The organism is Arthrobacter sp., assembly GCF_048266065.1.
GTDB lineage: Bacteria > Actinomycetota > Actinomycetes > Actinomycetales > Micrococcaceae > Arthrobacter_H.
Genome location: NZ_JBLXAH010000005.1, coordinates 287,701 through 338,865, shown reverse-complemented (window position 1 = coordinate 338,865; position 51,165 = coordinate 287,701). Strand labels below are relative to the sequence as shown.

The 51,165-nt window shown below is 68.4% G+C and carries 46 protein-coding genes, 1 tRNA gene, 1 other RNA gene and 1 pseudogene (1 of these 49 only partly in view); 28 read left to right on the top strand and 21 right to left on the bottom strand.

All coding sequences use genetic code 11. From position 1 onward, the window contains the following. Window positions 1-331: 331 nt before the first annotated feature. The 6 genes from ftsE (at window position 332) to ACN0TP_RS10800 (ending at window position 5,322) form a co-directional block, all read left to right on the top strand. Window positions 332-1,114 carry a cell division ATP-binding protein FtsE gene (ftsE, locus tag ACN0TP_RS10825; protein ID WP_417218843.1) on the top strand — a complete coding sequence of 261 codons (783 nt, stop codon included), beginning with the start codon at window positions 332-334 and terminating at the stop codon, window positions 1,112-1,114. Continuing rightward, window positions 1,111-2,025, top strand: a complete 915-nt coding sequence (gene ftsX / locus ACN0TP_RS10820; RefSeq protein ID WP_417218842.1) for a permease-like cell division protein FtsX — start codon at window positions 1,111-1,113, stop codon at window positions 2,023-2,025. Before ftsE ends, ftsX begins: the two co-directional genes overlap by 4 nt. A 70-nt stretch (window positions 2,026-2,095) precedes the next feature. Next, window positions 2,096-3,556 carry a peptidoglycan DD-metalloendopeptidase family protein gene (locus ACN0TP_RS10815; protein ID WP_417218841.1) on the top strand — a complete coding sequence of 487 codons (1,461 nt, stop codon included), beginning with the start codon at window positions 2,096-2,098 and terminating at the stop codon, window positions 3,554-3,556. A gap of 163 nt (window positions 3,557-3,719) precedes the next feature. Continuing rightward, the gene (gene smpB / locus ACN0TP_RS10810; protein ID WP_417218840.1) at window positions 3,720-4,196 is read left to right on the top strand and encodes an SsrA-binding protein SmpB; all 477 of its coding nucleotides are present in this window, start codon (window positions 3,720-3,722) and stop codon (window positions 4,194-4,196) included. 111 nt (window positions 4,197-4,307) lie between these two features. Continuing rightward, window positions 4,308-4,694, top strand: a transfer-messenger RNA (tmRNA) gene (gene ssrA / locus ACN0TP_RS10805). 172 nt (window positions 4,695-4,866) lie between these two features. Next, window positions 4,867-5,322: a YrdB family protein gene (locus tag ACN0TP_RS10800; RefSeq protein WP_417218839.1), complete on the top strand. Its 456-nt coding sequence runs from the start codon at window positions 4,867-4,869 to the stop codon at window positions 5,320-5,322. Window positions 5,323-5,497: 175 nt separating this feature from the next. Here ACN0TP_RS10800 and hisN read toward each other — a convergent pair. From hisN to ACN0TP_RS10780, 4 genes and pseudogenes are all read right to left on the bottom strand, one after another. Continuing rightward, window positions 5,498-6,286: pseudogene (hisN, locus tag ACN0TP_RS10795) on the bottom strand (histidinol-phosphatase); the annotation flags it as partial. Window positions 6,287-6,326: 40 nt separating this feature from the next. Next, the gene (locus ACN0TP_RS10790) at window positions 6,327-7,430 is read right to left on the bottom strand and encodes a ribosome small subunit-dependent GTPase A (RefSeq protein WP_417218838.1); all 1,104 of its coding nucleotides are present in this window, start codon (window positions 7,428-7,430) and stop codon (window positions 6,327-6,329) included. A 2-nt stretch (window positions 7,431-7,432) separates the two neighbouring features. Then, window positions 7,433-8,761 carry a 3-phosphoshikimate 1-carboxyvinyltransferase gene (aroA, locus tag ACN0TP_RS10785; protein WP_417218837.1) on the bottom strand — a complete coding sequence of 443 codons (1,329 nt, stop codon included), beginning with the start codon at window positions 8,759-8,761 and terminating at the stop codon, window positions 7,433-7,435. A 12-nt stretch (window positions 8,762-8,773) separates the two neighbouring features. After that, the gene (locus ACN0TP_RS10780; RefSeq protein WP_417218836.1) at window positions 8,774-9,301 is read right to left on the bottom strand and encodes a DoxX family protein; all 528 of its coding nucleotides are present in this window, start codon (window positions 9,299-9,301) and stop codon (window positions 8,774-8,776) included. Between the two features lie 270 nt (window positions 9,302-9,571). Between ACN0TP_RS10780 and ACN0TP_RS10775 the strand changes: the two genes are divergently transcribed. Together ACN0TP_RS10775 and rsrA are read left to right on the top strand one after the other, a co-directional pair. Further along, entirely contained in the window at window positions 9,572-10,228 is a 657-nt protein-coding gene (locus ACN0TP_RS10775; protein ID WP_417218835.1) for a sigma-70 family RNA polymerase sigma factor, read from the top strand. Further along, window positions 10,228-10,494, top strand: a complete 267-nt coding sequence (gene rsrA, locus ACN0TP_RS10770) for a mycothiol system anti-sigma-R factor (RefSeq protein WP_417218872.1) — start codon at window positions 10,228-10,230, stop codon at window positions 10,492-10,494. The genes ACN0TP_RS10775 and rsrA overlap by 1 nt, the downstream gene beginning before the upstream one ends. A 91-nt stretch (window positions 10,495-10,585) precedes the next feature. Here the strand turns inward: rsrA and ACN0TP_RS10765 are convergent, their stop codons facing one another. The 5 genes from ACN0TP_RS10765 to ACN0TP_RS10745 form a co-directional block, all read right to left on the bottom strand. Further along, entirely contained in the window at window positions 10,586-10,660 is a 75-nt protein-coding gene (locus ACN0TP_RS10765; protein ID WP_417218870.1) for a 50S ribosomal protein bL37, read from the bottom strand. 96 nt (window positions 10,661-10,756) lie between these two features. Next, on the bottom strand, window positions 10,757-11,416 hold the full coding sequence (locus ACN0TP_RS10760) for a PadR family transcriptional regulator (protein WP_417218834.1): 660 nt from the start codon (window positions 11,414-11,416) through the stop codon (window positions 10,757-10,759). Further along, a complete protein-coding gene (locus ACN0TP_RS10755) occupies window positions 11,416-12,258 on the bottom strand; it encodes a DUF4097 family beta strand repeat-containing protein (RefSeq protein WP_417218833.1) in 843 nt (280 codons plus the stop codon). Before ACN0TP_RS10755 ends, ACN0TP_RS10760 begins: the two co-directional genes overlap by 1 nt. A gap of 168 nt (window positions 12,259-12,426) precedes the next feature. Next, entirely contained in the window at window positions 12,427-13,032 is a 606-nt protein-coding gene (locus tag ACN0TP_RS10750; protein ID WP_417218832.1) for a GDSL-type esterase/lipase family protein, read from the bottom strand. 99 nt (window positions 13,033-13,131) lie between these two features. Beyond that, window positions 13,132-16,923, bottom strand: coding sequence for a multifunctional oxoglutarate decarboxylase/oxoglutarate dehydrogenase thiamine pyrophosphate-binding subunit/dihydrolipoyllysine-residue succinyltransferase subunit (locus ACN0TP_RS10745; protein ID WP_417218831.1), 3,792 nt, complete (start codon window positions 16,921-16,923; stop codon window positions 13,132-13,134). Between the two features lie 506 nt (window positions 16,924-17,429). Here ACN0TP_RS10745 and ACN0TP_RS10740 point away from each other — a divergent pair. The 4 genes from ACN0TP_RS10740 (at window position 17,430) to ACN0TP_RS10725 (ending at window position 21,661) form a co-directional block, all read left to right on the top strand. Further along, window positions 17,430-18,755, top strand: a complete 1,326-nt coding sequence (locus tag ACN0TP_RS10740; RefSeq protein WP_417218830.1) for a hemolysin family protein — start codon at window positions 17,430-17,432, stop codon at window positions 18,753-18,755. After that, window positions 18,752-19,843 (top strand): hemolysin family protein, encoded by a 1,092-nt coding sequence (locus tag ACN0TP_RS10735; protein ID WP_417218829.1) that lies wholly within the window; start codon window positions 18,752-18,754, stop codon window positions 19,841-19,843. Before ACN0TP_RS10740 ends, ACN0TP_RS10735 begins: the two co-directional genes overlap by 4 nt. 118 nt (window positions 19,844-19,961) lie before the next feature. Beyond that, a complete protein-coding gene (locus tag ACN0TP_RS10730; RefSeq protein ID WP_417218869.1) occupies window positions 19,962-20,780 on the top strand; it encodes a metal ABC transporter ATP-binding protein in 819 nt (272 codons plus the stop codon). Further along, the gene (locus ACN0TP_RS10725; protein ID WP_417218828.1) at window positions 20,777-21,661 is read left to right on the top strand and encodes a metal ABC transporter permease; all 885 of its coding nucleotides are present in this window, start codon (window positions 20,777-20,779) and stop codon (window positions 21,659-21,661) included. The genes ACN0TP_RS10730 and ACN0TP_RS10725 overlap by 4 nt, the downstream gene beginning before the upstream one ends. 28 nt (window positions 21,662-21,689) lie before the next feature. Here the strand turns inward: ACN0TP_RS10725 and ACN0TP_RS10720 are convergent, their stop codons facing one another. Together ACN0TP_RS10720 and ACN0TP_RS10715 are read right to left on the bottom strand one after the other, a co-directional pair. After that, complete coding sequence (locus ACN0TP_RS10720) at window positions 21,690-21,998, bottom strand: hypothetical protein (protein WP_417218827.1); 309 nt, start codon at window positions 21,996-21,998, stop codon at window positions 21,690-21,692. 66 nt (window positions 21,999-22,064) lie between these two features. Continuing rightward, complete coding sequence (locus tag ACN0TP_RS10715; protein ID WP_417218826.1) at window positions 22,065-22,511, bottom strand: Fur family transcriptional regulator; 447 nt, start codon at window positions 22,509-22,511, stop codon at window positions 22,065-22,067. Between the two features lie 126 nt (window positions 22,512-22,637). Here ACN0TP_RS10715 and ACN0TP_RS10710 point away from each other — a divergent pair, with 126 nt between their 5' ends. Beyond that, window positions 22,638-23,300: an MBL fold metallo-hydrolase gene (locus ACN0TP_RS10710; RefSeq protein ID WP_417218825.1), complete on the top strand. Its 663-nt coding sequence runs from the start codon at window positions 22,638-22,640 to the stop codon at window positions 23,298-23,300. A 39-nt stretch (window positions 23,301-23,339) separates the two neighbouring features. Here the strand turns inward: ACN0TP_RS10710 and map are convergent, their stop codons facing one another. Further along, window positions 23,340-24,107 carry a type I methionyl aminopeptidase gene (gene map, locus ACN0TP_RS10705; protein WP_417218824.1) on the bottom strand — a complete coding sequence of 256 codons (768 nt, stop codon included), beginning with the start codon at window positions 24,105-24,107 and terminating at the stop codon, window positions 23,340-23,342. 65 nt (window positions 24,108-24,172) lie between these two features. Between map and ACN0TP_RS10700 the strand changes: the two genes are divergently transcribed. Beyond that, the gene (locus tag ACN0TP_RS10700; RefSeq protein ID WP_417218823.1) at window positions 24,173-24,472 is read left to right on the top strand and encodes a helix-turn-helix transcriptional regulator; all 300 of its coding nucleotides are present in this window, start codon (window positions 24,173-24,175) and stop codon (window positions 24,470-24,472) included. On the opposite strand, the gene ACN0TP_RS10695 is transcribed toward ACN0TP_RS10700, so the two are convergent. Beyond that, a complete protein-coding gene (locus ACN0TP_RS10695; RefSeq protein WP_417218822.1) occupies window positions 24,469-24,843 on the bottom strand; it encodes a VOC family protein in 375 nt (124 codons plus the stop codon). The two genes, ACN0TP_RS10700 and ACN0TP_RS10695, sit on opposite strands and share 4 nt — an antisense overlap. Window positions 24,844-24,898: 55 nt before the next feature. Beyond that, window positions 24,899-26,020, bottom strand: a complete 1,122-nt coding sequence (locus tag ACN0TP_RS10690) for a PLP-dependent cysteine synthase family protein (RefSeq protein WP_417218867.1) — start codon at window positions 26,018-26,020, stop codon at window positions 24,899-24,901. Between the two features lie 50 nt (window positions 26,021-26,070). On the opposite strand from ACN0TP_RS10690, the gene ACN0TP_RS10685 reads away from it, so the two are divergent. Together ACN0TP_RS10685 and ACN0TP_RS10680 are read left to right on the top strand one after the other, a co-directional pair. Then, complete coding sequence (locus tag ACN0TP_RS10685; protein ID WP_417218821.1) at window positions 26,071-26,922, top strand: sulfurtransferase; 852 nt, start codon at window positions 26,071-26,073, stop codon at window positions 26,920-26,922. A 68-nt stretch (window positions 26,923-26,990) separates the two neighbouring features. Further along, window positions 26,991-27,536: an HIT family protein gene (locus ACN0TP_RS10680; protein ID WP_417218820.1), complete on the top strand. Its 546-nt coding sequence runs from the start codon at window positions 26,991-26,993 to the stop codon at window positions 27,534-27,536. A 36-nt stretch (window positions 27,537-27,572) separates the two neighbouring features. On the opposite strand, the gene hrpA is transcribed toward ACN0TP_RS10680, so the two are convergent. After that, on the bottom strand, window positions 27,573-31,604 hold the full coding sequence (gene hrpA, locus ACN0TP_RS10675; RefSeq protein WP_417218819.1) for an ATP-dependent RNA helicase HrpA: 4,032 nt from the start codon (window positions 31,602-31,604) through the stop codon (window positions 27,573-27,575). A 332-nt stretch (window positions 31,605-31,936) separates the two neighbouring features. Here hrpA and ACN0TP_RS10670 point away from each other — a divergent pair, with 332 nt between their 5' ends. The 3 genes from ACN0TP_RS10670 (at window position 31,937) to ACN0TP_RS10660 (ending at window position 34,727) form a co-directional block, all read left to right on the top strand. Next, the gene (locus ACN0TP_RS10670; protein WP_417218818.1) at window positions 31,937-32,938 is read left to right on the top strand and encodes an ABC transporter substrate-binding protein; all 1,002 of its coding nucleotides are present in this window, start codon (window positions 31,937-31,939) and stop codon (window positions 32,936-32,938) included. 85 nt (window positions 32,939-33,023) lie between these two features. Then, on the top strand, window positions 33,024-33,932 hold the full coding sequence (locus tag ACN0TP_RS10665) for an ABC transporter permease (RefSeq protein ID WP_417218817.1): 909 nt from the start codon (window positions 33,024-33,026) through the stop codon (window positions 33,930-33,932). Between the two features lie 3 nt (window positions 33,933-33,935). Then, the gene (locus ACN0TP_RS10660; RefSeq protein WP_417218816.1) at window positions 33,936-34,727 is read left to right on the top strand and encodes an ABC transporter ATP-binding protein; all 792 of its coding nucleotides are present in this window, start codon (window positions 33,936-33,938) and stop codon (window positions 34,725-34,727) included. A 167-nt stretch (window positions 34,728-34,894) separates the two neighbouring features. Here the strand turns inward: ACN0TP_RS10660 and ACN0TP_RS10655 are convergent. The 6 genes from ACN0TP_RS10655 to ACN0TP_RS10630 form a co-directional block, all read right to left on the bottom strand. Continuing rightward, window positions 34,895-34,967, bottom strand: a tRNA-Arg gene (locus tag ACN0TP_RS10655). A gap of 82 nt (window positions 34,968-35,049) precedes the next feature. Further along, window positions 35,050-35,649: a hypothetical protein gene (locus ACN0TP_RS10650; RefSeq protein WP_417218815.1), complete on the bottom strand. Its 600-nt coding sequence runs from the start codon at window positions 35,647-35,649 to the stop codon at window positions 35,050-35,052. Further along, on the bottom strand, window positions 35,646-37,037 hold the full coding sequence (locus ACN0TP_RS10645; RefSeq protein ID WP_417218814.1) for a DUF58 domain-containing protein: 1,392 nt from the start codon (window positions 37,035-37,037) through the stop codon (window positions 35,646-35,648). The genes ACN0TP_RS10650 and ACN0TP_RS10645 overlap by 4 nt, the downstream gene beginning before the upstream one ends. After that, window positions 37,034-38,038 carry an AAA family ATPase gene (locus ACN0TP_RS10640; protein WP_417218813.1) on the bottom strand — a complete coding sequence of 335 codons (1,005 nt, stop codon included), beginning with the start codon at window positions 38,036-38,038 and terminating at the stop codon, window positions 37,034-37,036. The genes ACN0TP_RS10645 and ACN0TP_RS10640 overlap by 4 nt, the downstream gene beginning before the upstream one ends. Further along, window positions 38,035-38,520 carry a hypothetical protein gene (locus ACN0TP_RS10635; protein ID WP_417218812.1) on the bottom strand — a complete coding sequence of 162 codons (486 nt, stop codon included), beginning with the start codon at window positions 38,518-38,520 and terminating at the stop codon, window positions 38,035-38,037. Before ACN0TP_RS10635 ends, ACN0TP_RS10640 begins: the two co-directional genes overlap by 4 nt. Further along, window positions 38,517-39,272 carry a DUF4129 domain-containing protein gene (locus tag ACN0TP_RS10630; RefSeq protein WP_417218811.1) on the bottom strand — a complete coding sequence of 252 codons (756 nt, stop codon included), beginning with the start codon at window positions 39,270-39,272 and terminating at the stop codon, window positions 38,517-38,519. The genes ACN0TP_RS10635 and ACN0TP_RS10630 overlap by 4 nt, the downstream gene beginning before the upstream one ends. 130 nt (window positions 39,273-39,402) lie before the next feature. On the opposite strand from ACN0TP_RS10630, the gene argS reads away from it, so the two are divergent. The 9 genes from argS to ACN0TP_RS10585 form a co-directional block, all read left to right on the top strand. Next, entirely contained in the window at window positions 39,403-41,043 is a 1,641-nt protein-coding gene (gene argS / locus ACN0TP_RS10625) for an arginine--tRNA ligase (protein ID WP_417218810.1), read from the top strand. 2 nt (window positions 41,044-41,045) lie between these two features. Next, window positions 41,046-42,473: a diaminopimelate decarboxylase gene (gene lysA, locus ACN0TP_RS10620; protein ID WP_417218809.1), complete on the top strand. Its 1,428-nt coding sequence runs from the start codon at window positions 41,046-41,048 to the stop codon at window positions 42,471-42,473. A gap of 7 nt (window positions 42,474-42,480) precedes the next feature. Then, a complete protein-coding gene (locus ACN0TP_RS10615) occupies window positions 42,481-43,788 on the top strand; it encodes a homoserine dehydrogenase (protein ID WP_417218808.1) in 1,308 nt (435 codons plus the stop codon). Beyond that, window positions 43,789-44,889, top strand: coding sequence for a threonine synthase (gene thrC, locus ACN0TP_RS10610; RefSeq protein ID WP_417218807.1), 1,101 nt, complete (start codon window positions 43,789-43,791; stop codon window positions 44,887-44,889). A 3-nt stretch (window positions 44,890-44,892) separates the two neighbouring features. Further along, window positions 44,893-45,909: a homoserine kinase gene (thrB, locus tag ACN0TP_RS10605; protein WP_417218806.1), complete on the top strand. Its 1,017-nt coding sequence runs from the start codon at window positions 44,893-44,895 to the stop codon at window positions 45,907-45,909. Between the two features lie 318 nt (window positions 45,910-46,227). After that, the gene (gene rho / locus ACN0TP_RS10600; protein WP_417218805.1) at window positions 46,228-48,324 is read left to right on the top strand and encodes a transcription termination factor Rho; all 2,097 of its coding nucleotides are present in this window, start codon (window positions 46,228-46,230) and stop codon (window positions 48,322-48,324) included. A 151-nt stretch (window positions 48,325-48,475) separates the two neighbouring features. Continuing rightward, on the top strand, window positions 48,476-49,561 hold the full coding sequence (gene prfA, locus ACN0TP_RS10595; protein WP_417218804.1) for a peptide chain release factor 1: 1,086 nt from the start codon (window positions 48,476-48,478) through the stop codon (window positions 49,559-49,561). A 7-nt stretch (window positions 49,562-49,568) separates the two neighbouring features. Beyond that, entirely contained in the window at window positions 49,569-50,417 is an 849-nt protein-coding gene (gene prmC / locus ACN0TP_RS10590) for a peptide chain release factor N(5)-glutamine methyltransferase (RefSeq protein ID WP_417218803.1), read from the top strand. A 38-nt stretch (window positions 50,418-50,455) separates the two neighbouring features. Further along, window positions 50,456-51,165 carry the 5' portion of an L-threonylcarbamoyladenylate synthase gene (locus ACN0TP_RS10585; RefSeq protein ID WP_417218802.1) on the top strand. Its footprint extends 73 nt past the window's final position, so 710 of the gene's 783 nt are visible here — the first part of the coding sequence; its start codon is at window positions 50,456-50,458; its stop codon lies beyond the right edge, outside the window.

Genomic DNA, 51,165 nt, shown 5'->3' with positions numbered 1-51,165 from the left:
CTGGTGTTGGTGGAGACAGCGCCCGGAGTCAGTGTCGAAGAAATCCGGGCGGCCACCGAACCCGAACTCACCCTCGGCGGCAAGCTTGCTGCCAGCTAACACCCTGCACCAGGGGATCAAGGAATCCACGCGACGGAGTCCCGGCAACGGGATCGCCTAGCTTGCTCCGCGGGTCATCATCCGGTGGCCCGCGGTACCGACACGCGACCTTGCCTGCGCGGCTTGACCGGGGGCTGGCGCTAGAGTGCTCAGTGCCGGTGCTGTACGTTCCCCCAGCAAAGCCCCGCATATTTTCGGACACTGACCGGTGGTCCGGGTGGGCAGAACTGCCATGATCAGATTTGAGCACGTCACCAAGGTCTACGACCAGAAGTCCCGTCCGGCACTGGACGATATCGATGTCGAGATCGACCGCGGTGACTTTGCGTTCCTTGTCGGGGCCTCGGGGTCCGGGAAGTCGACCTTCATTCGCCTCGTTTTGCGAGAAGACCAGGCATCTCGCGGCTCCGTCCACGTTGCTGGCCAGAATGTGGCCCGCATTCCCGGCTGGCGCGTGCCGCGCATGCGGCGTGGCATCGGAGTCGTTTTCCAGGACTTCAGACTCCTGCCCAACAAGGATGTCTTCTCGAACGTCGCGTTCGCGATGCAGGTGATCGGAAAGAGCCGGGCGTCCATTCGCAGCACCGTTCCTGAGGTCCTCAAGACGGTGGGGCTGCAGGGCAAGGAAAAACGCATGCCCAACGAGCTGTCGGGAGGCGAGCAACAGCGCGTGGCCATCGCCCGTGCCATCGTGAACCAACCGGGCATCCTGCTCGCCGACGAGCCCACCGGAAATCTCGACCCTGCCACGAGCGTGGGGATCATGAACATCCTGGACAAGATCAACCAGAACGGCACGACCGTTGTCATGGCGACCCACGATGACGACATCGTCAACTCCATGCGGCGTCGAGTCATTGAACTCGATGAGGGCAAGCTGGTCCGCGATGAGCGGGCCGGGGAGTACACCGCGATGATCCCCATCGTCAACCGGGATGGATCGCGCGAACTCCGGGCAGCAGACCCCCAGGACCAGGCCATCGCGCCCTTCGATTCAGAGGAGGATGAGGCATGAGACTGGCATTCATTCTCGGCGAAATCGGTTCCGGCCTGCGACGCAACCTGTCCATGGTCATCTCCGTGGTTCTCGTAACATTCATTTCCCTGACTTTCGTCGGTGCAGCGGCACTGACGCAGATGCAGATCACCCAGATGAAGGGCTTCTGGTACGACAAGGTCGAGGTTGCCATCTTCCTGTGCGGGGAAGACTACGGTTCGCAGACCTGCGCCGATGGTGCCGTGACGGACTCCCAGCGGACCGCCATCAAGGAAATGCTCGACTCCGCTGCGGTTAAGCCCTATGTGGACAGCTACGAGTACGAGTCGCAGGACCAGGCGCTGCAGCATTTCCGTGAGCAGTTCAAGAACTCTCCCATCGTCGACACCGTAACCGCGGACCAACTCCCGGAGTCGTTCCGGGTGAAAATGGTCGACCCCGAAAAGTACGACGTCATCAACGAGCTCTTCTCCTCGATGAAGGGCGTGGATACGGTCATTGACCAACGCGACCTCTTGGAGAAGGTTTTCTCCATCATGAACATTGCCTCACTTGTCGCGGTGGGCATCGCAGTGGTCATGATCTTCTGCGCCGTTCTCCTGGTGGCCACCACCATCCGCCTCTCCGCATTCAGCCGGCGCCGGGAAACTGGGATCATGCGTCTGGTCGGAGCCTCCAAGGCGGTGATTCAACTGCCCTTTGTGCTGGAAGGCGTCATCGCCGCACTCATTGGAGCCGTCCTTGCCTCCGGTACGCTCTGGGCCGTGGTGCGATACCTGATCCAAGGCAAACTCGCTGTGGAATACCCCGATACGGCGTTCATTGGCACGGGTGAAGTATTACTGGTCGCCCCGGGCCTGCTTGCGCTAGGGGTTGTACTTGCTGGTGTATCGTCGGTTCTGACCTTAAGGCGCTACCTGAAGGTTTAGGTATGAGTGCGCCGACGTTTTCTCGCGCTTTCGAAGCGGCGAACAACTGATCCACCGAAAGGACGGGCCCGTGGCGGACCGTAAACGACAGACTCTGTCCCATGCCGTGATCAGTGGTGCCCTTGTCAGCCTGCTGTCCTTGTCCTTGGTCGCGCCCATGGCGCACGCCGACAACCTGGACGACAAGAAACAACGGGTTGAAAAGCAACTGGACTCATTGGAGTCCGACCTGGAGTTCCTCAACGCGGATATCCAGAAGGTCGCCGAGAAGCTGAAGAACTACCAGGATCGCCTGCCAGCAGCGCAGGAGCGACTTTCCTCGGCTCGTGCGAGTGTCCAAACGGCAACTGACCAGGTCAACGACCTCACTGCCCGGGTCGAAGCGGCGCAGTCCTCGAAGGATCAGATTAGTGGCCAGATGGTCCGGGACGCGGAATCCATGGCCAGCACCCGAAAAGTCATCGGCCAAATCGCCACCCAGGCCTACAAACGCGGAGGGGTCTCCAGCAATCTCAGTCTGTTGCTCAACGCGTCGTCCGACGGAAACCTGGCGGACAGCATGGGCATGGCCGATCAGGCCCTGCGCAGCCAAAATGCTGTTCTGAGTGAGTTGAACCAGAAGAACGCCACCAACGCCAATGCACAAGCGCGAATGGCGGCAGTAGAAGCGGAAATCAGCGACCTCAAGGACCAGGCCGAGGCGGCCCTGGCGCGTGAGCAGGCTGCACGTGCCGAAGCAGAGGCCTCCAAGCGACACGTTGACGAGCTGATTGATGGTGCCGAATCGGCCAGTAACGAGCTCAACGCCAAGCGCCCGCAAATCAAGGCCCAAATCCACAAGCAGCAGGCCGAACATGATCAGGTGATCGCCGAGATCAAGGAACGCCAGGAACGGCTGGTCCGCGAAGCAGCGGAACGCAAGCGCAAGGAAGAAGCAGCCCGCAAGGCCGCCGAGGCGAGGGCCGCCAAGGCACGTGCTGCTGCCGAACGAGCTGCCCGGGCCAATGCCGCAGATGCAGCAGCCAAACGTGCAGCTGCAGACAGGGCCGAACGCTCCGCGGCCTCGGCGCGAAGCAAGTCCGACCAGTACACGGCCTCTTCAACCAGCAGCTGGGGGCTCTCGAAACCCGTGGCCGGTGGGCACATCACGTCCACCTTCGGCTGGCGGCCGACGCCCGCCGGGACCATTGACTACGGCGGAATGGGCGGATACATACACGCCGGTCTCGACTGGGGGTTCGGCGGCCAGTGCGGGGCACCGGTCCACGCGGCTGCCGGGGGTGAAGTCTGGTACGCGAGCATGTCGGCGACGTCAGGCAACAAGGTGCAGATCAGCCACGGTGTGGTCAACGGCCACGCGTTGCTCACCGGTTATCACCACCTGAGCAGTTACGTGGTCCGGGCAGGGCAGCACGTCTCCAAGGGGCAGTTGATTGGCTACGTCGGCACGACGGGCAACTCGACAGGCTGCCACTTGCACTTCGAGACCGTCCTTGACGGCAAGGTCGTCAATCCCATGGGTCTGCTCTGAATCGGTTGCGCGTAACCCCGGTATGGGTCAGTCCCCCGGCCTCGGCGCATGGTTTGCCCGAACCTGGAGTGGTTGATTTGATCGTTGCATCCATGGCGTACGATGATTGACCTGATCATTGGCGGGAAGTTCCCGCCACACGTCTGTACAAGAGGAGGTCGTCATGGCCAAGGACACTGAGCGGAAGGTCGTCGCGACCAATCGCAAAGCGCATCATGACTTCCACATCCTCGACACGTACGAGGCGGGCATGGTCCTGAGCGGTACGGAGGTGAAGTCCCTCCGCGAGGGAAAGGCATCCCTGGTGGATGGATTCGGCCAGTTCTACAACGAAGAGTTGTACATCGAGGCCATCTACATTCCCGAATACCTCAACGGGTCATGGACGAACCATGCGGCACGGCGCAGGCGAAAGCTCCTGTTGCACCGCGAGGAACTGGTCAAGATCACGCGCAAGATCCAGGATCCCGGGTTCACGATCGTGCCGCTGCAGCTCTACTTCCGTGATGGCCGGGCGAAACTTGAGATCAGCGTTGCCAAGGGCAAAAAGGAATTCGACAAGCGCCAGACGCTTCGCGAAAAACAGGACAACCGCGAGGCACTCCGTGCCATGCGGGAGCGGAACCGCCGCGCCTCCTGATGCGGGCAGCAGCCACGGGAATGAATTCACTGCGCGGTGGGTTATAGTGGATGTCTCGCAGGTTAGCCTGCGGGGATGCGCGGGGAAGCCTGCAAATTGAGAAGTACATACGGGGATGATCGGTTTCGACGATGTGAGTCGCGACAGGAGAAGCGGGCCGAGGACGCAAAGTTATCTCGTAAACGCTCTTTGCAAAACACAAGTGCCAACTCTAAGCGCACTGACTTCGCTCTCGCTGCCTAAGCAGCCAGACAGTCCGTCAGCCAGGGATTGCTATCGGCCCTGATACTGGCGTCATTTAGATAGCCACTGTTCAACATCTTGGTCACTGGGATGTTGGACATATTTTCGGTGACTGTGCTCAGGGTATCCCGCAAGGGTCCAGCCGCATGTTTGCGAGTCGGCTGTTGGAGCAGAGAAAACCCTCAGCAAACTGCGCCCGGAGAAGTCCTGGCAAAGCCACATCGGACGGGGGTTCAATTCCCCCCATCTCCACGTATCGTCGGCCTCGGAATCCATGTGTGATTCCGGGGCCGACTTTGTGCTGTCCCCCTGTTTTCTCGTCGACGCATAGAATGGTGGGGAGTTCCGGGGCCGTATGACCGGGGGAGAACCACCGACAACATGGTGTTTCCGCGCAGTGTGCGCAGGAAATGGGAAGGGCAGACGCATGCAAGACAAGCAGCAGGACGCCGTGGGTGCTCCGGCGCAGGAGTCTGTTGACGCCTCGACACCCGTCCGCGCGTCGGGAGTGCTGGCGTTCGTCCTGGAGGTTGCCTTGTTGTGCGCGGCCGCTCTCTGGGCCATCCAGGTCCTGCCGTGGGCTCCTGCCCTGTCGCTGATCGTGCTGCTGGTTCCGCTCCTGGTTTTTTGGGGCCTGTTCATGGCCCCGCAGGCCAAACACCGGTTCCCCTGGCCGGTATTTCCGGTGGTTGCACATGTCCTGTATTTGCTGGGCGTCGTCGTCTTTTATGCCTCGGGTCACCCGTGGTTCGGCGGGATCATGCTCGTGTTGACCGTGGCCAGTGCGGCGACGACATGGCTCAAGCGTGCCCAGCTCGCCGCCGATGCCGAGCGTGGGCGGACGGTACGGCAACGTCCGGCCGGTCGCCGGGCGGCCCGCTAGTCCTTCAGGCGTTTTCCCACGGAGATGAATGCCGCTCCGTGTACGGAGGCGTCGGGAATTCCCCGTCCCGATGGCCATCTGCGTCGTGGATCCCCGCAGAAGCCTCGGTTTCCGTCGCCGGGCGGTCGGCGAAGTGCTGCTGGGATCCGGCCGGCACTGTCGCGCCGGTTGTTCCGTTGAGCACTGCCAACGCGGCGTCGTGCAGTCGTGTGTTGGTCGCGAGGGCGTTTCCGCCGAGGCATCCGTCTTCACCCTCCAATGAGGTGAACCGCCCGCCCGCTTCGGTGATGATTGGCACCAACGCCGCCATGTCGTAGAGGTTCAGTTCCGGTTCGCAGGCAATATCCACTGCACCTTCTGCGAGGAGGCAATAGGACCAGAAATCGCCGTAGGCCCGGGTGCGCCAGACGGCGTCGTGCAGATCCAACATGGCGTCCAACTGACCTCGGTCGCGCCAACCGCCCAGACTCGAGTAGGAGAGGGAGGCATCCGCCAAATCGCTGATGCCGGACACCTGGAGACGCGTGGCCGCGGCCAAGGACTTGCCGGTGTATGACCCGGTGCCTTCGGCACCCCACCACCGGCGGCCCAAGGCAGGGGCGGAGACGAGACCGACGACGGAGCGCCCCTCGTCCATCAGGGAAATGAGCGTCGCCCATACGGGCACGCCGCGCACGAAGTTCTTGGTCCCGTCAATGGGATCGATGACCCAACGCCTTGCCCCGTGACCGGTGCTTCCGAATTCCTCGCCCAGCACGGCGTCGCGTGGCCGTGAACGGGCCAGCTGGCTGCGGATGGCCTCCTCCGCGGACCGATCGGCATCCGTCACCGGGGTGAGGTCGGGCTTGGTGTCCACCTGAAGGTCCTGCGCCTTGAAGCGGGACATGGTCAGGGAATCGACGGAATCCGCGATGGCATGTGCCAGCCGGAGGTCGTCGTTGTAGCTCATTACGTCGCGGGTCATGCCTTCAAACCTACCGCAGGATCGGGCCCGAACCGTGGTCCTAAACGGATCCCAGCTCCTTGTCCTCCGCTTTGGCCTCTGCGCCGAACAGGCGGCGTAGAGAGGCCAAACGGGCAACGCCCGAGGCGTCGGCCTCCGGACGCCGTACCCAGGCGTCCAGCGCGCAGCCGGGTGAGTCGGCTGTATGACGGCACCCGCGGGGGCACTCGGCGGATCCCTCCACCAGATCGGGGAAGGACTCCAAGATGTTTGCGGGGTCGACGAGGGCGAGCCCAAACGAACGAATCCCGGGCGTGTCGATGATCCACGTTCCCGGGGGTGCGTCCTCGACCCGAAGGGCGAGCGCCGACGAGGAGGTGTGGCGGCCGCGCCCGGTGACGGCGTTGACACCGCCCGTTGCCCGTTGGGCCCCGGTGAGGGCATTGACCAGCGTGGACTTGCCGACGCCCGAATGGCCGAGAACCACAGAAACGCGCCCCGCCAAGAGCCGGCGCAGTTCCAGGATGGCTCCCTCCTCAAGCCGGGCCGAAGCGCCGTCGGCGGACCTGGCATCGATGCCAGAGGACCCGGCACCAATGCTCTTGCTGGTCAGGACGTGCATGTCCAGATGGCGGTAATTTTCCAGCAACGGGCCGGGGTCCCTGATATCGGTCTTCGTGACGCAGAGAACCGGTTCGATGCCGGCGTCGTAGGCGGCTGCCAAGGCCCGGTCGATGAAGCCGGTGCGGGGTTCCGGATTCGCGGCCGCGACGACAACCACCAGCTGGTCTGCATTGGCGACCACAACGCGTTCGACGGGGTCGGTGTCGTCTGCGCTGCGGCGCAGCAATGTACGCCGTTCCTCGATCCGCACCAGCCGGGCCAGCGTATCCGGGGCGCCGGTGGTGTTGCCGACGAGTCCGACGAAGTCACCTGGTACCACCGGTGAGCGTCGCAGCTCGCGGGCGCGGGCGGCGATCACGATCCGCTCATTGGCGGTGTCCTCGTCCAGGATGGCCGTGTACCTGCCTCGGTCCACGGTGATGATGCGACCGATGACGGCGTCATCGTGTGCCGGACGGTCCTTGGTGCGCGGCCGCGAACCCTTCTTGTTGGGGCGGATCCGGACGTCGGACTCATCCCAGCTGCGTACGTCGCGTGCCATGCCTACGCGCCGCCGGTTGCGGCGAGCTCCTGCCACATCTGGGGGAAGTCGGGCATGGTCTTCGACGTCGTGGCAATGTCCTCGATGCTGACATCGTCCAGTGCCAATCCGATGACGGCTCCGGCGGTGGCCATGCGGTGGTCCTCGTAACTGTGGAATACCCCGCCGTGGGCAACGGGGCGACGGATCAGGATCCCGTCTGGAAATTCTTCCGCGTCGCCGCCCAGCGCATTGATCTCGGTGACCAGGGCCGCCAGCCGATCTGTTTCGTGGCCGCGCAGGTGCGCGATTCCGGTCAACCGGGATTCCTCGTCGGACAGTGCAGCCAGGGCCGCCACTGTGGGCGCGAGTTCGGAGGCATCCGCCAAGGTGATGCCGCGAATCGGTCCATCGCCGTTCACGGTGAGGACGCCGGCATCAAAGTGGGTGGTGGCTCCCATGCTGGTGAGGATTTCGGGCCAGCGGGCGCCGACCTGGGTTGTCACGGCCGGCCAGTCGGGGATCCGTACGGTACCACCAGCGGCCAGCGCGGCAGCGAGGAAGGGCCCCGCATTGGAGAGGTCGCGCTCGACCAAGACGTCAAAGGCCCGGACGGTACCGGGGGACACGCGCCAATGCCCTGGGACCGAGTCGTCCACCTGCACTCCGTGCTGGCGCAAGGTCTCCACGGTCATGCGGATGTGGTCCAGGCTCGGCACGGGGGCACCACGGTGTTCGAGGTGTAGTCCCTCGTCGAAGAACGCCCCCACCAGGAGCAGGGCCGAGATGAATTGCGAGGAGCCGCTGGCATCGACCACCAGGTGGCCGCCGCTGACGGTGCCGGTGGCGTGGACCGTGAAGGGCAGCATGCCACGGTTGTCGCCGTCGATCTCCACGCCCAGCTCCTTGAGGGCCGTGACCACGGGGCCCATGGGGCGGACACGCGCGGCGGGGTCGCCGTCGAAGGAGACATCGGCCGCGAGGATTGCCGCCAGCGGTGGAACGAAACGCATCACGGTACCGGCCAGGCCGCAGTCGACCGATACCGCGTCGCGTGCTGCAGTGCGGTCCAGGGGAGTGACCAGCAGGTCCTGCCCCTGCCCGTCCTCGGAGGGCTGCTCCTGGATGTGAGCCCCGAGGGCACGGAGCGCTTCGATCATCAGGTCGGAGTCGCGGGAGCGCAGCGGTTTGCGCAACCGGCACGGCCCATCGGCCAAGGCCGCGAGAACCAGGTATCGATTGGTCAGGGACTTTGACGCAGGGACGTGCACGGTCACATCAAGCGGGCCTCGCGCCCGGGGTGCCGGCCAAGGGGACAGGGACTCTGGGGCTGCGGAGAGATTGCTGCTCATGCTGGTCGGTGGCTAGTGCCCGATCACACCCTCGGCGGCCTTGCGGGCGTCCTTGGCGCTGCCACGGACCGACTTGGCCAGTTCCTTGTTGGTCTTCACGAGCTGCTTTCGCGCGTCTTGGCCCATGTGGCGGGCACGCCAAGCCAGCGACGGTGCGCCAGCGGTGTCGACGGACGCGAGCAGCACGCCGCCGGCCAGTGAAAGGTTCTTGATCCGGTTGGAAGTGACCAGCCGGTTGTCCCCTGCATTGTCATTGAAGCCGGTCACGGCCGAGGAGCCCACGAGAACCAGGGCCGAGAGACGGGGGAACTTTCCGAGGGCGAGCAGCAGGCCCGAGATGACCTGCGCGCCGCCGATGCAACGGGCTGCGAGGGCGGGTTTGGCGGCGATGGGCTCCAGCTGGGGGAACACGGAGGCGGCGCGGCGCAGGTTCGGGCGGAGACGTTCTCCACTCTCCTCGGGCTTGCGGACACGGTCGAGGCCGGTCAGCACGAAGCTGGAGGCCAGCAGGGGGCGGGCGATCAGGCGTACCAGGGACATCGATTCCTCCAAGGAGTCGGGAGTTCATTCACATGCTGGTCCTAGTCTCGCACTTTTTCGACTCCGTCGGTGCCTGACTGGCGCTCCGCAGGGAATAGGAAGGGGCTGGGGGCTGTTGTGACTACAGACCACGGAAGGTTCCGAGAGCGGTTCCGGCCAGAGCAACACGCAGTTCAGGAGGATGTGCCAACGATGCCGGTCATGTCATTGGCTGAACGTGTGGTCCCCCGCACGGACAGCGCCCCCAACGTCGGTCTAGACTGGGCGGTGATGAGCACTTCACAGCATGGGGTCGAGCAAGTCCCCGAAGACGCCGAATCCGAGGCGCAGCGTCGCGAACGATTCGAGCGCGATGCCCTGCAGTATGTCGACCAGCTGTACTCGGCGGCCATGCGCATGGCACGCAACCCCTCCGACGCAGAGGACCTGGTGCAGGAGGCCTACACCAAGGCGTACTCGGCATTCCACCAATACAAGCCGGGGACGAACCTCAAGGCGTGGTTGTACCGGATCCTGACCAACACCTATATCAACCTCTACCGCAAGCGCCAGCGGGAGCCATTGCGCTCCAGCACGGACACGGTGGAGGACTGGCAGATGGCGCAGGCCGCGGAACACACACCGACCGGGTTGCGTTCGGCCGAGGCGGAGGCCCTGGACCACCTGCCCGACTCAGACGTCAAGGAAGCGCTGCAGTCGATCCCCGAGGAATTCCGTCTGGCTGTCTACTTCACGGACGTGGAGGGCTATTCGTATAAGGAAGTTGCCGAGATCCTCGGCATTCCGATCGGGACCGTGATGTCGCGATTGCACCGCGGACGCAAGCAACTCAGGGAACTGCTCGCCGACTACGCAGCCACGCGCGGACTCGGCACAGCGAAGAAGACCACGGGCCTTCCGGCCGAAGCCGGACAAGGGAGGAAATGATGGGCGACTGCCAATCACTGGGCGACTGCAGCGACGAGCGCATCGCCCGACTGTACGAGTACCTCGACGGTGCGCTGTCAGTGGAAGACCTCAAGGACGTCCGCGAGCACCTGGAGCACTGCGATGACTGCACCGAGGAGTATGACCTCGAGTGCATCATCCGCTCAGTCGTCAAGCGAAGCTGCCAAGAGGTCGCCCCCGACACGCTGAAGACGCGGATCATGACGAGGATCAGCGAAATCCGTGTGGAGGTCGGCCACGGCTGATTCGCCTGGCAACGCCGGCGATTCGGGCGCTCCCCGAACACAAAGGAGCCCACATCCGTGAGGATGTGGGCTCTTCGCTATTCCACCTGGCTTAGGTGTTGGGGCGCTTGCCGTGGTTCGCGCCGCCATGCTTGCGACTGCGGCGCTTGCGTGCACGCTTGCTCATGGCTGCCTCCTGATCTACTCGGTAATTGGGCTGCCCTCCATCTTGTCACATCACCGGACCCTGCTCCTACTCGCAGCGGCTCGTGTCCGCCACCGCTCAGCGCAACACGGAACGAATCGAGGATTTGGCCTGTTCGAGCACTGCCTTGATGGTTGCATGGGCTGCCTCGTCCACACCGGACCGGGCGGCCGCACGAAGGTCGGCCCGGAGCTGCCCACGGAAATCGTCGATCTGGTGCTCCAGCTCGGCCAGGGACCGTGCGGAGATCGATCCGCCGGCGCCGACGCTCGGTTCGCGCGGTGCATCCGCGTCGAGGCGGGGACCCGCGGATCCGGCGCCCGTGTTCCGTTTCCCCTGTCGTGTGCCGGCCCCGTGGCGTTCGGCGGTGGCTGCCAGTTCTGCACGGACCGATCGCATGTTCTCGCGGATCTCGGCGCTCAGGGTATCGGCCAGCCGCGTGACCGATGCCGAGATGTCGGCGTCAATGGAGGACAGCTCGTCGCCGCGTTCGGCAAGCTCACGGCGCCCGTCGGGGGTGAGCCCGTAGAGGTTCCGGCGGCCCTCCTGCCGTGTGTCGACGAGCCCCTCCTCCTCGAGCTTGGCCAGGCGCGGATAGACGCTGCCGGCGCTGGGGGAGTAGGTGCCGCCGAAGCGGTCGCTCAGCGCCCGGATGATGTCGTAACCGTGTTTGGGGCCGTCGTCGAGCAGGTGCAGAAGATACAGGCGCATGGCGCCGTGGGCGAAGACGGGGGGCATCAGCGCCTCGCTTCCTCCGCATCGAGGTGTTCCGCCGCCGGCGCATTGAAGACGGCTACCCGCCCGGAGACCCCTTCGGTGTGGATCCTTGCCCGTGGCGAGGCGGGGCCGTCGTTGACGCGCACCTTTCTGGCCACCCCGTGGAACTGCTGGTCGTTGAGGTGGATGCTCCCGGATACCGTTTGGGCCTCCAAGTCCACTCCCACCCCGGCGGGAATCCTGATCCTGGTGCCACCGGACACGGAATCGACGTGCACCGTGCCCGGATCCACGTGCAGGTCCAACGACACTTCGCCCGACACGGAACTCGCGCTGATGTCCCGCAACGCGCCGCTGGCCGTGACGTCCCCGCTGACGGAACTCGACCGCAGGATGCCCGTGTGGTTGCGGACGATGGCCTCACCGCTGACCGTCTCGATCCCCAGCCGGCCGGTCGTCTGGTCAACCAGCAGCGAGCCGGCGACCGTCCCCGCCTCCACGTCGGCCTTCAGGCCTGCGACCAGGCAGTCGCCCACCACCTGGTGGGCGCCGACCTTCACGGTGGCGGGCACCAGGACGGTGACCACGCTGCGGTCCTTGACCTTGGACCAGGAAAAGGTCCCGCTCTCGAGCAGGCGCTCGATGAATCCGCGGGCCGTCGACCGGTGCCGCAGGGTCAGCACCCCGTCGGCCAGCTCCAGCCGCAGCGGGGAACCGGAGATCTCGGTGATCTCGATCCGCGTGAAGGCCTCGTCGTGGGCCAGCACGTCAAGGCGCCCCGCGGTGCATTTCGCGTCGAGCTCCAGCACCCCGTCGAGGTCGATCGTGCGTGGTGTGTCAATGAGCCATTCGCCGTCGTCCATGGTCTCTCCCAAGTCGGTCCAATTCGCGTTATATCGCGATGGTCAACACGATATATCGCGAATTGTGCCACGGCAAGGGGCTGCCGGAAACCACAGCACGACGGGGGGGATCCCGTGTGGGGGATCCCCGCCGTCGTGCCGCAGGTGTTCTCTGGGTTCAGGTGTTCCCTAGGCGCCGGTGGGCTCGGCCAGATCCAGCCAGCGGTACCAGCCGCGGTGCAGAACCAGCCAGGCGATGAGGCCGTGTCCAGCCTGGCCGGGCAGCCCGCCGTTGGCGGCCAGGTCGGTGCGCCACTGCTCATGGTTCTGCAGCGGTCCGAACGTGTCCACGAACGCGTGGTGGCGCCGGGAGGCGACGTCGGCGTATGCGGCCGACAGCTCGGCCAGGCGGGCATTGCGCTCGTTGTCCAGCGAGGGGGTGGGGCCAACGACCAGGGCCTTGATGCTCATCTGCGAGGCGGCGTCCATGATGTTCGCCAGGTTCAGGCGGCTCCGGGCCGTGGACAGGCCCAGGTCGAGGTCGTGGTCGGACAGGGCGACGACAAGGCGGTTGTCGCAGCCCTCGCCGAACCTCCGGGTTGCCTCCTGCAGCCACCGCTCGGCCAGCGCCTCGGTGCCCTCATCGGGGGAGGCCAGTGAATAGCTCTCGAGACGGAAATCGTCGCCGGTGGTGCGGGCCAGGACCCGGCCGAACCAGCCCAGGGCGCGGGGGTCGCCATGACCGGCGAGGACCTCGTTGCCGATGGCGGCGATGCGGATGATGCGTTGTTCCACGAAAGACCTTTCTGCGCGGTAGGCCCACTCTAACAGCGGGCCCGCTACGCCGAAGGGCGGGACACGAGGTCCCGCCCTTCGGCTCGTGCGTCGTTGACGCTACTTGTCGAAGGCGTGCTTGAGCAGTTCCGCCAATTCGACCTCGTGGCGCTTGTGTGAACCGGTCGAGGTGGCCGCCGAGGCAGCGCGGGAGACCAGTTCCACCGGGCGGTCCAGCTCGGGGGCCAGGTTCAGGCCCATGAACGGCCACGGCCCCTGGTTGGCCGGCTCATCCTGGGTCCAGTACAGCTTGGCGTTGGGGTACTTCGCCAATTCGGCCTGGATCGCCTCGAGGGGCAGCGGGTAGAGCTGCTCGACGCGGATGATCGCGGTCTTCTCGTCGCCGGCCTTCTTGCGGGCCGACTCGAGGTCGTAGTACAGGCGGCCGGAAACCATGAGCACGCGCTCGACTCCCTGCCCGTCCAGCTTCAGCGTGTCGCCGATGACCTCCTGGAAGCCACCCTGGGTGAAGTCCTCGACCGAGCAGGCGGCCGCCTTCAGGCGCAGCAGCTGTTTCGGCGTGAAGATGATCAGCGGCTTGCGCGGCCGGGCGTAGGCCTGGCGACGCAACAGGTGGAAGTGGTTGGCACCGTTGGACGGGTTCGCCACCACCAGGTTCTGCTCCGCGCACATCTGCAGGAAGCGCTCGATGCGTGCCGAGGAGTGGTCCGGGCCCTGGCCCTCGTAGCCGTGGGGGAGCATGAGCACGAGCGAGGAGCGCTGTCCCCACTTCTGCTCGGCCGAGGAGATGAACTCGTCGATGATCGTCTGGGCGCCGTTGACGAAGTCGCCGAACTGGGCCTCCCACAGCACCAGGGCGTCGGGCCGCTCGATCGAGTAGCCGTACTCGAAGCCCATCGCAGCGTATTCGCTGAGCAGTGAATCGTAGATCCACAGCTTGGCCTGGTCATCGGAGAGGTGGCGCAGGGGCATCCACTCGTTGCCGTTCTGGCGGTCGTGGAACACCGAGTGGCGCTGCACGAACGTGCCGCGACGGGAGTCCTGCCCGGACAACCGGACCGGCACGCCCTCCATGGACAGCGAGCCGAAGGCGGCGATCTCCGCGAAGCCCCAGTCGATGCCGCCCTCGCGGGACATGGTCTCGCGGCGCTCGAGCAGTGCCTTGAGCTTCGGGTGGATCGTGAAGCCCTCCGGGATGTCCAGATGCGCGGCACCCACCCGGGCGAGCACCGCGGCGCTGACGGCGGTGTCGTGCGGACGGTGCGAACCGTCGTCGTCCACCTGCGAGGCCGGCAGCTCCAGGTCGTTGACCTTGGTCGCGTCCGAGGACACCACCGGGATCGGCGAGGTCTGGGCGGCGTGCGTTTCGGCGAAGACGCGCTCGAGCCGTCCCTGGTAGTCGCGCAGGGCCTGGTCGGCCTCGTCCTGGGTGATGTCGTTACGGCCGACCAGCGCCTCGGTGTAGAGCTTGCGGGTCGAACGCTTGGCCTCGATGAGGTTGTACATCATCGGCTGCGTCATCGAGGGGTCATCGCCCTCGTTGTGGCCGCGGCGACGGTAGCAGACCAGGTCGATGACGACGTCCTTGTGGAACTGCTGGCGGTACTTGAACGCCAGCTGGGCCACGCGGACCACTGCCTCCGGGTCGTCGCCGTTCACGTGGAAGACGGGTGCCTGGATGATCTTGGCCGCGTCGGTCGAGTACACGGAGGAACGCGACTCGGTCGGCGAGGTGGTGAAGCCGACCTGGTTGTTGACGACCACATGGATGGAGCCGCCGGTGCGGTAGCCGCGCAGCTGCGAGAGGTTGAGGGTCTCCGCGACCACTCCCTGCCCGGCGAACGCGGCATCGCCGTGGACGAGGATCGGCAGGACGGAGAAGCCATCGGATTCGGCGCCCAGGTCCAGGCGGTCCTGCTTGGCGCGCACGATGCCCTCGAGCACCGGATCCACCGCCTCGAGGTGCGAGGGGTTGGCGGCCAGGTACACGCGGGTCTCGTTGCCGTTGTCGGAGGTGAACTTGCCCTCCGTGCCCAGGTGGTACTTCACGTCACCGGAGCCCTGGACGCTGCGCGGATCCTGCGTGCCCTCGAATTCGCGGAAGACCTGGGCATAGGTCTTGCCGGCGATGTTGGTGAGCACGTTCAGGCGTCCACGGTGGGCCATGCCGATGGCCACTTCGTCCATGCCCTGGTCCGCGGCGTCGGAGATGATGCCGTCGAGCAGCGGAATCAGCGATTCGCCGCCCTCCAGGGAGAACCGCTTCTGGCCCACGAACTTGGTCTGCAGGAAGGTCTCGAACGCCTCGGCGGCATTGAGGCGGCCCAGGATGCGGAACTGCTCCTCGCGGCTGGGCTTCTGGTACTCGTGCTCCATCTCATCCTGGAACCACTGGCGTTCCTCGGGATTCTGGATGTGCATGTATTCGATGCCGGTGGTGCGGCAATAGGAATCGCGCAGCACGCCGAGGATCTTGCGCAGCGTCAGGCGCGAGGCCCCGCCGAAGCCGCCGGTGACCCACTCGCGTTCCAGATCCCACAGGGTGAGGCCGTAGGTGCGGATGTCCAGGTCCGGGTGGCGGCGCTGGACGTACTCGAGCGGGTTGATGTCCGCCATCAGGTGCCCGCGCACGCGGTACGCGTGGATGAGCTGCTGGATGCGGGCGATCTTGTTGACCTGCAGCTCGACGTCGACCTGGTTGTCCACGACCCAGCGCACCGGCTCGTACGGGATGCGCAGTGCCTCGAAGATCTCGTCGTAGAAGCCCTGGTCCCCGAGCAGCAGCGATTCGACCAGGCGCAGGAACTCACCCGATCCGGCACCCTGGATGACACGGTGGTCGTAGGTGGAGGTCAGCGTGATGACCTTGCCGATGCCCTGCATCGCCACGGTCTTCTCGCTGGCCCCGCGGAACTCGGCCGGGTACTCCAGTGCGCCGACGCCGACGATGGTGGCCTGGCCCTTGGACAGGCGGGGGACCGAGTGCACGGTGCCGATGCCGCCGGGGTTGGTCAGCGAGGTCGTGGTGCCGGCGTAGTCATCGGCGGTCAGCTTGTTGTTGCGGGCCCGCTTGATCAGGTCCTCGTAGGCGGTCCAGAATTCCGAGAAGTTCAGCGTCTCGGCCTTCTTGATGTTCGGCACGGCCAGCATGCGCGATCCATCGGGCTTGGGGATGTCGATGGCGATGCCGAAGTTCACGTGGGCCGGCTGCACGGCGGTCGGCTTGCCGTCGACCTCGCGGTAGGTGACGTTCTGCGAGGGGAAGAGCTTCAGCGCCCGCACCACGGCGAAGCCGATGAGGTGGGTGAAGGAGACCTTGCCGCCACGGGCGCGGGCCAGGTGGCTGTTGATGACGATCCGGTTGTCGATCAGCGCCTTGGCGGGCACGGCGCGCACGGTCGTCGCCGTCGGAACGGTGAGGGACTGCTCCATGTTGGTGGCGATGGCCTTGGCCGGTCCACGCAGGGGCTTGGCGACGTCTTCCTCGGTCTGGTTCTCCCCGCTGTTGGACTTCGGCAGCTCGGCGGGGATCGGGGAGGTCTTCGGCGCCGGGTCGGCGGGCTTGGCCTTCTCGGTCTCGGGGGTGTTCTTGGGCGTATCACCCGAGGTGGCGGAGGCGGGGGCCTTCTGCTGCGGGGCCTTCTGGGCGGGTGCCTCGTTGACGCGGGCCTCGGTGGCGGCGCGCGGACTGGGGCCGGTGCCGTTGGCCGACGCCGCCGGGGCCGCATCCGCTGCCGGCGGCCGTCCCGAGGAGTCGAACGAATCGAAGATGCTCCACCACTTCTTGTCCACTGAGTTCTTGTCCCGCAGGTACTGCTGGTACAGCTCCTCGACGAGCCACTCGTTCCCGCCGAACTCCTCGGTCAGCCGGTGGTGTGGTTGATCTGGCACGATGACGCCTCTTCTTCCCTGTGGTTGCCTCGTCGCTGGGTCCCGATCGTGTCCGGGGTGGTGCGACGACCTAGTCCTGAACCTTCGGCCAGTCTAGTGACCTTCAGCGCCGCGGTGCGAATCAGACGCGGCGCATTGCGCGCCGACCTTCCGGCCCCACCGGCCAACCCTGAGTCCGGGCGGCCGCGGGTGTGTCCAACGACACCCGGCAGTGTGGCCTGCTCCTCGCGGCGGCCCGGCCGGTTCTGTAGACTGGAACCCTTATGGACAGCCACTCAGTGTGCCGGCCCGTCGCGACTGCGCGCAGCGCCGGCTCAAACCGTCTCAGCATGCCCACCCCTTCCGCCACCACCCTGGAGCCTTCCAGTCCGGGCGCAGCCGATTCCGGCCCCGCCAGTGCGGAGCCTTCCAGACCGGGTCCCTGTGGCCCCCACCCACGCACCCAGCCAGGGCACCGTCGTCGTGCCCTGTGTGGTGCCCGGGGTACGACGGCGGTGAGCCGCTAGGTGGAATGGCTTTTCCTGGCGCTCGGCCTCCTGCTGATCGGGGGGACCGGGTTCTTCGTGGCCGTCGAGTTCTCCCTGGTCGCCCTGGACCAGAGCACCGTCCAGCGCTCCCTCGCCCGCGGTGAACGCGGCGCCGAACCGCTGCTGCGCTGCCTCAAATCACTCTCGACCCAGCTCTCCTCCTGCCAGCTGGGCATCACGCTGACCACGCTGCTGACCGGCTACGTGATGGAGCCGTCGGTGGGCCAGCTGCTCACCCCGCTGCTGGCCGCGGCCGGCCTCGGCGCCAGCGCGGCCCCCGTCTCCCTGGTCGTGGCGATGGCGTTCGCGACCATCCTCTCGATGCTCATCGGCGAACTGGTCCCCAAGAACCTGGCCATCGCCCGCGCGCTGCCCATCGGCCGGGCCATCGCCCGCCCGCAGCTGGTGTTCACCGCGGTGTTCAAGCCGGCGATCGTGGTGCTCAACGGCTTCTCCAACAAGGTCCTGCACACCATGGGGCTGGAGGCCAAGGAGGAGATCTCCGGTGCCCGCAGCCCCGCCGAGCTGAACTCGCTGGTGCGCCGCTCCGCAGAGATGGGCACGCTGGACCGCGATACCGCCCGGTTCCTCTCCCGCACGCTGCGCTTCTCCGAGCGCTCGGCTGCCGACGTGATGACACCGCGCATCCGCATGGAGACCGTGGAGTTGGACGAGCCGCTGGAATCGATCATCGAGACCGCACGGCGCACCGGCTACTCCCGCTTCCCGGTCATCGGCGACTCCGCCGATGACATCGAGGGTGTCTGCCACGTGAAGAAGGCGGTCGCCGTGCCGCGCCACAAGCGCGCCGGACTGGTCGCCGCGACGATCATGGAGGAGATCATCTCGGTGCCCGAAACGGTGCACCTGGACTCGTTGATCGCCGACCTGCGTGGCGCCAACCAGCAGGTCGCCATGGTGCTGGACGAATATGGCGGAACCGCGGGGATGGTCACCCTGGAGGACCTCGTCGAGGAAATCGTCGGCGAGGTCACCGATGAACACGACAGGACCCAACCCGGCGTCCTGGTCTCCGCCGCGGGCCGCTGGTACTTCCCGGGGCTGCTGCGCCCGGATGAGCTCGGCGACCAGGTGCCGGGGCTGAAGATCCCCGACGACGCGTCCTATGAGACGGTCGGCGGCTACGTCATGGCCAGTCTCGGGCGCATCCCCGCCGTCGGCGACGTGGTGGAGACCGGCAACGGGGAGCTGGTCGTGGAGGTCATGGACGGGCGCCGGGTGGACCGGCTGAGCTTCCAGGCCGCCGCGACGGATGGGCACGACGACGGGGAGGAGGGACGATGAGCGACTGGCTGGGAATCATGTGGCTGGTGCTGCTGCTGCTGGGCAACGCCTTCTTCGTCGCCTCCGAATTCGCCGTCATGACGGCCCGCCGCAGCCAGATCGAGCCGCTGCTGGACTCCGGGGTGAAGCGGGCGCGCACCGCCCTGCACGCCATGGAGAACGTCTCCCTGATGCTGGCGGTCTGCCAGCTGGGCATCACCGTCTGCTCGCTGCTGATCCTCAATGTCGCCGAACCGGCCATCCACCACCTCTTCGCAGGGCCGTTGGAATCGATCGGCGTCCCGGTGGCGGTGGCGGATACGACGGCGTTTGTCATCGCCCTGCTCATCGTCACCTTCCTGCATGTGACGTTCGGGGAAATGGTGCCCAAGAACATCTCCGTCTCGGTCGCCGACAAGGCGGTGCTGTTGCTGGCTCCACCGCTGATCGGGCTCTCCAAGGTCCTGCACCCGGTGGTGGCCTCGCTGAACTGGCTGGCCAACCACGCGCTGAAGCTCATGAAGGTGACGCCCCAGGACGAGGTGACCAGTTCGTTCACGCTCGAGGAGGTCCAGTCGATCGTCCAGGAGTCCACGCGCTCCGGGCAGCTCGAGGACGGCAGCGGCATCATCCACGGTGCCCTGGAGTTCTCCGACTACACGGCCGGGACCTCCATGGTCCCGCTGGAGGAGGTCGTCACCCTGCCGGCCGAGACCACACCGGCCCAGTTCGAGAAGGCCGTGGGCCGCACCGGGTTCTCCCGCTTCGTCATCACCGATGACCAGGACAACCTGGCCGGCTACCTGCACCTGAAGGACGTCATGTCCATCCCGCCCTCGCGCTACGACCAGCCGATCCCGGTCACCCGGCTGCGCAACCTGGCGAACCTGGGCACCGAGGTGGAGGTCGAGGACGCGTTGGGTGTCATGCAGCGCACCGGATCGCATCTGGCCCGCGTCAACGATTCCACCGGCAGCACGCGCGGCATCCTCTTCCTGGAGGACGTCCTGGAGCAGCTGGTGGGGGAGATCAACGATTCGAATGAACGCCGGGGCATCCGCCGGTTCAACCAGCGGGCCGATAATGAAAACGAGTCTCATTTGAGCTAAGCTGGTCTCCGCATCGGCCTCCCGTCCCGGGTGGCCCCGCACTCCCACCGGCAGAACCCACCCAGGAAGGCCCCCTGTGCCCGAAACCAGCCACCCCGGAACGACACCGGCGGTCAGCATGCGCGGAGCCGGACTGGACTTCGGGTCCCGCCGGCTGTTCGGCGGCCTGGACCTGGACGTGCAGCCGGGGGAGTTCCTGGCGGTCCTGGGCCCGAACGGGGCGGGGAAGACGACACTGCTGAAGGTCCTGCTGGGGCTGCAGCAGCTCAGCACCGGAAGCGTCGAGATCAGCGGTCGTCCGGTGACCCGGGGTTCGCGGCGCATCGGCAGCATTCCGCAACAGCGCGGATTCCCGGCCGACACAGCACTGCGCGCCCGCGACCTCGTCGCGCTCGGCGTCGACGGGCACCGCTGGGGACCCCGGCTGCTGCACCGCCACCAGCTCACCGCGCGCGTGGACGAGCTGCTCGAACGCGTCGGTGCCACCGCCTACGCCGACCGGCCCGTCGGCCTGCTCTCCGGCGGCGAACAGCAACGCCTGCGCGCGGCCCAGGCCCTCGCCGGGGAGCCGGAGCTGCTCTTGTGCGACGAACCGCTGCTCTCGCTGGATTTGCACCACCAGCAGGCGGTCTCCGCGCTGATCCACCGGCAGGCCGGCGACCACGGCAGCGCCGTCGTCTTCGTCACCCATGAGATCAACCCGATCCTGCAGTACGTGGACCGCGTCCTGTACCTGGCCGGGGGCCGGTTCCACGTCGGCACCCCCGAACAGGTCATGCGCTCCGACGTGCTCTCCGAGCTCTACTCCTCTCCCATCGAGGTCTTCCGCAGCAACGGGCGCATCGTCGTCGTCGGCATGCCCGAGACCCTCGCCCACCACCACCCCGCCGCACCGGATGCGGAGCCGGTGGCCACCGTGGAAGGCGGCCTGCTGTGAACCTCGCCGACGCCTGGCAGACGATCTTCAGCTTCGAGAACTACGGCGAACTGCTGCCCCTGGTGGCCAATTCGATCATCGCCGGGGCCATCCTGGGCCTGGTCGGGGGACTGGTCGGCATCTTCGTGATGATGCGCGACATGGCCTTCGCCGTCCACGGGATCGCCGAACTGAGTTTCGCCGGGGCCGCGTTCGCCCTGCTCATCGGCGCCAATGTGGTGGCCGGGTCGCTGGTGGGCAGCATCGCCGCCTCCCTGGTGTTGGGGCTCATGGGCGCCAACGCGCGCGACCGCAACTCCATCATCGGGATCCTCATGCCCTTCGGCCTGGGCCTGGGCATCCTGTTCCTCTCCCTCTACGAAGGGCGCAGCGCCAACAAGTTCGGCCTGCTCACCGGCCAGATCGTTGCAGTGGACTCGGTGCAGCTCGGCGTGCTGGCCGTCTGCTCGCTGGTGGTGATCGTGGGGTTGCTGGCCATCTGGCGGCCGCTCATGTTCGTCAGCGTCGATCCCGCCGTCGCCTCCGCCCGCGGCATCCCCGCCGGCCGGCTGTCGGTGGCGTTCATGCTGCTGCTGGGCCTGGCGGTGGCGTTGTCCATCCAGGTCGTCGGCGCGCTGCTGGTGCTCTCCCTGCTGATCACCCCGGCGGCCGCGGCCATCCGCGTCACCGCCCGGCCCGGACTGACCGTGGTGCTGAGCATCGTGTTCGCGATGACCAGCGTGGTCGGCGGCATCATGCTGGCGCTGGCCGGCCGGCTGCCGATCAGCCCGTATGTGACCACGATTTCCTTCGCCATCTACGTGGTGTGCCGCATCATCTCGTGGCGGCGTTCCCGCATCCGCCGCAGTGCCGAGGAAGCCGCTGTGCCGGCGGCTGCCTGAACGACGGCGGTGCCCGGCTCTGCGCCGGTCAGCCGGGTTCGGACTGGAGCTGCCAGGCCCGGGCCACGGCGTTCTCGATGGCTGCGGGATCCCCGTGCTCCAGGTCGGCGAGGACCATCATGTGCTTTTCGAAGCGCCGCGGCACCGAAAACGTCCCGGGGTCATCGCGCAGCATGGCGGATCGATGGCCGAAAGAGGTGCGGATCACCACCTCGTGATCGCCCAGCTGGCGGGCGATCAGCCGCCCGTGCAGGCTCCAGCGTCCCGGACCATCACCTGTCGATCCCCGGACACCGGGGAAGGAAACGGCCAGGGCTCCGAAGGCTGTGAGATCCACGGCACCAGTCTGGCACCGGCCCCGCGGGAGGGGAAGGGGAGGGCAAGGGACGGGAACTGGCCGTTCCTACGCGGATTCCGCTGCTGCTGCGGCGCGCTGCCGGGTGCAGTCGGGGCAGTAGCCGTAGATCTCCACGGTATGGGAGGAATCGGTGAACCCGTTCTCGGCGGCAACCCGGACGGCCCAGGTCTCCACGGCGGGGGCCTGGACTTCCACTCCCTTGCCGCAGGACCTGCAGACCAGGTGGTGGTGGTGGACCTCGGCCTCGCAGCGGCGGTAGGCCGCCTCGCCGTCGCCGGAGCGCACGACATCCAGCAGGCCGTCCTCGGTCATGGACTGCACGATCCGGTAGACGGTGGCGAGGGACACCTTTTCGCCCGTGTCCTGCAGCAGGCGGTGCAGTTCCTGGGCCGAGACGAAGTCATCCAACCGGCCCATCGCCGCCTCGACGGCCAGGCGCTGTTTGGTGACGCGTTGTTCCCGCCCGCGTTTGGGTTCGACGGTCTCCGACATGGTGGTGCTGCGCTCCTGGTTCTTCGATCCCGGACCCTCGGCGCGGACAATGCCCGGCCGGTCGGGCCAGGGATGGCTGGCCGATCCAGCTTATCAGCGCTCGCTGGTGGAACTAGGGTGGGTGACATGAAGCTGACTAAACATGGACACGCCTGCATCCGCCTCGAAAAGGGTTCCCGGGTGATGGTCATCGACCCCGGGACGTTCACCGACGTCCCGACGGCGATGGCGGGCGCCGAAGCGGTGCTCATCACCCATGAACACGCCGACCACATCGACCCGGCCGCCGTCCTGCCGATCGTGGAGCGCACCGCAGGGGTGCATGTCTACGCGCCGCAGGCCGTGGTGGACCAGCTGCTCGGCCATGAGGCCATCGGGGCGGCCGGCGAACGGATCCACGTCCTGGCCCCGGACGACGAGCAGCACATCGCCGGATTCGATGTCCGCGTCGTGGGCGGACAGCATGCGCTGATCCACCCGCAGATCCCGATGGTCGCCAACCTCGGCTACATCATCGACTCCAGCGTCTACCATCCGGGTGACTCGCTGATCGTCCCGCACGGAGTCGCCGTCGATACCCTGCTGGTGCCCCTGCATGCGCCATGGTCGAAGCTGCAGGAGACTGTCGACTTCGTCGTCGCCGTGCGCGCGAAGCATGCCTACCCCGTCCATGACGGGCTGCTCAACGAGACGGGCCTGGGCATGATGAGCGGGCATGTCACGCGTTTCGGCGCGTGGTACGGCACCGAATTCGAGTACCTGGCGGTCGGCGACAGCCGGGAGGTCTGAGACGGGCGGCCGGGTCGCGGGGGATCCTGCGGGTGCCGGCTACGGGAGCGTGAGGATCTCGGCGCCGTCGTCCGTGATGGCGATGGTGTGTTCGGTGTGTGCGGTGCGGCAGCCGGTGGCGCTGCGCAGCGTCCACCCGTCCGGGTCGGTGACGAGTTCGGCGGTATCGACCATCACCCACGGTTCCAGCGCCAACAACAGTCCGGGGCGGAGCGTGTAGCCGCGCCCGGGGCGTCCGGTGTTGGCCACGTGGGGATCCTGGTGCATGGTCGAGCCGATGCCGTGGCCCCCGAACTCGATGTTGATCGGGTATCCGGCCTGGCCGAGCACTGTGCCGATGGCATGGGAGATGTCCCCGAGGCGCACCCCGGGGCCCGCCACGGCGATCCCTGCGGCCAGGGCACGCTCCGTGGTCTCGATCAGTGCCAGATCGGCTGGTGCCTGCCGTCCGCCGACGACGAAGCTGATGGCCGCGTCGGAGGCCACCCCGTTCAGGATGACTGCAAGGTCCAGGGTGAGCAGGTCCCCGTCGGCGAGGCGGTAGTCGTGGGGCAGGCCGTGCAGGACCGCGTCGTTGACCGACGTGCAGATGTAGTGGCCGAAGGGCCCGCGGCCGAAGGACGGGGCGTAGTCCACATAGCAGGAGGTTGCCCCCGCTTCCTCGATCATCTCCCGCGTCCACCGGTCGATGTCCAGCAGGTTGGTGCCCACCTTCACGCGGCGCTTCATGGCCTGCAGGATGGTGCCCACCAGTGCTCCGGTGTCTTTCGCCCGGGCCAGGCCGGCGTCGTTCAGGATCTCGATCATGCGTTGCCTTTCCAGAAAACCAATAACTATCCCGGTCATGTTATACCGGTATTAGAATGGGTGCCATGGTCAGATTGCCACTCACCCCCGAAGAGGTCCAGCGCGGCGAGCGACTGGGAGCCGCGCTGCGGTGCGCCCGGGGAGAGCGCCCGATGCTCGATACCGCGCTCGCCGCCGGTGTCTCCCCCGAGACGCTGCGGAAGATCGAGACGGGACGGGTGGCGACCCCTTCCTTCCCGACCATCGCTGCCATTGCCGACGTCCTGGGTCTTTCCCTGGATCGCTTGTGGGCCGGGGTCCTGGAGTCCACGGAGTCGGAACCACCCGGGAGCGATCGCGCCCGCGCCGAACGGATGGCCTCCTAGGACCGCGAGTCATCGGCCGGTCCCGAACCGGGCCGGGCAGGCGCCGCGCCGGTGTCCACGACACAGAAGCGGGTTCCGCAGGGATCGGCCAACACCACGAAATCGGCACCGTCGGGGTACTCCCAGTCCACGCGCGTGGCCCCCAGCCGGATCAGCCGCTCGACCTCGGAGGCCTGCTCCGCCGCGCTGTCGACCCAGAGGTCCAGATGCGTGTGGTCGCTGCCATCCAGATGCAGCCGGGTGGCTGCGCCGTCCGCGGGTATCAGGAAATCGGGGTGGGAACCCGCGCGGAAGCCCAGTGCCCGGCTCCAGAAGGCGGAGGCCCGGTCGGTGTCGGAGACGTGGAGGACGATGGCCCCGATGCGGATCATGGGCCCAAGCTACCGGCCGGCAGGTGGCCGCGGCAAGCGTTGTCCTGGGGTGCGCTCAGGCGCCCGGGGGAGTGGGCTCGACCCAGTCGCCGCCGGCGAGGAAATCCTCGATGACTCCCTCGTAGGGTGTGGTGTCGATGCCCGCCTGGGCCAGCCAGCCGGCGTCGTAATGGGACCCGGCGTAGCGCTCGGCGCCGTCGCAGATCAGCGAGACGATGCTGCCTCTCTGCCCTGACTCGCGCATGGAGGCGACCAGCCGCCAGATCTGCCACATGTTGGTGCCGGTGGAGGGTCCGGCCCGCAGGCCCGCCCAGTCCGCCAGGTGGCGCATCGCCGCGACGGAGGCGCCGTCGGGCACCGTCTGGACCAGGTCGATGACCGAGGGGACGAAGCTCGGTTCGGGCAGCGCGCGGCCGATGCCCTCGATGCGGCTGGGGCAACCGGTCACGGCGCCCGGGTCGCCGCCGTCCCTCCAGGCCTGCCAGGCCGGCAGGAAGGCCGAGCCCTCGGGGTCCCCGACGGCGAGCCGGGTGCCGTGGCGGTGGTAGCGGATGTAGCGGCCCAGCGTGGCGCTGGTGCCCCCGGTGCCGGCTCCGGCGACGATCCAGGTGGGGACCGGGTGCGGCTCCAGGGCGAGCTGGCCGAAGATCGACTCGGCGATGTTGTTGTTCCCGCGCCAGTCGGTGGCTCGTTCGGCATAGGTGAACTGGTCCATGTAGTGCCCGTGCGTCTCGGCGGCCAGCCGGCGGGCCTCGGCATCGACCGCCGAGGGGTCCTCGATGAGGTGGCAGGTGCCGCCGAGTTCGCGGATCAGGGCGATCTTCTGCTCCGAGGTGGTTGCGGCGACCGCCGCCACGAAGGGCAGGCCGAGCAGCCGGGCGAAGTAGGCCTCGGACACTGCTGTGCTGCCGCTGGAGGATTCCACGATGGTGGTGCCCTCGGTGATCCAGCCGTTGACCAGCCCGTACAGGAACATCGACTTGGCCAGCCGGTGCTTCAGCGACCCGGAGCGGTGGGTGGATTCATCCTTCAGGTACAGCTCCACGCCCCAGTCGGCCGGCAGCTGGATCTGGTGCAGGTGGGTGTCCGCGGAGCGGGCAGTGTCGGCCTCCAGGGCCAGGACCGCCTGGTTGACCCAGTCCCGTCCGGGAGGCGGCGGTAATGTTGGCAGCGTCATCGATTCCACCCGCCCAGCCTACTCGGGCGCAGCAGCGACAGGGGTGCACCATGGACGTGCTGATCACCGCAGGACAACTGGCCGACAGGTTGGCCTCCGGCCGGCGCACCGTGGTGCTGGACGTCCGCTGGAAGCTGGGTTCGGACACCGGGCACGGGGACTACCTGGCCGGACACGTTCCCTGCGCCGTGTATGTGGACCTGGAGACCGAATTGGCGGCGCCGCCGAGTGCCGGACAGGGGCGGCACCCGCTGCCGGATCCCGCGGTCTTCGCCGCCGCCGTCCTGCGCTGGGGCATCCACCCCGGCGATACCGTGGTGGCCTACGACGCGGTGGGCGGCCTGTCCGCCGCCCGGGCCTGGTGGCTGTTGCGCGATGCCGGCCTGGACACCGTGCTGCTGCTCGACGGCGGATGGGCCGCCTGGCAGGAGGCCGGCGGGGGGATCGAAACCGGCGAGGTGCGAGCCGACCCGGGGACCTGGGTGCCGGTGCCGGGCTCGCTGCCGGTCATCGACGCCGATCAGGCGGCGGCCTTCGCCGAGCAGGGGATCCTGCTCGATGCCCGGGCGGGGGAGCGCTATCGGGGCGAGGTCGAACCGGTCGATCCGCGCCCCGGCCACATTCCCGGGGCCCTGGGCGCATCGACGGCAGAGAACCTCGACGCCGCGGGCCGCTTCCTGCCGGCCGAGAGCCTGCGTGCGCGGTTCGCCGGCATCGACCCGGCCCTGGCATCGGGCGCCGATGGTCGGCCGGTGGCCGTGTACTGCGGTTCGGGTGTGAGTGCTGCGCACCAGATCGCCGCCCTGGAGATGGCCGGCGTGCGGGCGGCGCTGTATCCGGGGTCGTATTCGCAGTTCTCCTCCGACCCGGACCGCGAGGTCACCACCGGGCCCGACGCGTAGGAGGGCAGCCCGGGGGGAGGATCCACCGCGGCTGGCACCACCGGCTCGAACGCGGGTATGTTCGGGACATGACGCCCCGCATTCCGCCACCGCCCCGTGACCGGCTGCTCGCGCACCGTCCCGGAACCGCCGGTCCGGCGGAAGCCGGGCAGAACCCACCCGACGACGAACGAGGAGAAGGCACCGTGAGCACGCTGTTCACCAAGATCATCAACGGGGAGATCCCCGGACGCTTCATCTGGAAGGACCCCGACGTCGTCGCGTTCCTGTCCATCGGCCCGATCACCGATGGCCACACCCTGGTGGTTCCGCGCCAGGAAATCGACCACTGGACCGACGCCGAGCCGGAGCTGATGAACAAGCTCACCGAGGTCGCCCGGGTCATCGGACGCGCCCAGAAGCGGGCGTTCGGCTCCGAGCGGGCCGGGCTGATGGTGGCGGGATTCGAGGTACCCCACCTGCACGTGCACGTCTGGCCCACGAACTCGCTGGCCGATTTCGACCTGACCCGCGCCGATCCGGATCCGAAGGCCTCCCGACTGGACGAAAACGCCGAAAAGCTGCGTACCGCACTGCGCGAGGACGGGCACGCGGACACCGTTCCCGGGCAGTAGGATCCCGCTCCTGCCTGACGGCGGGCCGGCCGCTCGTCAGGCAGCCGTCGCCTCGCGCAGCGCGGTGCGGATCCGCTTCTCCGACACCGAGTAGGCGGTTCCGAGCTCCTGGGCGAACAGGCTCACGCGCAGCTCCTCGATCATCCACTTGATCCGGGCCAGCGGGGCCGGGGTGCGCACTCCGGCGGGAAGGGCGGCCAGGGCCGCGTCGTACTCGTCCTCCAACGCCTGCACCGCCAGCATCGACTGGTGGTCGCGGGCCACGTTCCCTGCCTCCAGCTTGTCCAGCCGCTTCGCGACGCCGTCCAGGTAGCGCGGCAGCTGCGCCAGATGCGCGTAGCCGGTCGCCGCGACGAACCCGGGGTAGACCAGGTTCTCCAGCTGGCTGCGGATGTCGGACAGGGCGTTGACCAGTGCCAGCGACGAGGCCTTCGAGACCCGCTTGCCCACGATCCGGGCCGTGGAGAGCACCCGTTCGACGATCGCCGTCACCGCGAACACCGTGTCGATCAGTTCCGCACGCACCTGCTCGAACAACGCGTCGTACCCCGCCCGGTCGAACGGCAGCTCGGCCGGCACCAGGCGGTCCAGGGCGGCGCGCGTGCAGTCGGCGATCAGCTTCTCCACCGACCCGTGTGGGTTCTGCGTGAAGACCAGCTTTTCCTTGTTGTTCAGGTGGTCCAGCACGTACCGTGCCGGCGACGGGACCTGGAGCAGCAGCAGCCGGATGATCCCGGCCCGGTGCGCGGTGAGCTGCTCGTCCTCGTTGCGGAAGACAGTCAGCGACACGGTCCCGCCCGCGTCGAGCAGCCCGGGATAGGCGGTGACCTGGACCCCTGCGACAGTGGTGCTGACCCGGCGCTCGATCCGATCGCCGTCACCGAGCCCGTCGGGCCAGGCGGTCAGCCCGGTCTGCTCCCGGCTGGAGGAGGACGACGCCGGTGCCCGCCCTGGGCCGGGCGCCGCACCCGGTGCGGGGGAGCCCGGGCGCTGCCCCGGCCCCTTCTTCGTCCCGGACCCCGCCCCCGACGGTGAGGCGGCGCCGTGGCGTTGTTCGGCCTCTCGGGCCGCTGCGAGCAGGGCGGGCCCCGCGCTGCCCAGTGATGCTGCCAGTGCCGCACGGTTCTGCGCCGCGAGCGTGCGCTGCAGCGTGGCCAGGTCCTTGGCCTCGTCCAGGATGCGGGCGCGGGCATCGACCACCTGGAAGGAGGCGAGCAGATGCGGGGGGATCGCCTCCCAGTTCCAGGACCCCGGCGGGATGACGACACCGCGCATCCGGCGCAGCACCAGCTCCAGCGACGGCTCCAGGGCATCGGAGGCCGGATCGAAATCCTCGGCCAGGGCGGCAACCGCCTGCCGGGCGACGTCGGGTGCCGGGACGAAGTTCTTCCGGATCGCCTTGGGCAGCGATTTGATCAGCGCCGTCACCAGTTCGGTGCGCAGCCCCGGAATCAGCCACTTGAAGCGTTCGGGGTCCAGCTGGTTCAGGAACAACACCGGGACCCGCACCGTCACGCCGTCGTTCTCCCCGGCGCGGGCCGCCGGGTTGAACTCGTAGGCCAGCTCCAGTTCCAGGTCGCCGTGGCGCAGCGTGCGCGGGAAGTCGTCCTGGTTCAGTTCCTCGGCGTTGGCGTTGAACAGTTCATCCGGGTCGAAGTCCAACAGGGTGGGGTCATCGGCCCTGGCCTTCTTCCACCACCTGTCGAAGTGGCGTTCGGAGACCACTCCGGCTCCGACGCGCTGGTCGTAGAAATCGAAGAGGTCCTCGTCCGTGGCACCCAGGTCACGGCGTCGCATGCGGGTCTCGAGTTCGTCGATGTCGGCCAGCAGCCGCCGGTTGCGCTGGAAGAACTTGTGGTGGGTCTTCCAGTCACCCTCCACCAGTGCATGGCGGATGAACAGTTCGCGGGCCAGCTCGGGGTCCACCCGCCCGTATTGGATGCGCCGTTGCGGGATGACCGTCACCCCGTAGAGGGTGGCCTTCTCGTACCCCATGACCGAGCCCATCTTGCGGGACCAATGTGGTTCGGAGTAGGAGTACTTCATCAGGTGCTTGCCGACCTCCTCGACCCACAACGGGTCGAAGCGGGCGTTCACGCGCGCCCAGAGGCGGCTGGTCTCCACCAGCTCGGCGGCCATCACCCATTCCGGGTTCTTCTTGAACAGGGAGGACCCGGGGAAGATCGCGAACCGGGTGCCGCGGGCCCCGGCATAGTCTCGTTTGCGCTCGTCATAGGTGCCGATGTGGCTGAGCAGCCCGGCGAGCAGGCTGGTGTGGATCTCGCGCTCCAGCCCCGCCGGGTCCACCGGCCCGGAGGAGAGCGTGATGCCCAGCGGCTTGGAGAGCTGGCGCAGCTGGGCGAAGAGGTCCTGCCATTCGCGGACCCGCAGGTAGTTGATGAACTCCTTCTTGCACAGCCGGCGGAACGCCGAGGAGGAGAGCTCCTTCTGCTGTTCCTGCAGATACCTGTACAGGTTCAGGAACCCGGAGAAGTCGGATTTCTCGTCGTCGAACCTGCGGTGCAGCTCGGTGGCCCTGGCCCGTTGGCCGGTCTCCTCCGAGGGGCGTTCGCGCGGGTCGCGGATGGTCAGGGCAGCGGCCAGGACCATGACCTCCTTGGCGCAGCCGCGCTCCCCGGCCTCCACGATCATCCGCCCCAGGCGCACGTCCACGGGCAGCTGGCTGAGCTTCCGGCCCACCGGCGTGATCCGGGCCGAGGCCCCCTCGCCCACGGCACCGAGCTCGCGCAGCAGCGCCACGCCGTCGTTGACCGCCTTGGCATCCGGCGGCTGGACGAAGTCGAAGCCTGCGACGTCGCGCGGGGATTCCACCACGCCCATCGAGGACATCTGCAGGATCACCGCCGCCAGGTTGGTGCGCAGGATCTCCGGGTCGGTGAACTCGGGCCGGGAGGCGAAGTCCTCCTCGGAGTAGAGGCGGATGGCAATGCCGTCGGAGACGCGCCCACACCGGCCCGAGCGCTGGTTGGCGCTGGCCTGGGAGACCCGCTCGATCGGCAGGCGCTGGACCTTGGTGCGGTGCGAATACCGGGAGATGCGTGCCGTGCCGGTATCGATCACGTACTTGATGCCCGGGACGGTCAGCGACGTCTCGGCGACGTTGGTGGCCAGCACCAGGCGCCGGTTGGACCCCGGGTGGAAGACCTTGTGCTGTTCCTCCAGGGACAGCCGGGCGAACAGCGGCAGCACCTCGCTCCCGGCCAGCCGCCGGTTGGTGCGCACCCGTGCCCGCAGCGCCTCGGCGGCATCGCGGATCTCGCGCTCGCCGGAGAAGAAGATCAGGATGTCCCCGGGCGCCTCGGCGGCCAGCTCGTCGACGGCGTCGCAGACAGCATCGAGCGGGTCCCGGTCCTCGTCCTCGGCATACTCGGCGTCGTCGTCCTCCCGGCCCTCGGCGGGGTTCAGCGGACGGTAGCGGATCTCCACGGGGAAGGTGCGCCCTGACACCTCGATGATCGGGGCGGGCACGACGGCAGTGTCCCCGCCTTCCGTGCTCCCGGCGCCTTCGGGGGCGGGGGTGCCGAAGTGCTCGGCGAAACGTTCCGGGTCGATGGTCGCCGAGGTGATGATGACCTTCAGCTCCGGGCGCTGGGGCAGGATGCGCTTGAGGTAGCCGAGCAGGAAGTCGATGTTCAGGCTGCGCTCGTGGGCCTCGTCGATGATGAGCGCGTTGTATTTGCGCAGCATCCTATCGCGCTGGATCTCGGCGAGCAGGATGCCGTCGGTCATGACCTTGACCTGGGTGGCGGCCGAGACGTGTCCGGTGAAACGGACCTGGTAGCCGATCTCCTCGCCGAGCACGCAGCCGGTTTCCTCGGCGATGCGCTCGGCCACGGTGCGGGCCGCCAGCCGGCGTGGTTGGGTGTGGCCGATCATCCCGTCCTCACCCAGGCCCAGCTCCAGGAGCATCTTGGGCAGCTGGGTGGTCTTGCCGGATCCGGTTTCGCCGGCAATCACCACCACCTGGTGCTCGCGGATGGCCTCCATGATGTCATCGCGGCGGGCGCTGACCGGGAGGGATTCGGGATAGGAGATCTTTACAGCCATGGTTGAAACAGTCTACGGGGGCGCCCCTCGGCGTCCGCGCACCGTCGGCGCCCGACGGCATCGCCAGCGTCGACGGGCCGCATACAAAATGTTGACAAAATGTGGCGTGGGCCACGTTTTGTCTCCAAGGCTCCCCTGAGGGGGCTGAACGCGTCCACCGGGCCCGGGGCGAATGGACAATGTGAGTTGGTTCACAGGTATCATCAAGAGGTCTTTGGGGACGAGGTCGTCAAAAGATTGTCGAATCACTCGTTGTGGACGACGGATCCCGGTTGGCATCGATGACGATGCCGGCCGCCGGTGGATCCGCGGCCCATGAAAGGAAAACACACATGAACATCTCTCGCGCCGGCAAATTGACCACGCTTCTCGCGGCCACCGCCCTGCTCGCCACCGCCTGCGGATCCGGGGGCTCCGGGGACGCCAGTTCCCCTGATGCGTCCAAGCCGGTCAAGATCGGCATCTCGCAGTATGTCACCCACCCGTCGCTGGATGCCGTGGTCAAGGGCTTCAAGGAAGGCATGGCAGACGCGGGCTATTCCGGTGACAAGGTTAAGTACGACCTGCAGAACCCGCAGGCCGACGCCTCGACCAACACCGCGATCATGGGCCAGTTCGCCAACGACAACCTGGACCTGGTGCTGGCCGTGGCCACGCCGACGGCCCAGGCCGCCGCCCAGGCGATCACCGACATCCCGGTGCTGTTCTCCGCGGTGACCGACCCGGTGGCCGCCAAGCTGGTGGCCAGCAACGAGGCACCCGGCGGCAACGTCACGGGCACCTCGGACAAGAACCCGGTGAAGGAACAGCTCGAGCTGCTCAAGAAGATCGACCCGGAGGCCAAGACCGTCGGCATCGTCTACTCCTCGGGCGAGGTCAACTCCGCCTCCCAGGTCGAGTGGGCCAAGGAAGCCGCCGGCGAGCTCGGACTGGAGATCAAGGAGGCGACGATTTCCGCGTCGTCCGAGGTCCAGCAGGCAGCCAGCTCGCTGGACGTGGACGCGTTCTACGTCCCGACCGACAACGCCGTGGTCTCGGCACTGGAGGGCCTGCTGCAGACCGCCCAGTCCAAGAAGATCCCGGTGATTGCGGCCGACGGTGATTCGGTCAAGCGTGGGGCCACCGCCACCTACGGCATCAACTACGAGAAGCTCGGCAAGCAGACCGCCGACATGGCAGTGAAGATCCTCAAGGACGGCGACAAGCCGGCCGACATGCCCGTGGAGACACTGACCGACGTGGACCTGTACGTGAACACCGCGGCAGCCAAGAAGGTCGGCGTGGAGATCCCGCAGGACCTCATCGACCAGGCGGCCGAGGTCTACAAGAAGTAGCCCCCCGGGGTTTCGTCTTCGCGGTGCCCGGCCGCCACCCGGCCGGGCACCGCCCCTCTCCACCCAACGACACAAGGATCCACACATGATCACTGCGGTTGAACTGGGCCTGATCTACGCGATCATGGCGCTGGGGGTCTACCTGACCTTCCGCATTCTCGATTTCCCCGACCTCACGGTCGACGGCAGCTTCACCAGCGGCGCCGCCGTGGCCGCCATCAGCATCGTCAACGGCATGCCGGCACTGCTGGCCACCATCCTCGCCTTCTTCGTCGGAGCCCTCGCCGGCATCGTCACCGGGCTGCTGCACACCAAGGGCAAGATCAACGGGCTGCTCGCCGGCATCCTGACCATGATCGCCCTCTATTCGATCAATCTGCGCATCATGGGCAAGGCGAACGTCCCCCTGCTGGGCGAGGACACGCTGGTCTCCCCGCTGCGCCAGGCACATCTGACCGGCGGCATCGTCTCGGTGCTGATCTTCTTCGGCGTCGCCCTGGTCCTGAAGCTCGTGCTCGACTGGTTCCTGCACACCGACGTCGGCCTGGCCATGCAGGCCACCGGGGACAACGAGGAGATGATCCGCAGCTTCGGCGTCAACACGGACAACCAGAAGATCCTCGGCCTGGCCATCTCCAACGGCCTCGTCGCGCTCTGCGGGGCGATGATCGCCCAATACCAGGGATTCGCCGACGTCGGCATGGGCATCGGCCTGATCCTCATCGGCCTGGCCTCGGTCATCATCGGCCAGGCGATCTTCGGGACCCGCACCATTTTCGTGGCCACGCTGGCCGTCATCCTCGGATCGGTGCTCTACCGCGTCTTCATCCAGGTGGCCCTGGACGCCGGCCTGGACCCGAACGACATGAAGCTGATCTCCGCCATCCTCGTGGTCATCGCCTTGGTGCTCCCGCAGTGGAAGGGCTTCAGCCGATTTGGCCGACGCATGCGCACCATCACCTCGGCCGCCGAAAAGCAGAAGGAGACGGTCTAGGCCATGCTCGAAGTCAACCACCTGTCCAAGACGTTCTTCGCCGGGACGGTCAACGAGCGCAAGGCGCTGCGCAACATCAACCTCACCTTGTCCGAGGGCGAGTTCGTCACGGTCATCGGCTCCAACGGCGCCGGCAAGTCCACAGTGCTGAACATGGTCGGCGGCAAGCTGCGTCCCGATGCCGGAACCGTGAGGATCGCCGGCAAGGACGTCACCAAGCTCGCCGACCACTCCCGGGCCCGGTACGTCGGGCGTGTGTTCCAGGATCCGATGGCCGGCACCGCGCCGAGCATGACGATCGAGGAGAACATGTCGCTGGCCCTGAACCGCGGCAAGCGGCGCGGGCTGGGGCTCGGGGTGACCAAGGGCAAGCGCGAGCAGTTCGCCCATGAACTCGCGGCCCTCGAGCTCGGCCTGGAGAACCGCCTGAAGGCCAAGGTCGGCCTGCTCTCCGGCGGCCAACGCCAGGCGCTCTCGCTGCTGATGGCCACCTTCAGCGGACCGAAGATCCTGTTGCTGGACGAGCACACCGCGGCGCTGGATCCCCAGCGGGCGGCCCTCGTGGCACGGCTGACCGAGGAGATCGTCAACCGACACCGGCTGACCACGCTCATGGTCACCCACAACATGGAGCAGGCACTGAAGCTGGGCACCCGGCTGGTCATGATGCACGACGGCGAGATCATCCTCGATCTCGACGCCGAGGCCAAGTCAAAGATGACGGTCCCCGGCCTGCTCAAGGAGTTCGAGAAGATCAAGGGAGCCCAACTCGACGACCGCACCATGCTGCAGTAGCGACCCGCAGGGGCACCAGCAGCGGCCCGCCACCGGAATCCTCCGGTCGCGGGCCGCTGCTGTGCATGATCCGGGGACAATTGCCGGACGGGCCCACGGGAGGTGGAGGGCAGGAAAAAGGTCCCCGGCATGAATGCCGGGGACCTCTTTCAATTGCCCCCCAGAAGTGCCCTCGAAAGGATTCGAACCTTCGACCTGCTGCTCCGGAGGCAGCCGCTCTATCCCCTGAGCTACGAGGGCGTGCCGCGATCGTGTCTGCGGCGGGAACCTCAAAGAGCTTAGCAGGAAGTCGGCGTGCCCACGTAACCGGCGCTGCCCCCAATCAGTCGGGGTTCTCGTCCCGTCCCGCGATCCGCGATGCCACCAGGGCGCCCCCGGCCAGCACGCAGGCCGAGACGATCCCGGCGGCGGCCCCCAACGCCCCCGTGGACCCGGGCCCCCACAGGGCCAGCAGGAGCACGACGACGGTGAGCAGCTGGGCTCCCACCTGCGGCCAGAGGGCAGCCCGGGCCGCGGCGTGCAACGCCGCCCGGGTGAAGCGGGCCGAGCGCGGACCCATCGCCGCCAACCCCAGCAGCACATGGATGAGGTGGGCGGCCACCACGTACAGCGGCAGCGTCCACCACCCCACGCCGCCGATGCGCACATAGGCGGCACCGAGCAGCAGCACCGCGATCAACGAGGTGACGTGCTGGGGCCACAGCAGCACCAGGGCGGCCCCTGCGGCCACGATGGCCAGGGCACCGACCCATTCGAACAGCCCCTGGCCCAGCGCCGCGGCGATCGCCGCGGGCAGGGTGCCGGCCACCAGCAGGGCTGCTGCGGCCACCGCCAACGTCGCTGCGGCAACCGTGCCGCCGCCCAGTGGTTCCAACGAGGCCTCCCGGTGTGCCGGTGCCAGGGAACGCAGCAGCCGGTTCACCGGGCACCACCGGGCACCGTGCGTGAGCGGGCGCGCTGCAGGCTCCAGCCTTCAACCGCTTCACGCAGGTTGCCGGCCGGCAGCACCGGGATCCCCTCACCTGCCAATTCGGCCACTACCGCGGCCCGCGTGGCCAGCAACAGGGCCAGGGCCTGCGCCTCCGCCGCGGGAAGTCCCGTGTCATCGGGGGCCGGAAGGGTGTCCACGACGGCGACGATGTGCCCGGAGCGCACCCACCGGGCCGGCACCGCAGCGGTATCAGGCTCGAGGAGCGGTGAGAAGAAATAGACCAGCGTCCCGGGCGCGGGTGCCGGGGTGCGGGAGGGTTCGATGCTGGTGGAGGGCACGGCCAACCCCGCCAACCGGCGGCGCAGCAGCTCGAGTTGGCGGTGGCCACCGGCCGGCCGCAGGGGCGCCCCGAATCCAAAGGCATCCAGCAGCCCGACCCGGTCGCCCCGGGAGGCATACGCGGCGGCCACCGACCCGGCGGCACTGCGGGTCAGCTGCAGGCTCGAGGACAACCGCAGCGCGTCCAGGCTCGGATCGATCCAGGCGGCGATCCTCGAGGGGATGTCCACGCGCGCATCGATGGCCAGGGTCACCCCGGCGTCGGCCGGGGCGAGGTACCGGCGCACCAGCGGCGTGCCGGCGGCGTCGGTGCTGCGGGCGGTGGCCCGCCAGTCGATGTGCCGCCGGTCATCGCCGGGACCCAGTGGCCCGATGTCCCGGATCTCGGTGCCGCCTCCGCGCAGCCGCGCATGGTGGGATCCGGCGTGCGCACGCAGGGCAGTGGGAACCGGCAGCCGGCGCAGCGGGGCGGGCTGTGGTTGGAGCATGGCGGTGAGCACCCCGGTGGTGGCCTCGTCGCGGCAGAGGCCCAGATCGGTGCTGTAGGTCGACACCCGGTAGTCCAGCAGGTCGCGCCGGCCACCCAACGGCACCCTGACCCCCAGCAAGGTCGTCTCGGCTGCGGTGGCGATCAGCGCCGATTCCCGGCCCCCCGGGGCCAGCGCCCGCACGGCCATCAGCGTCTCGTCGGCGGCACCCGGATCGCTGGCACCGGGATCGCCGGCACCGGGATCGGCGAGATCCCGGAACGCGACGGCCCGCCGTCCGCCGGAGACCGCATCCTGGACCATTTCCGGGGCGAACCCCAGGCCGGGGGCGTGCCGCTGGCCCAGGCGACGCGGCGTGGACGCGGCGATCAGCGCGAACAGCCCCCCGAACACCGCAAGATCGGGGCGCCGCGCCACGGCCGCACCCACGGCGAAGAGCAGGGCCAGCACGACGGCCACGCCCCACTGCGGCGAACGCGCCGCCGGGCCGGGGCTGGCCGGTCGGTTGCGCGCGTCCACCAGCCGGGCCTGGGATGGCTCGGGGGCACTCATGGTGCGGTGGCCGGCCCGGGGACCGTGGAGGTGAGCCGGTGGACCAGCTCCACGGGGTCGGACCCGCGGGCCCACGCCGCGGGGGAGAGCACCAGGCGGTGGGCCAGGGCCGGAACCGCCACCGTCTTGACGTCCTCGGGCACCACGTAGGCCCGGCCATCGAGCGCTGCCACCGCCCGGGCGAGCAGCACCAGCGCCTGGGAACCACGCGGGGACGCCCCGACCTGCACCTCGTCGAGGTCACGGCTGGCGGCGGCGAGCCGGACGGCGTAGGCGACGATGTCGGGGGAGACGGGGATCCCCGCCAGCGATTCCTGCAGCCGGCGCAGTCCGGCAGGATCCAGCACGGGGTCCAGGACGGGTTCCACCAGCCCGCGGAGCAGCCGGCGTGACACGATGTCGGATTCGGCCTCGGCGGTGGGGTATCCCAGGGACAACCTGACCAGGAACCGGTCCAGCTGCGCCTCCGGCAGGGGGTAGGTGCCCTCGAACTCCACGGGGTTGGACGTCGCGAAGACGTGGAAGGGCACCGGCAGGATGCGCGTGGATCCCTCCACGGAGACCTGCCCCTCCGCCATGGCCTCCAACAGTGCCGACTGCGTCTTGGGTGAGGTGCGGTTGATTTCGTCGGCCAGCAGCAGGCCGGTGAACACCGGGCCGGGCTGGAACTCAAAGCTGCGTTCCACCGGATCGAAGATCGAGGACCCGGTGACGTCGGAGGGCAGCAGGTCCGGGGTGCACTGCAGCCGCCGGAAACCGAGCCCGAGCGTCTGGGCCAGGGACCGGGCCACCAGGGTCTTGCCGAGCCCGGGCATGTCCTCGAACAGCACGTGGCCCCCGGCCAGGACGGCGGCCAGGGCCAGGCGCAGCGGCTCCCGGGTCCCCACCACGGCGGCCCCGACGCCCTCCAGCACCGCGGCGCCCGCAGCGGCGACCGCCTCGACCGTTTCGTGGTCGGCGCTGGAGGTGCGGGCTGTGGAACCGGCGGGGGTCTCGGTCATGGTGTTCCTTTCGAGGGGACGGTGGAGGTGTGCGTGGCTGCCGTGAGGAAGGCCCGGATCTCGTGGGCGGCTGCCGTCGCCTGCCGGGCGGTGAGGTCGTGGCCGGCCGCCAGTTCACGCTGCACCACCTCGGTGGCGCGGCCGACGGACGCCGCGTCTCCTGCGGTGCGGACGGCGACGGCCACCGCATGTTCCAGCGCCCGGGCCGCGGGGGAGTGGCGGTGGATGCGCCGCGCCAGCAGGGCGAACGCCGTGGTGCGGAACGCCTCGTTGCCGTTGGCGGGCCGTCCCGGTGCCAGCATCGCCCGGCCGGAGAAGGTCAGCAGGGGAAATAGGGTGAACAGGTAGCCCAGGCAGATGCCCAGGGCGGTGAACAACGCGGTGTGGCCGGGATCGATGCGGGTGTAGAGGCAGAAGGCCAGCGCGACCAGGCCAAAGGACCCGGGGCCGATCCAGGCTGCCCTGCGTCCGCGGCGGCTCATGCCCGGTTCCCCACGTGGGCCCTGCCGGCGGCACCGACGTCGGAGGCGAGGCGTGCGAAGTCCTCGGAGGCCTGGCGCACCTGCCCGGCGTCGGGCTCCCAGCCCGGCACACCGACGTCGTACCTGACACGTTCATACAGGGCGAGCAGCCGCGCCAGCGGGGCTGCCGTGACGCCGAAGGCCGCCAGCATGGCACCCGCCTGCTCGGTCGGGGTCAGGGCCCGGTCGCGGGTGAGCCCCCGGGCGGCCGACAGGCGTTCGAGCTCGGCCCAGGAGGCGATGATGCGTGAACGGATCTGTGCGCCGGTGGCATCCTGAAGCGAGGTCCGGGCGCGGGTGAGGGTCGCGGCGACCTCGGAGCGCAGCCGGGCCTCGGCGGGGATGTCCTCGACGGCGGAGGCCTGCGGGGGATCGGCGGCGCGTTCGCGGCGCCGCAGCGAGATCACCATCCCGACCACGAAGAGCACGACGACGGCGAAGAGCACCGCGGCAATCGTCTGCCCGATCCTGCCGATGGCCGTGTCATCCGGGCGGTGTTGCGGATCCACGACCTCATCGGGGGGCGTCGGGGATTCCGCTGCAGCCGGCGGCGGCCCGATGTCCGGCGCCTCCAGCACCAGCCCTTGCGGGCTGTGGTGGGTCATCGCCGGAAGGGTCGCCGCCCCGAAGACCACCAGCAGGGAACCGAGGAAGACCAGCAGGAACACCGCCGATGGCCGCGGCACCCGCCTGGCGTTCCGTTCCCCGTCCATGGTCCCCCTGTCCTTGTGAAGCACTTGATGCGGAATCTACCAGTTGTGGCCGCCCCGCGGGAGGGGGTGCGTCGCGGGTCGCCGGTTCACCGAGTCGGGGAGCGGGGGCGGTGGCCGGTATCCTTGGGGGGTGACTCCTGAAGAACTCTCCCTCGCCATTTCCGCCTGCCTGCGCGACGCCGTCGCCGCCGGTGACTTCACCGTCGACGTCCCCGACGAGGTGCGGGTGGAGCGGCCCAAGAGCCGCGAGCACGGCGACTGGGCCACGAACATCGCCCTGCAGCTGGGCAAGAAGGCCGGCATGAACCCGCGCGAGTTCGCCACCGTGCTGCAGACCCGCCTGGTCCAGATCCCCGGCGTCACCGCCGTGGACATCGCCGGACCCGGCTTCCTGAACATCACCGTGGACGCCGCCGCAGCGGGCGAACTGGCGAAGGCCATCGTCCAGGCGGGGGCGGCCTACGGCTCCAACGAGGCGCTCGCCGGCCACGTGGTGAACATGGAGTTCGTCTCCGCCAACCCCACCGGTCCGCTGCACATCGGCCACACCCGCTGGGCGGCCCTGGGCGACTCGATCGCCCGCGTGCTCAAGGCCAGCGGCGCCGAGGTCACCCGCGAGTACTACATCAACGACGCCGGCAACCAGATGAACGTGTTCGCCCAGTCGGTCTACAACCGCCTGCACTCGCTGCCGGTGCCCGAGGGCGGCTACCCGGGCGAATACATTGCCGAGCTGGCCCACCAGGTTGCCGCGCAGCACCCGGGGATCCGCGAGCTGACCGAGGAGGCGGCCCTGCCGGTGGTCCGCGAACTGGCCTACACGGCCCAGCTGGCGGACATCCAGGCGACCCTGACCGACTTCGGGGTCACCTTCGACGTCTTCTTCTCCGAAACCCAGCTGCACTCCACCGGAGCCGTCGAGGACGCCGTCGCCCGCCTACGCGAGCAGGGGCACGTCTTCGAGAAGGACGGGGCGCAATGGCTGCGCACCACCGACTTCGGCGACGACAAGGACCGCGTGCTGATCCGCGCTAACGGCGAACCCACCTACTTCGCCGCCGACGCCGCGTACTACCTCTCCAAGAAGGACCGGGGCTTCGCCGAGAAGATCTACCTGCTCGGCGCCGACCACCACGGCTACGTCTCGCGCCTGCGGGCCATCGCCGCCTGCGCGGGCGACGATCCGGCGAAGAACATCGAGGTCCTGATCGGCCAGCTGATCTCCGTCAACGGGGCCAAGCTCTCCAAGCGGGCCGGCAACATCATCGAACTGCGCGATCTGATCAACTGGCTCGGCGCCGACGCGCTGCGCTATTCGCTGGGCCGCTACCCGGCGGATTCGCCCATGGCACTGGATCCGGAACTGCTGAAGAAGAACACCAACGACAACCCGGTGTTCTACGTCCAGTACGCCCACGCACGCTCCTGTGCCGCGGCCCGCAACGCCGTGGCGAAGGGCGTGGAGCGCACCGACTTCGATGCCTCCCTGCTGACCGACCCGACGGAGAACGACCTGCTGGCCATGCTCGGCCAGTTCCCCTCCGTCGTCGCCCAGGCAGCCTCCTTCCGCGAACCGCACCGCGTGGCCCGCCACATCGAGCAGATCGCCGGCGCCTACCACCGCTGGTATGCCGCCTGCCGTGTCACCCCCGTCAACGACGAGGCGGTGGAACCGATCCACCGCACCCGCCTGTGGCTCAACGACGCCACCACCCAGGTCATCGCCAACGGGCTGGACCTGCTCGGCGTCTCGGCACCGGAGAAGATGTAGCCGTGGGCGCCTCGGCATTGGCCCCCGACTGGCTGTCCTTCCCGGCCGACGCCAACGCGCTGCGCGGTGTCCAGTGGGCCGCTGGCGTCGCGCGCACCGACGACGGCGAGCTGGCCGTCCAGGGTCTGCGCGTCTCCGAGTTGGCCCGCGAACACGGCACGCCGCTGTTCGTGCTGGACGAGGACGACTTCCGTGCCCGCGCGGCCGGCTTCCGCGACGCGTTCAACGCGGCCTTCGCCGACCTCTGCGGCGGGGTGGACGTCTACTATGCCGGCAAGGCGTTTCTGTGCACCGAGGTCGCCCGCTGGGTGACCGAGGAGGGGCTGCGGCTGGACACCTGCTCCGGCGGCGAACTCGCTGTGGCCCGCCGCGCCGGCGTCCCGGCCGGGAACCTGTCCCTGCACGGGAACAACAAGTCATCCGCCGAGATCGAGACAGCCCTGGGCATGGGCCTGGGCCGGATCGTGGTGGACAGCCTGGACGAACTCGAACGCGTCGCGGCGATCGCCGGGCGCCTGGGCACCACGGCGAACGTGATGCTGCGGTTGACCCCGGGCGTGCACGCCAGCACCCACGAATTCATCGCCACCGCCCACGAGGACCAGAAGTTCGGCCTGTCCATGGCCGCGGACGACGCCGGGGCCTCACCGGCGGCGCAGGCCGTCGCCTTCGCGCTGGTCTCCCCGGCCATCCACCTGCTGGGCGTCCACGCGCACATCGGATCGCAGATCTTCGAGGCCGAGGGCTTCGAGGTCGCCGCCCGCAAGATGCTCGGGTTCCTTGCGGCGGTCCGCGACACCCACGGCGTGCAGTTGCCGGAGCTGGATCTGGGCGGCGGGTACGGCATCGCCTACACCGAGGCCGACACCCCCCGGGAGCCGGCCGAACTCGCCCAGGCGATGGCCGCCGTCGTGCGGGAAGAAGCGGCGGCGCTGTCGCTTCAGGTGCCGCGGATCTCGATTGAACCCGGCCGGGCCATCGCCGGTCCCAGCACGTTCACCCTCTACGAGGTGGGCGTGCGCAAGACGGTGGCCGTCGACGCCGTCGACGCCGACGGGGGCACGCTGCCGCGGCGCTACGTCTCCGTCGACGGCGGGATGAGCGACAACGCCCGCCCGGTCCTCTACGACGCGGACTACACCGCCGTGCTGGCCTCGCGTGTGACGGATGGTGAACCGATTATGTCCCGCGTGGTTGGAAAGCACTGCGAAAGTGGTGACATAGTCGTGCGGGACGTTTACCTGCCGGACGATGTGGCGGCGGGCGACCTGCTCGCGGTCCCCGGGACCGGGGCCTACTGCTGGGCGTTGGCCAGCAACTACAACTACCTGGCCCGGCCCGCAGTCGTCGCCGTTCGCGGCGGAGTGGCCCGCACCATCATCCGCAGGGAAACCGAAGACGATTTGTTGGCCCGTGACATGGGAGCGTAGATAACACGTGAAGAAACTCAGGGTGGCCCTGCTCGGCTGCGGCAATGTCGGTTCCCAGGTGGCACGGATCCTGCTGGACGACGCCGGTGAACTCACCACGCGGGTGGGCGCCGAACTCGAACTCGCCGGCATCGCGGTGCGCAATACGGCTGCACCGCGCGACGTCGAGTTGCCCGCCGCGCTGTTCACCACCGACGCCGAGGCGCTCATCGACGATGCCGACATCGTCATCGAGCTCATGGGCGGGCTGGAGCCGGCGGCGACGCTGATCCGCCGGGCCATCGACGGCGGCGCCACGGTGGTCACCGGGAACAAGGCACTGCTGGCCAAGGACCTGCCCGGGCTCTCGGCCCGCGCCGGGGAAGCCGGCGTGCAGCTCTCCTACGAGGCGGCCGTCGCCGGGGCCATCCCGATCCTGCGGCCCATCCGCGACTCGCTGGCCGGGGACCGGATCACCAAGGTCATGGGCATCGTCAACGGCACCACCAACTACATCCTCGACGCCATGGACACCACCGGCGCGCAGTTCGACGATGCGCTGGCCCGGGCCCAGGAGCTCGGATACGCCGAGGCCGACCCGACGGCTGACATCGAGGGCCACGACGCCGCGGCGAAGGCGGCCATCCTGGCGACCCTGTCCTTCCACGCCCCCTTCGACCTGGACGATGTGCACTGCGAGGGCATCACGGCGGTCACCGCCGACGACGTCGCCGCGGCCCGCGAGCAGGGCATGGTCATCAAGCTGCTGGCCATCGCCGAACGCCTCGGCGACGGCAACGGCTCCGAGGGCGTGGGCGTCCGCGTGCACCCCACCCTGATCCCGCGCGTCCACCCGTTGGCCGCCGTGCACGGTGCGTTCAACGCGGTGTTCGTGGAGGCCGACAACGCCGGGGAGCTGATGTTCTACGGCCAGGGGGCCGGCGGAAAGCCCACCGCCTCGGCGGTCGTCGGCGATGTGGTCTCCGCCGCCCGCCGCGTGGTGCTTGGCGGGCCCGGCCGCACCGAATCCACCACCGGCACCGTGAAGGCGCTGCCCATCGAGGCGGTGTCGACCAGCTACAGCATCGGGTTGCGCGTCAACGACAAGACGGGGGTGCTGGCCAAGATCGCCACGATCTTCACCGATCGCGGTGTCTCCATTGAATCCATGCGCCAGATCCCCGAACCCGTGGACGGGGACGACCCCGGATCGGCAACCCTGCGCTTCGTGACCCACCAGGGCAGCGAGGCGGCACTGGCCGCCACCGTGGCGGACATCGAGGCGCTGAAGGTCGTCACCGCCGTTACATCAGTACTGAGAGTCGAAGGAAACTAAGTGGCCCACCAGTGGCGCGGAGTCATCCGCGAATACGCATCCCGCCTGCCCGTCAACGACTCCACCCGGGTCATCACGCTGGGGGAGGGCGGCACGCCGTTGGTCTTCGCCCCGGCGCTGTCCGAACTCACCGGATCCGAGGTGTACCTCAAGGTCGAGGGGATGAACCCCACCGGCTCGTTCAAGGACCGCGGGATGACCATGGCCATCACCGCAGCCGTCGCCGCCGGTGCCGAGGCCGTCGTCTGCGCCTCCACCGGCAACACCTCGGCCTCGGCCGCCGCCTACGCCACCCAGGCCGGGCTCAAGTGCGCGGTGCTGGTACCCGACGGCAAGATCGCGATGGGCAAGCTCTCCCAGGCCATCGCCCACGGCGCCGAACTGCTGCAGGTCAACGGCAACTTCGACAACTGCCTGGACGTCGCCCGCAAGCTGAGCGAGAACTACCCGGTCTTCCTGGTCAACTCGGTGAACCCAGCCCGCATCGAGGGCCAGAAGACCGGTGCCTTCGAGGTCGTGGACTTCCTGGGCGACGCCCCGGACTACCACCTCCTGCCCGTGGGCAACGCCGGAAACATCACCGCGTACTGGAAGGGCTACAAGGAATACTCCGAGCCCTACGACTCCGAGACCGCGGGAACGTTGCCGGCCGTCTCCACGAAGCGGCCGATCATGTGGGGGTTCCAGGCCGCCGGCTCGGCGCCGATCGTCGCAGGACACCCGATCACCGAACCGGATACCATCGCCACCGCCATCCGCATCGGCAACCCCGCCTCCTGGGAGCAGGCCGAGGCGGCACGGGACGAATCCGGTGGCCTGATCGACGCCGTCACCGATGAGGAGATCCTCGGCGCGCACCGCTGGCTGTCCTCCCGCGAGGGCGTTTTCGTCGAACCCGCCTCGGCGGCAGGCGTCGCCGGCCTGATCAAGCACCACGCCGCCGGCAACGTGCCCACGGGGAAGAAGATCGTCATCACGGTCACCGGCCACGGGCTCAAGGACCCCCAGTGGGCGCTGCGCAACGCCGATGGTTCCGACGTCACCCCCACCAAGGTCGACTTCGACGTCGTCGCGGTCGCCGACGCCCTCGGACTGGCCTGAACGATGACCGCGAGAACCCCGGCCGGCTTCCCGGTGCCGCAGGCCCCCATCGCCGGGCCCTGCATCGCCCCGGGGCAAAGCGTGACGGTCCTGGTCCCGGCGACCACCGCCAACCTCGGCCCGGGCTATGACTGCCTCGGGATGGCGCTGGGCCTGCACGACACCCTGACGGTGACCACCACCTCCGAAACCGGGGTGCACGTGGACATCGACGGGGAGGGCGCCGGGTGCCTGCCCACCGACGCCAGCCACCTGGTGGCCCGCACCATCCTCACCCGCTGGTCCGACGCCGGGGCCGCCCCGGCCGGGCTGCGGTTGCACGCGCGCAACGTCATCCCGCATGGCCGCGGGCTCGGCTCCTCGGCAGCGGCCATCGTCTCGGCCCTCACGGCGGCCGACGCCTTGCTGCCCGAGGACCTGCGCCGGGACATGGAAGCCCGCGAGAGCGTCTTCGCCGCCGCCGCACGGCTGGAGGGCCACCCCGACAACGTGGCACCTGCCGTCTTCGGCTCCCTGACGCTATCCATGCAGGACGACGCCGGTGCCACCAGCACCGCGCTGGCCCTGGACGAGCGGATCGTCCCCGTGGTGGCGGTTCCCGACGTGGAACTGTCCACCCGCACGGCCCGGTCCCTGCTGCCCGACACCGTCCCGCACGCCGTCGCCGCGGCCAACGGTGCGCGCGTCGGGCTCCTGGTGCACGCCCTGGCGATGGACCCCTCGCTGCTGCTGGCGGCCACCGAGGACCGGCTGCACCAGGACCACCGGGCGCCGGCCATGCCCGCCTCCGCGGCGCTGATCGCGCGGCTGCGCGCCGCCGGGCACGCGGCGGTGGTCTCCGGTGCCGGTCCGACGGTGCTGGTCCTGGCCGCTTCCACCGACGAGGCCCGCGAGGTGTCCGAACTGATCGCCGGGCAACCAGCGGCCGGCACGCCGGGCACCGACGGGGACGCCGCGGTGTCCTGGCGTGTCCTGATGCCCGGCGTCGACCGTGACGGTGCTAGACTGGAAGCGCACTAGCGGTATTGACCCCGCCTTCCGGGTCCGTGGCGACTTGCCACAGCCGGAATCCGGACACGCTTGGATCGTGCACTTCGAGAACCCCACTTCGTGGATCCCTTGTGCCGGTCCGATGCGCCGCCGCGTGCGGCTTTCAGACTGGCCGTGCTCCGGGTCCCGGGGAACCAGACGGCCATCACACAGGATGAATGCCTCAGGGCGCCACCGGCTTTTCCGCCGCAGCGTCCGGCAGCCGGCCCGCATCTGAAGCGGATCACCGGAAGACAACCCAGCGGATCGTTCCGACACGATCCGCCTGACGAGGGGGAAGGAACCTTCGTGACCGAAACCACCAGCCTGACCGCAGGCGTGGAAGAAACGTCGACGGCACCACAGAACGGACTGGCCGGGCTCAAGCTCGCCCAGCTCCAGGCACTGGCGTCGCAATTGGGGATCACCGGCGGATCGCGCATGCGCAAGGGCGACCTCGTGACCGCGATCTCCAACCACCAGCGCGGCGGTTCCGTCGCCGACCGCGACAAGGCCCCGAAGGCCGAAGCCGCGCAGAAGTCGCAGGCGTCCGCCCCGGTCGAGACCCCGGCCTCCGGCACCGATGCCGCCGAGCGCCCCGCCCGCGGCCGTGGACGCAGCCGTCGCGCCAGCAGCGATGGCCAGGCGACGCAGCAGGTCGAGTCCGCCGAGTCCGCTCCGGCACCGGCACCGTCGGCCGACGCCGAACCCGCCGAGGCCGGCACCGGCCAGCGCCGCGGCCGTGGCTCCCGCCGCGCCACGGACAACGGAACGTCCAACGCCCCCGCCGCCGAGGCCACCCAGGACGGCGGCCAGGACCAGTCCGGTTCGGCCCAGGGCGGCAACGAGAACCAGCGCGACAACGACTCCGATGACCGCGGCGACCGCAACGACCGCTCGCGCAACCGCCGTTCGCGCAACCGCCGCGACAATGGCAACAACGGCGACTCCTCGGGCGACTCGCGGGAGAATAACCGCGACGAGAACCAGAAGGGCCAGCAGAACGACGGCGGCCGCAACAACCAGCAGGACAAGCAGGACAACCAGCGCGAGAACAACAACCAGCGGGATAACAACAACCGCCGGGACAACCAGCGCGACAACGACTCCAACGACCGCGGTGGACGCAACAACCGCCGCGAGCGCAACCGGGACCGGAACAACCGCAACGACCGCAACGACAGGAACAACCGTCGCGGCCGCAACCGGAACCAGCCCGAGGTCGATGACACCGAGCTGACCGAGGACGATGTCCTGCTGCCCGTGGCCGGCATCCTGGACGTGTTGGAGAACTACGCATTCGTGCGCACCTCCGGCTACCTGCCCGGGCCCAACGACGTCTACGTCACCCTGAACCAGGTCAAGAAGAACAACCTGCGCAAGGGCGACGCCGTCGTCGGAGCCATCCGCGCCCCCCGCGACGGGGAGAACAACAACAGCGGCAACCAGCGCCAGAAGTTCAACGCCCTGGTGAAGCTGACCTCCGTCAATGGCAAGGCCGTCGAGGAGAACCAGGACCGCGTCGAGTTCAACAAGCTCGTCCCGCTCTACCCCTCGCAGCGCCTGCGCCTGGAGACCGATGCCAAGCTCGTCGGTCCCCGCGTCATCGACCTGGTTGCCCCGATCGGCAAGGGCCAGCGTGGCCTGATCGTCTCCCCGCCGAAGGCCGGCAAGACCCTGATCCTGCAGTCAATCGCCAACGCCATCACGGTCAACAACCCCGAAGTGCACCTGATGATGGTCCTCGTCGACGAACGTCCCGAGGAAGTCACCGACATGCAGCGCACGGTCAAGGGCGAGGTCATCGCCTCGACCTTCGACCGCCCGGCCGACGACCACACCACGGTCGCAGAACTCGCCATCGAGCGCGCCAAGCGCCTGGTGGAGATGGGCATGGACGTCGTGGTCCTGCTGGATTCGATGACCCGTCTGGGCCGCGCCTACAACCTCAGCGCCCCGGCCTCGGGACGCATCCTCTCCGGCGGCGTGGACTCGGCGGCGCTGTACCCGCCGAAGCGCTTCTTCGGTGCAGCCCGCAACATCGAGAACGGCGGCTCGCTCACCATCCTGGCCACCGCCCTGGTGGAGACCGGCTCGAAGATGGACGAGGTCATCTTCGAGGAGTTCAAGGGCACCGGCAACATGGAACTGCGCCTGTCCCGCCAGCTGGCGGACAAGCGCATCTTCCCCGCGGTCGACGTCAAGGACTCCGGCACCCGCCGCGAGGAGAACCTGCTCTCGGCCGAGGAGATCAAGATCATGTGGCGCCTGCGCCGCGTGCTCTCCGGCCTGGAGACGCAGCAGGCCCTGGAGGTCCTGACCTCCAAGATCCGCGAGACGCAGTCCAACGCCGAATTCCTCATGCTGGTGTCCAAGACGACCCTCGGGTCCAAGTCCGACTCCTAGCTGGCCGATACGCCCGGAACCGGTTCCCCCACGCGGGGGACCGGGGCCGGGCGTTGGGCGTTAAGCCGCCTGCACGGCGCAAACCTTCCCTAGACTTGGGGCACAACGTGGCCACGCGGCCGCCATGATGCCGAGAAAGAAGTAGAGCCAAATGTTCGAGTCCGTCCAGGGCCTGCTCGACGAGCACGCCGACCTGCAGCGTCAACTCAGCGACCCCGCCGTCTACCAGGACCAGTCGCTGGCCCGCAAGCTCGGCCGGCGCAGCGCGCAGCTCAACGGCATCGTCGAGGCCCACAAGCGCTACACCCAGCTGGTCGACGACCTCGAGGCGGCCCGTTCCATGGCCGACGAGGACCCGGAGTTCGCCGAGGAGGCGGCCCGGTTGCAGGAGGACCTGCCAGTGGCCGAGGAGAAGCTGCGCCGGCTGCTCATCCCGCGCGACCCCAACGACGCCCGCGACGTGATCCTGGAGGTCAAGGGCGGCGAAGGCGGCGACGAGGCTGCCCTGTTCGCCGCGGACCTGCTGCGCATGTACACCCGCTACGCGGAGCACATGGGCTGGAAGACCGAGCTGATCTCCTCCAACGAGTCCGATCTCGGCGGCTACAAGGACGCCCAGATGGCCATCAAGGGCAAGTCGAACGACCCGGCCGAGGGTGTCTACGCGCACCTGAAGTTCGAGGGCGGCGTGCACCGCGTGCAGCGCGTACCCGTCACCGAGTCCCAGGGCCGCATCCACACCTCCGCGGCCGGCGTGCTCGTCCTGCCCGAGGTCGACGAGCCCGAGGAGGTCGACATCCACGCCAACGACCTGAAGATCGACGTCTACCGCTCCTCCGGCCCCGGCGGCCAGTCGGTGAACACCACCGACTCCGCGGTGCGCATCACCCACCTGCCCACCGGCATCGTGGTGGCCATGCAGAACGAGAAGTCCCAGATCCAGAACCGCGAGGCAGCCATGCGCGTGCTGCGCTCCCGGCTGCTGGCCCACCAGCAGGAGATCATCGACGCGGAGAACTCCGAGGCCCGCAAGTCCCAGGTGCGCACCATGGACCGCTCCGAGCGCATCCGCACCTACAACTACCCGGAAAACCGGATCGCCGACCACCGCACCGGTTACAAGGCCTACAACCTGGACCACGTGATGAACGGCGAACTGGACCCGGTGATCGCCTCCTGCATCGAAATGGACGAACAGGACCGGCTCAACGCCATCGGCGACAGCCAGCAGAAGTAGCACGCCGGTGGATCTGGAGCACGCCCTGCGTTCGGCGGTGGCCCGGTTGCACGACGCCGGTGTTCCCTCCCCGCGGGCGGATGCCGAGCTGCTGGCGGCGCACCTGCTCGGTGTCTCCCGCGGTCGCGTCGGGGCGCTGGCCCTGGCCGGCGCGGCAGCACCCGGGGGATTTGCCGAGCTGGTGGACCGGCGCGCCGAACGCATCCCGCTGCAGCACCTGACCGGGGTCGCCTACTTCCGCCACCTCGAGCTCTCCGTCGGCCCGGGCGTTTTCATCCCGCGTCCGGAAACCGAACTGCTGGCCCAGCTGGCCATCGACCGTACCCGTGCCGTGCTGGCGGCGACCGGGGCCGTGCGCGTGGTCGACCTGGGCACCGGGTCGGGGGCCATCGCCGCCTCCATCGCCAGCGAGGTCCCCGGCTCGGAAGTCCACGCCGTCGAACTCAGTGAAGACGCCTACCCCTTTGCCGCGGCCAACACGGCACCCCACGGAGTGCGCCTGGTCGCCGGGGACCTGCGCAATGCCCTGGCCGGGCAGGAGGGGAGTTTCGACGTCGTCGTCTCCAACCCGCCCTACATCCCGCCCGGTGCCGTGCCCCGTGACCCCGAGGTCCGCGACCACGACCCGGATCTGGCGCTCTATGGTGGCGGCGCCGACGGCCTGGAACTACCGCGCGCCGTCGTCGACCGGGCCGTGTCGCTGCTGGTGCCCGGCGGTTTCCTGGCGCTGGAGCATGCCGACGTCCAGGGCCAGGCCCTGCTGGGGTTGTTCGCCGCTAGCGGGCGATGGCGCGACGTCACCGGGCACCGCGACCTCAACGACGCGGACCGCGTCACCTCCGGGTACCTGGCCTGAGGGCAGGACCCACAGCACGACATGGAAGAATGGAACCCGTGACCGAACGCTTTGACTGCACCACCGAACCCGCCCGATCCGAAGGCCTGGCCGCCGCCCAGGAGGCCATCGCCGCCAAGCAGTGCATCGTGCTGCCCACCGATACCGTGTACGGGATCGGTGCGGATGCCTTCTCCCCGCAGGCCGTCGCCACGCTGCTGGCGGCCAAGGGCCGCGGGCGCACGATGCCCCCGCCGGTGCTCATCCCGCGGGTGGGCACCCTGGACGGGCTGGCCACCGACATTCCAGAGGAAGCGCGCCTGTTGGCGAACTTCTTCTGGCCCGGTGCCCTGACGCTGATCCTGCGCAGCCAGCCAAGCCTGACCTGGGACCTGGGGGAGACCCGCGGGACCGTCGCGCTGCGCATCCCCGACGATGACCTGGCCCGCGACCTGTTGGACGCCACGGGACCGTTGGCCGTCTCCAGCGCCAACCGTTCCGGGCACCCCGCGGCCACCACCGCGGCCGAGGCGGAGCAGATGCTCGCCGAGTCGGTTGCCGTGTACCTGGATGGCGGGCCGCGCCCGGCCGCCGATGCCGCGGATCCGGAAGCCGGGGAGGGCGCCGCCGGGGGCGCGCTGCCCTCGACGATCATCGACTGCACCGGTGAGGTGCTGCGCGTGGTGCGCCAAGGCGCCCTGTCCCTGGAGGAACTGCGCCGCCATGTGCCGTCGCTGATCGGCTTCGGCGAGGACGAGGCCGACGCGGA

Coding starts and splice junctions, on each gene's coding strand:
- ACN0TP_RS10695 (WP_417218822.1), bottom strand. CDS start 24,843: ATGATCCGCATCGGGGCCATCGTCCTCCACGTCTCCGACACCGACCGG.
- ACN0TP_RS10700 (WP_417218823.1), top strand. CDS start 24,173: ATGGTCAGATTGCCACTCACCCCCGAAGAGGTCCAGCGCGGCGAGCGA.
- ACN0TP_RS10680 (WP_417218820.1), top strand. CDS start 26,991: ATGACGCCCCGCATTCCGCCACCGCCCCGTGACCGGCTGCTCGCGCAC.
- ACN0TP_RS10755 (WP_417218833.1), bottom strand. CDS start 12,258: ATGGACGACGGCGAATGGCTCATTGACACACCACGCACGATCGACCTC.
- ACN0TP_RS10690 (WP_417218867.1), bottom strand. CDS start 26,020: ATGACGCTGCCAACATTACCGCCGCCTCCCGGACGGGACTGGGTCAAC.
- ACN0TP_RS10800 (WP_417218839.1), top strand. CDS start 4,867: ATGCAAGACAAGCAGCAGGACGCCGTGGGTGCTCCGGCGCAGGAGTCT.
- ACN0TP_RS10735 (WP_417218829.1), top strand. CDS start 18,752: ATGAGCGACTGGCTGGGAATCATGTGGCTGGTGCTGCTGCTGCTGGGC.
- ACN0TP_RS10670 (WP_417218818.1), top strand. CDS start 31,937: ATGAACATCTCTCGCGCCGGCAAATTGACCACGCTTCTCGCGGCCACC.
- ftsX (WP_417218842.1), top strand. CDS start 1,111: ATGAGACTGGCATTCATTCTCGGCGAAATCGGTTCCGGCCTGCGACGC.
- prfA (WP_417218804.1), top strand. CDS start 48,476: ATGTTCGAGTCCGTCCAGGGCCTGCTCGACGAGCACGCCGACCTGCAG.
- ftsE (WP_417218843.1), top strand. CDS start 332: ATGATCAGATTTGAGCACGTCACCAAGGTCTACGACCAGAAGTCCCGT.
- ACN0TP_RS10710 (WP_417218825.1), top strand. CDS start 22,638: ATGAAGCTGACTAAACATGGACACGCCTGCATCCGCCTCGAAAAGGGT.
- ACN0TP_RS10715 (WP_417218826.1), bottom strand. CDS start 22,511: ATGTCGGAGACCGTCGAACCCAAACGCGGGCGGGAACAACGCGTCACC.
- ACN0TP_RS10630 (WP_417218811.1), bottom strand. CDS start 39,272: ATGGACGGGGAACGGAACGCCAGGCGGGTGCCGCGGCCATCGGCGGTG.
- hrpA (WP_417218819.1), bottom strand. CDS start 31,604: ATGGCTGTAAAGATCTCCTATCCCGAATCCCTCCCGGTCAGCGCCCGC.
- ACN0TP_RS10635 (WP_417218812.1), bottom strand. CDS start 38,520: ATGAGCCGCCGCGGACGCAGGGCAGCCTGGATCGGCCCCGGGTCCTTT.
- rsrA (WP_417218872.1), top strand. CDS start 10,228: ATGGGCGACTGCCAATCACTGGGCGACTGCAGCGACGAGCGCATCGCC.
- map (WP_417218824.1), bottom strand. CDS start 24,107: ATGATCGAGATCCTGAACGACGCCGGCCTGGCCCGGGCGAAAGACACC.
- ACN0TP_RS10760 (WP_417218834.1), bottom strand. CDS start 11,416: ATGCCCCCCGTCTTCGCCCACGGCGCCATGCGCCTGTATCTTCTGCAC.
- aroA (WP_417218837.1), bottom strand. CDS start 8,761: ATGAGCAGCAATCTCTCCGCAGCCCCAGAGTCCCTGTCCCCTTGGCCG.
- ACN0TP_RS10775 (WP_417218835.1), top strand. CDS start 9,572: ATGAGCACTTCACAGCATGGGGTCGAGCAAGTCCCCGAAGACGCCGAA.
- ACN0TP_RS10660 (WP_417218816.1), top strand. CDS start 33,936: ATGCTCGAAGTCAACCACCTGTCCAAGACGTTCTTCGCCGGGACGGTC.
- ACN0TP_RS10685 (WP_417218821.1), top strand. CDS start 26,071: ATGGACGTGCTGATCACCGCAGGACAACTGGCCGACAGGTTGGCCTCC.
- ACN0TP_RS10645 (WP_417218814.1), bottom strand. CDS start 37,037: ATGAGTGCCCCCGAGCCATCCCAGGCCCGGCTGGTGGACGCGCGCAAC.
- thrB (WP_417218806.1), top strand. CDS start 44,893: ATGACCGCGAGAACCCCGGCCGGCTTCCCGGTGCCGCAGGCCCCCATC.
- ACN0TP_RS10730 (WP_417218869.1), top strand. CDS start 19,962: ATGCGCGGAGCCGGACTGGACTTCGGGTCCCGCCGGCTGTTCGGCGGC.
- ACN0TP_RS10640 (WP_417218813.1), bottom strand. CDS start 38,038: ATGACCGAGACCCCCGCCGGTTCCACAGCCCGCACCTCCAGCGCCGAC.
- ACN0TP_RS10665 (WP_417218817.1), top strand. CDS start 33,024: ATGATCACTGCGGTTGAACTGGGCCTGATCTACGCGATCATGGCGCTG.
- ACN0TP_RS10780 (WP_417218836.1), bottom strand. CDS start 9,301: ATGTCCCTGGTACGCCTGATCGCCCGCCCCCTGCTGGCCTCCAGCTTC.
- ACN0TP_RS10790 (WP_417218838.1), bottom strand. CDS start 7,430: ATGGCACGCGACGTACGCAGCTGGGATGAGTCCGACGTCCGGATCCGC.
- smpB (WP_417218840.1), top strand. CDS start 3,720: ATGGCCAAGGACACTGAGCGGAAGGTCGTCGCGACCAATCGCAAAGCG.